We start from the raw sequence: 57,671 nt of genomic DNA on the forward strand, positions 1-57,671 counted from the left end.
CGGGGTGCGAGGGGCCAGAGCCGACCACAGGAACCCGGCGGCGACCCCGAGGAGCGCCAGCACGACGACGGTGAGCCCGAAATCTCGCAGCTGCCGCACCCGATCACCCCGCCTGTCATCTCCCTGCACCAGCGTGCGGACCCCATATGGTACCGAGGACGGCCGCCCGGCGGCGCCTTAGGTCACGGGCGGGAGCCCCGTTAGGCTGTCCCCCGTGAGCGATGAGGTATGGCTGATCGAACCGTCCGGGCCTCTGCGGGGGGACGTCGAAGTACGCGGTTCCAAGAACGCGGTGTCCAAGCACATGGTCGCGGCGATGCTCGGCAGCGGCCCGAGCACCCTGCACAACGCCCCCGAGGTGGGCGAGGTCGGCATCACCGCCGCCATGCTCGAAGCCCTGGGCATCGAGGTGCAGATCAACCAGCGTGAGATCACGCTCGAACGCGGCCCCGAGATCCGTCCCCGGGTGCCGGCGGCCTTCACCGGGCTCAACCGCATCCCGATCCTCATGCTGGGCCCGCTGCTCCACCTGGCCGGCGAGGCGTTCGTGCCGCTGGTCGGCGGCGACCCGATCGGCCGGCGGCCGGTCAACTTCCACGTCGAGGCGCTGCGGCAGATGGGCGCCGAGGTCGAGGTCGGCGACGAGGGCATCACCGCCAAGGCCACCCGGCTGCGCGGCGCCCGCATCGAGCTGCCGTACCCGAGCGTCGGCGCCACCGAGACGATCCTGCTGTCGGCCGTCCTGGCCGAGGGCAAGACGGTGATCAAGGGCGCGGCCACCGAGCCCGAGGTGGTCGAGCTGGCGCTGTTCCTGCAGCGCATGGGCGCGCGCATCGAGCTGAGCCCCGACCGCCGCATCGTCATCGAGGGCGTCGATCGGCTGCGCGGCGCCTCCACCTGGCTCGCCGGCGACCGCATCGAGGCGTTCTCCTACCTGGTGGCCGGGCTCATCACCGGCGGCGAGGTGCGGGTGCACGGCTGCCCGCAGGACCGCCTGGTCACGGCCATCACCACCCTGGCGCGCATGGGCGCGCAGTTCGACATCACCGACGACTGGCTGACCGCCTCGGCGCCGAACGGCCTGCGCGCCGCCGCCGTGCAGACCGACACCCACCCGGGGTTCATGACCGACTGGCAGACGCCGCTGATGGTCCTGTTCACCCAGGCGGAGGGCATGTCGGTGCTGCACGAGACCGTCTTCGAGAACCGCCTGGTGTACGTGCCGGCGCTGCAGAAGATGGGCTGCGAGATCGAGATCTTCGACGTGTGCCTGGGCGGGCCCGCGTGCCGCTACCACGACACCAACGCCAAGCACTCGGCGGTGGTCAGGGGCGTGTCCAAGCTGCGCGGCGCCGACGTCACGCTGCCCGACATCCGCGCCGGGTTCTCCGCGGTGCTCGCGGCGGCGGTCGCCGAGGGCAACTCCACGCTGCGGGGCGTCAACCACATCGAGCGTGGATACCACCGCGTTTTCGACCAGTTCACCTCACTTGGGCTGAAGATCAACCGGGAAGCGTAAAGCTTCCGCGGGGTGGCGTTTGCCGGGGTTCTCTCGGTCGTACGTCTATCCCGTGACCTCGCGATCAGGCGGCCGCCGCGTGCCCGGCGGCGAGCGCCCACCGCGCCGGGAGCGTCCGGTGCTGGTGGGCGTCGCCGTGCTGGGCGCGGCGGGCGTGGCGGGCGGGCTGCTGGTCGCCGCGCTCGCCCTTCCGGCGGTCAGCTGGGGAGGCGTCCTGACCCGGACCACCGCGCACGACCTGTTCGAGGTGCCGGCGATGCTGCAGGAGCAGCCGCTGCCCGAGCGCAGCCGGCTGCTGGACAAGGACGGCCGGCAGTTCGCCCAGTTCTACGTGCAGAACCGGCAGTCGGTGGACATCACCAAGATCGCCCCCGTCATGCTCAAGGCGATCGTCGCCATCGAGGACGCGCGGTTCTACGAGCACGGCGGCCTGGACATCAAGGGCACGCTCCGGGCGATCATCACCAACACCCGGGCGGGCGGCATCCGGCAGGGCGGATCGTCGCTGACCCAGCAACTGGTGAAGAACGTGCTGGTGCAGAACGCCCGCTCGGAGGCCGAACGCGACCAGGCGCGGGCGCCGAACGTCCGCAGGAAGCTCCAGGAGCTCCGGTTCGCCGTGAGCCTGGAACGCAAGTACACCAAGGACCAGATCCTGGTCCGCTACCTCAACATCGCCTACTTCGGCGGGGGCGCGTTCGGCGTCCAGGCCGCCGCGCAGCGCTTCTTCGGCACCTCGGCCGCCAAGCTGACCCTGGAACAGGCCGCCACCCTGGCCGGGGCGGTGCGCACCCCGTACTTCACCGACCCCACCCTGGGCGCCGAGCACCGGCAGCGGCTGCTGGAACGCCGTGACCTCGTACTGGACCGCATGGCCCAGCTCAAGATGATCCCGCAGGTGCGCGCCGACGCCGCCAAGGCCACCCCGCTGCCACTCAACCTGCGTCCCGAACCCGGCGGGTGCAGCGAGAGCGACCATCCCTTCTTCTGCCTCTACGTCCAGAAGGAGATCATCGGCAATCCGGCGTTCGGCCGGACCCGGGCCGAACGGGAGCGCCGCCTGTTCCGCGACGGGCTGACCATCAGGACGACCCTGGACCGCACCGCGCAGGCGGCCGCCGACAAGGCCATCGCCGCGCACGTCCACCCCAAGGACCACCAGGTGGCCGCCGAGGCGATGGTCGAGCCGGGCACCGGCCGCATCCGCGCCATGGCCGCCAGCAAGCGGTACGGGGCCAACCCGGGCGAGCGCAAGGACGGGCCGCGGACCACCTACAACCTGCCCGCGGACATGGCGCACGGCGGCGGGCAGGGCTTCCAGGCCGGGTCGACGTTCAAGGTGTTCACGCTGGCCACGGCCCTGGCCAAGGGGTGGCGGTTCGACCAGGGCTTCGACACACCCGGCAGCTTCGTGCCGTCCTCGGGGTACAAGGACTGCTCGGGCAAGAAGGTCAACGCCCCGGGCACCGTCGTGCACAACGCCGGCGGCGAGGGCAAGGGCGGCCCGTACAGCCTGGCCACCGGCACCTGGCAGTCGGTCAACATCTTCTACATGATGCTCGAACGCGAGGTGGGACTGTGTGACGTCGTGCGCACCGCCCGGTCGGTGGGCATCGCGCGGGCAGACGGGCAGCCGCTCAAGGAGGTGCCGACCTTCACCCTGGGCGTCAACGAGATGGACCCGCTGACCGTCGCCGCCGGTTTCGCCGCGTTCGGGGCGCGCGGACGCTACTGCCGGCCGATGGCCATCCTGGAGATCGCCGAACGGCACGGCCGTCGCACCGGCATCGCGCCGAGTTGCTACCAGGCCGTGGAGGAGGACGTCGCCGACGCCGTCAATCACATCCTGACCGGCGTGTTCACCAAGGGCACCATGAAGGGCCAGGGCATCGGCAGGGACGCGGCCGGCAAGACCGGAACGAACAACGGGTACACCTCGGCGTGGTTCGCCGGGTACACCCCCGACCTGGCGGCGGCGGTGAGCCTGGGCGACATCAGAGGCGCCTACAAGTACCCGCTGACCGGCGTGGAGATCGGCGGGCAGAGCTACGGCGGCGTCCAGGGCGCCACGCTGCCCGGCCCCATCTGGGTGCGCTCGATGGAGCTGGCCCTGCGCCATCAGCCCGCCACCCCGTTCCACCACCCCGACATGCACCGCTTCGGCGGCGGCACCACGCCGGGCCTCAAGCCCGAGGACCTGCTCGCCGACCCCCGCCTGGGCCGCGGCGAGCGCGACCGCCGCGACCGGGACGACGAGCGCGCTGAGGGCCAGGACGGAGAACGGACCCGGGACGGGGGACGCGGCCTGCGCCGCCACTGGCACCGTCCCGCGAACCGGCGCCACTGGCACCGGTTCTGGACCCGCCCGGAGGAGGACGCCTGGATCCCCTGGCCCGACTGGCGCCACACCCGCCGCCACCGCTACCGCCCCGCCTGGGAACGCCCCTGGCACCACCCCCGCCCCCACTGGTACCGCCACGGCTGACCCACGAACGCGACAACCGACCAGCGAACCCGACGCGACGACCGAGCGGTGCACCAACGCGACGATCGACCACGAAATTTGCGCCTTCGGCACGCCTTACCTCAGGCGCCCCTCACCGCACCGCAACCAACCACCGACGCCCTTACCTCCCAGCACCGTGACTCCTCCCACCGCCGTGACGTCGGCTGGCTTGAAGGGCGCCGCGACGGCGGGACGAGGCACGCGAATTCGGCGCCCACGTGCGGCGGGCCACCCGGCGAACCACCGTGGATCCCACTGGTTCGGCAATTACGCCGGGTGCGAGACGTTCCCGGATGTCGTAGCCGGTGTTCCTGTCCAGCATTCGGGTTACGCGCTCAGACTTCCCCGGCCTTCGTGCCACGGAGGAACAGTTGCCATTCCAGGGGGCTGACGACCAGGACGGGCCCACCGGGATTCTTGCTGTCGCGCACGCCGATGGCGCCGGCCAGGTTGGAGGCGACCTCTACACATGTACCGCCGTCACCACTAGACCATGAAGACTTACGCCACTTCGCACTGCTCAGGTCCATTGCGCCGTCACTTCCTCGATGATGCCGAGCGACAGGTTCTTCGGAAGGGCCGCGGCTCGCAAGGCGTCATAGCGCCCTACCAACGCGGTGATGGTCTCACGCTCTCCGATCGTGAGTCCTCGCGGTGCACTCTCGACGTACACGCTATACGGTACGCCACGCAGTTCGGCGATCGTGAAGGACGCCTGAAGCCCGACCGCGGACCATGCCGCGTAAGGAACGACTTGAATCGTCACTCGGGGATGCTCTGCCGCCTTCAGAAGTCGTGCCATCTGTTCACGCATGAGCGCCGCATCACCCATCGGCCGACGAAGCACTCCCTCATCTATGAGGCTCAAAATCATCGGCCCCTTGTCCGCGATCAGAATGGCCTGCCGCTCGATGCGCTGAGCGACCCTCTGCTCCACGAGCTCAGGCGTGATTCCTGGTTCGTCCTCGAAGATCCGCCTGGCATAGGACTCGATCTGGAAGAGCCCGGGAATCAGGAGAGGATCCCAGATCTGCAACGCGGATGCCTGCGCCTCCAACGCCTGGAAGTCCCGGAAATGCTCGGGAGCGGACTCCCATCTCGTTCCCTTCCACAGCTCGTGGAATACGCCGTCGAGCTGGAACACGCTGTCGCAGGCGTCGGCGAACCTGCGGTCCGGCCTGCGTCTGACCGTCTCCACCATGCCCAGCGTACTGACCGCCACCGTGAGCTTGCGGGATAGCTGTAGCTGGGTCCATCCCTTTTCGAGCCGATATTGGCGTAGCTCGTAGGCGAAACGCGCTAACGGAGACTCATCCGGGTTGATTTGGATTGGGTTAGGCATGTCCCTTTTCTCCTATCAATCTCACGGGGCCTCACTAATGCTGTCACGGTCCCTCGGGGAATGTGGTGGCATCGGGAGACCATTTCCCTGGTCGAAGCCGCCGGCGACCCGCACGCTTGGACAACCGAATAGCGCATAGATGACGGCCATGGTGACGCCGATTCGAACCTGGACCGGCATTCGCGAGCTCTCATCAACGAGGCCCCGGAGGGTTGTCCCGTGAAAAAGCCCGAACGGCGGGAAGAGGAGTACATTCACCTGGTCCGGCTGGCGTGGGACCTGAACACGCGCGGGCTGAGCTCGGCGGTGGACCTGCCCAGCGGACGCGGTCCTGTCCTACTGGTCGCCAAGGGCTCCGGCCTGCTGAAAGTGACGGCGCTGGCGCGGGACGGCCAATGGTTCTTCACCTGGGGACGGGGACGCGCCCAGCAGGTGCGGGCGCTTTCGCACGACGCGGCCGACCGCGTCCGGAAGGCCGCCCAGTGAGCGCCAGGACCGCGAACCTGCTCGGCTCCGTCGGCCTTCTCGGCAGGATCAGCTCGGTCACCCTCGCGCGCGCCTACGTTCGAGGGTTGCTCCTGGCCGCCGGGCGGCGCGAGATCGACGACATCGAACTACTGGCCGGCGAACTCGTCGCCAACGCTGTCAAGCACTCAGAGTCAGGACGCCGGCCGGACGGCATGGTGCACCTACGCGTGTACGACGACGGCGGCACGATCCGCGTCGAGGTGACCGACGAAGGCTCGCCCGGCCCTCTCCCCCACATCTCCGCCCAGGTCGACCCCCTCAGCGAAAACGGCCGCGGCCTATGGCTGGTACGCGAGCTCTCCTCCACCTGGGGATCAACACAGGACGAAATGGCCCGAACGGTGTGGTTCCAGATCGTCCCCTGACAATGATCGCCGGACACCCGACCGAACGGCCAGCGACGCGACGCGGAGCGTCCCCAAGCACATGCCAACAGCCCGGCGCCGGGGCCGCCGTACATAAATAGGTTGCGCACGTGGCTAGCCTGGTTGTCGTGGCTGAGATCGACGCTGAGATGTTCGTCCGTGACGGGTTCGTGAAGGTGGCCGCGACGGTGGCGCCGGAGCTGGCCGAGGCGGCGCTGGCGCAGGCGTGGGCGCAACTGGGCGGCCGCTCCCCCGCAGATCCGTCCGGCTGGGACGAGCCGGTGATGTGGGCGTCGGACCTGACCGGTCAGGGGCCGCTGGGCGAGATGGCGCGCAGCGCTCGGCTGGCGCGGGCTTTGGACGAGGTGTGCGGGGCGGGCGGCCGGGCACCGCGTGGCGCGCTCGGCATGATCCCGGTGCGGTTTCCCGGCAAGGCCGCGATCGACGATCGCGGGTGGCACATCGATGCGAACGTGGCCCTGCCCGACGGGACGTACGCGGTCAGCGGGCGCCCGGAGATGATGCTGGTGCTGACGCTGCTGTCGCAGGTGGGCCCGGATGACGCGCCGACGCGGATCCGGGTGGGTTCCCACCGGGCGGCGGGGGCGGCGCTCGCGGGACAGGTGCTGGACCCGATGAAGGCCGGGCCGGTGGTCGACGAGGCCACGCGAGACTTCCCGGTGGCGTACGCCACGGGCGAGCCGGGCGATGTGTTCCTGGTGCACCCGTTCACCGTGCACGCCGCCGACGAGCACCGCGGGACGCGACCGCGCTTCATGGCGCAGGGGCCGGTACTGCTGAGGCAGCCGGTCACACCGGAGACGGACAATCTGCTGGGGCGGGCCCTGGCGGGCTGACGTCCGCGAGGACCGACGGTCCCGATGCGTGGGCCAGGCGGTCGGACCGGCTGTCCGCCGCCCCATGCCGACGAGCGTGCAACCCTTCGTCAGCAGGCTCTTGGAAGGGCGCCGTGACGGCGGGACGAGGTACGGCGAATCCGGCGCTCATCGTACGGCGGGCCGCGTGGTCATGCTTCCCGGGCCTTCGTGCCACGGAGGAACAGCCGCCATTCCCCGGGGCTGACGACGATGGCGGCGGGTCCTCTGGGATTCTGTTCAGTCACCTCCAGAACACATCGGGTCGTACGGTGGCGCCGTGAACGATGTGGATTCTTCCTTCGTCGCCGGTCTGCCGCGCGTACGCGCGGCGTCGGGGGCGCTGGTCCGGGATGAGATCGGGCGGATCCTGGTGGTCCACCCCACCTACAAGCCCGACTGGGACATTCCGGGCGGCATGGTGGAGGTGGACGAGTCGCCGCGGGCCGCCTGTGCGCGTGAGGTGGAAGAGGAACTCGGCCTCACTCTGCCGATCGGGCCTCTCCTCTGCGTCGACTGGGTCTCCCCACGACCGCCTTGGGACAGCGGCGTCATGTTCATCTTCGACGGAGGCGCCCTGCCCACGGCGCGGGCGGCGGACGTCCGTCTGTGCCCCGATGTGCTGGACCGGGCGGAGTTCGTCACGCCTGACGATCTCGACCGCCGGGTGACACCGTCGCTGGCCCGCCGCCTCCGCGCATCGGTCTCAGCGCGCCATGACAAGCGCACCGTCTACCTCGAGGACGGCCACCCGCCCACGTGGCACGCCCCGAGGCCGACCGACGCGTGGTGATGAGTTGTCGCGCTCGCGGCCGTCATATGTATGACGGGACACGATGAGTCGGAAGGATGACGTGATGAGTGCGGACACGCTGCTGGAGGGCCTGGGTGTGAGCGGTCTTGGCGAGGTCGACGAGCCGGCGTTCTCCGGGTTGGCGGAGCGGCACCGGCGGGAGCTGCACGTGCACTGCTACCGGATGCTCGGGTCGTTCGAGGACGCCGAGGACACCGTGCAGGAGACGTTCCTGCGCGCCTGGCGGCGGCGGGAGACCTTCGAGGGGCGGTCGACGTTCCGGGCCTGGCTGTACCGGATCGCCACCAACGCCTGCCTGGACCTGCTCGCCAAGTGCCGCCCGGAGCCCGCGACCGGCGGCGAGGTGCTGTGGCTGCAGCCCTACCCCGACCGGCTGCTCGACGAGCTGCCCGCCGGCGACGCGGACGAGCCGGAGACCGTGGCCGTCGCGCGGGAGACGATCGAGCTGGCGTACCTGGTCGCGGTCCAGCACCTCGCGCCGCGCCCGCGGGCCGTGCTGATCCTGCGGGACGTCGTCGGCTGGCCGGCGAAGGACGTCGCGGAGCTTCTCGGGGACTCGGTCAACTCCGTGAACAGCGCGCTGCAGCGGGCCCGCGCCGCCATGCGGGAGCACCTGCCAGCCGAGCGGCAGGACTGGACCGGCGGCGAGGATGACGCCGGGACGCGGGAGCTGGTGCGCCGCTTCACCGACGCCAGCGTGGCCACGGACATCGACGCGCTCGCCGCGCTGCTGCGGGACGACGTCCGCTGCTCGATGCCGCCGACTCCGGGCCTGTGCGTCGGCCGCGACATGGTGGTGAACGACTGGGTCGAGAGCGGCTTCGCGGGCATGAAGCACCTGCGCGCCGTCCCCACCTCCGTGAACCGGCAGCCCGCCGTCGCCTACTACCAGTGGCGAAAGCGGGAGAACGCGTACCTGCCGCTGACGATCGACGTCCTGCGCCTCGCCGGCGGGGCGATCACCGAGATCGTCATCTTCCACGACGACCAGTTCCCGCGGCTCGGGCTGCCGGAGCGCCTGCCGGCGGACGGCACGGAGCGGTAGTCCCCGCAGGAGCGCTCGCGGTTCGCCGTGGCACGCGTAGCGGGCGTGTCCCGGTGGTCGCGGCGACGCGCACATCGTCACCCTCAGCCATCAAACCGTCACAGATCGGTGAACACGCCTCGTACGCCGGCCCCGCCGAGCGATTCGTGTGGACGGCGGTGTCGCTGACCGCGATCTCGCTGGTCCCGCCCTTCCTCTCCGAGGCGAACACCGCCACCACCGCCGCCCTCCTCGGACTGCACCTCATCCCCGCGACCGTGATGATCCCCACCCTGGCGCGAAGCCTGCGCACCCGGACCGACTGACGATCCGGCAACGGGACGACGAACGGCGCGAGGTTCGCACGGAAATATTCGATAGACCCAACAGGGGGCACGTGCCGTGGGTGTGCAGTAACGCAGAAGACACCACATGGTCCGGAACAGACAGGCGCTTCGGAACGGGCGTCACCACAGGTGACCACCTCACTTGCGCGACGGCGAGCAACGCGTGCGATGGCGTCCGCCCTGAAGGACGCGCCGAAGGCACCATTTCGCAGCGGGCGAATCACGCAATCGCACCTGTTACTGGGACGACGAAGAGCTCAAGAGAGAGGCTCCGGGTCTCGATGGGGGTTCAGGGGCGCAGGGCGTCGAGGATTCGGGTTACGGTGCGGTGGCGGAGGTCGGGGGTCCATCCGGCGGCCAGGGCGCCGTGGCAGGCGGCGGTGAGCAGTGCGATGACCTCGTCGAGACGCACCTCGGCGCGGACGGCGCCCGCCTCCCGTGCCCGCGCGAGCAGGGCGTCCAGGGCCTCGCCCAAGCCGGCGATCTGACGGTCGACGCCCACGTCCGTCTCGTGGGCGGCGAGAAGGTGGACCACCGTGCGGGCGCCGGCCGCGCGCTCGACGACCTCGGCGAAGAACGTGAGCAACGCGGCGGGGTCGCCCTCGGCGGCGAGCGTCCCGGCCCGCGCGGCCAGGCGGCCCTGCAGCTCCTTCATGATCGCGGCGAGCAGGTCGGCCTTCGTCGGGAAGTGCCGGAACACCGTGCCGACGGCGACGCCCGCGCGCCGCGCGACCTCCTCGGTCGACGCGGAGGTGCCGTGCTCGTCGAAGACCTCGACGGCGGCGGCGAGGATGCGCGCCCGGTTGCGGCGCGCGTCGGCGCGAAGGGGCTGCTCAGACACGGCGGGCTCCGGGCGTTGACAATATGAGTGGCGACTCATATTTTGGCCCGCAGGATCGTGAGTGGTGACTCATGTTAGGAGTGTACGGTGGCCGAAGTGGACGATGGGGCGCTGACCGGGCCGCGCGAGGCGTTCGAACGATTCCGGGACCATCTGCTGGACGGGACGGCGGCCGGGCTGGAGAGCCTCCTCGCCGATGACGGCGTGGTGGAGAGCCCGTTCGCGCCGCCCGGTGCGCCACGGCGCATCGAGGGACGGGAGGCGTTCGCGGCGAGGGCCGTCCCGCAGCGGGAGGCGCTGCGCGGGCGCGTCCGGTTCACGGCCGTGCGCGATGTGGTCGTCCACCAGACGGCCGACCCGGAGGTCGCCGTCATCGAGTACGAGATCGAAGGAGTCCGCGAGGCCGACGGCCTGCGTGCCGCGGCCCCGTTCGCGGTGGTGGTGCGGGTCCGGGACGGACGCGTCGCGCTGTGGCGCGAGTACCAGAACCCCGCGGCGATGGCCCTGCTCGCGACGGGGTGATCGATCCGTCCCGGGCACGACCTCAAGGAACTGCGGCCCCGGATGCCAGGCGAGGCGGAGATCCGCCCACTGTTCGCCTTCGACCCCACGTCAGCCCTGCGGGCTGGTTGGCGAACCAGCGCCGTGCACGTGATGTCGGCATCCTATGGTTCGACGTGACGTCCTGGCCGTCTCAGGCGAGCCGCACGCTGACCATGACACCATCGTGGAGGTTCTCGGCTACACGAGCGGCAACGCCTCAGCCTGCCTGAACTTCCCCCTCGTCAGCTCCTGCCGCTCCGTCGGTTCCACGACGCTCAGGGGCGCACGCGAATGACGGTCTTGCCCTTGCGCCGCTCGGTCGGGTTGAGCGCGGGGAGGGCGTCGTCGAGGGTCGCGACGGTTCCAATGTGCGTGCGAAGGCGCCCGTCCCGCACCCGGTCGACGATCTCCACCAGCTGACTCGGAATGGACTCGACGACGAAGTCGACCGCGAGACCGTCGACAGGGCGGGTCTCAGGAGGCCCGACCACCGACACCAGCGTCCCGCCAGGCCGGATGATGCTCGCCGAGCGCCTCTGGATGTCACCACCGATGACATCGAAGACCAGGTCGACCCCTCCGATGTCTTCGAGATCCTCCTCGTCGAGGGCAAGGAACTCGTTCGCGCCGAAGTCGAGCGCCGCCTGGCGGTCCGCCGCCCGCCCGGTACCGATGACGTAGGCGCCGAGCTCCCGGGCGAGCTGTGTCACCACGGATCCGACCGCGCCGGCGGCGCCGTGTGCCAGGACGCTCTGCCCCGCCAGAAGACGACCGTGCTGGAACAGGCCTTGCCATGCGGTCAGGCCGGAGATCGGCAGGCTCGCACCCACCGTGAAGTCGACGGCCCCGGGCAGCGGCGCCAGGTTGCGTGCCTCCACGGCCGCGTACTCGGCCATGGTCCCATCCCGGTGCCAGTCCGTGATCCCGAACACCCGCTGGCCCAGCGAGAGTCCCGTCGTACCGTAGCCGAGGGAGGTGACCACTCCGGCGAACTCGTGGCCGATGATCGCCTGGACTCGGCCGCGACCGGAGCGATCGACCCACGTCGAGGGCCACTCCCACTCTGCCGGGACAAAGCCCGACGCACGGACTTCAACGACGACGTCGTTGATCGCCGGCGTCGGCTCAGGCCGCTCCGCCAGCTTGATCCCGGCCGCTCCCGCGGCCTGATCAGCCGCGACGATTGCCTTCACTTCCACCTCCGTATACTCCGCACCCGCTGGCTCTGTGCGCAGGTCTGTGACTGTGTGTTGTCCACTCCGGTGGGACCCGACACGTTCCGTGGTCCGTTCGTCTGTGGCGACGGACCTTCTGGACTTGCTGGTGACGCGTCACGCAACGTTGGCCGGGAAACTGGTCCAGGATCGGATGGGTGAGCCGGCGAAGCCGGTCTTGGGCGCGGTGTGGGTGTTGTGCCAGCGGATGTAGGCGGCGATCGTGGTGTTCTGTTCGTGGTGGCCGCGGTGGTCGGTGCCGTGCCCGTAATCTGCCGCGATCACGTCTCCTTGACGTGCGGAAACACGACCCCGGGGCCATGATCGCGCCGGACGTCGCCGAAGGCGGCTCGCTTCCCCGGCTCATCGGGATCACCGGCACCGTGGCGCCGGCCGTCACCTCCAGGTACCGACGGCCGCCCTCTGACGAGCGGGGGGCGCTCGGCTATCGGCGGCCGCGGAAGGTTCGTCGCAGGTCTTGGACCCACTCGGCGGGGATCTCCCAGGGGATGAAGTGGCCGCCTCGGTCGTGCACGGTGAGGTTGACGTGGTTGTACCAGGCGGCGCGGTCTCCGCCGAGGAAGCTCTGGACGCGCTGCTCGGTGCTGACGCCGGGGGGGTTCTCGTAGCCGACGAAGGTGATGCCGGTGGGCGCCTCGACGACCGGCCACCGGTCGTGGGACGGCGTCCAGGGGTAGCGGTTGTTGTTGGCGTAGGTGCGGATCGAGGTGCCGATGGAGCCGGTGGCCCAGAAGATCATGGCGTGGGTGAGCAGGTCGTCCTTGGTGAAGACGGTCTCGATGTCGCCGCCGTTGTCGCTCCACTTCACCCAGCGTTCGAGTATCCAGGCGAGCATCCCCGCGGGCGAGTCGGACAGCCCGTAGGCGAGCGTGCTCGGCGCGAGGACGTGCGCGGCGAGGTGGACGGCGAACCGCCTGTCGAGCTCCACGACGCGCGCGTGGACGTCGGCGGGCAGGCCGTCGGGGATGGGGTGTCCGCCGCTGAGGTCCCAGGCCCGGTCTCCGTTGAACAGGGTGAGCTTCTGCCCGGACCCGATGTGGATGGCGTGCAGTTCGTCGGCGTACTTGTGCCCGAGCTGGCCGGTGACCAGCGCCCCGACGTCGCAGCCGGCCGCGGCGTACTTGGCGTGGCCGAGGGTCTCGGTCATGAGGGTGTGCCAGAGGTCGGCGACCTTCCAGAAGTTCATGTCCGGGTGGTTCGGCAGCGGCGTGGAGAACCCGAAGCCGGGAAGCGAGGGGACGATCACGTCGAACGCCTCGGCGGGGTCGCCGCCGTGCGCGCCCGGGTCGGCCAGCGGACCGACGACCTTGGACCAGTGCCAGAACGTCCACGGCCAGCCGTGCGTGAGGATCAGCGGCGTCGGGTTGGGGCCGGCCCCGGCCCTGCGCATGAAGTGCACCGGCACGCCCTCGACCTCGACGTGGTAGTGCTCGTAGGCGTTGATGGCGGCTTCGGCCGCGCGCCAGTCGTATTCGGTGCGCCAGTATTCGACGAGCTCCTGCAGGTAGCCGCGGTGGACGCCGTAGTACCAGTCGTCGTTGCCCGCGTCGAGCGGCCAGCGGGTCAGCGCGAGACGCCGCCGCAGGTCGTCGAGCACCTCGTCGGGCACGTGAATCGGCGTCGGCTCCAGCGGGAACGGCCGGGTCTCAGCGCCGTGTGATGAGGTGGTTCGGTGGTTCAACCGTCTTCTCCTGCGACCACGTCACGGAATGTACGACATCCCATGACATACGGGGCGACTTCGACAGTCCTGGCGTGAACTCCGACGATCATCACGTTATCACTCCGGCACATGGTGCTCCCCGCGCGTCCCCATGAGATCGCTCCGAGGTAGAGCCGGTCAGACCATCCCTGCGACACCCCGGAACGAGGGGATATGACCCGCATCCCCGGACGAGCCGCACGGCTCCGGAGCTCGGCGCGCCGGCCGGTGTACCTGGCGTCTCGGCTCATCGTCATCGAGCGGCGCGGCGCCATCGGCACCCTGCTCCCGGCGTGCCGGGCTCCTGCCATGGTGACGCTCGTCCGATCCGGGTGGACCTGCGGGGACGGGTCCGGGGTGGGGCTAGCCCTACCATCCACCGGCCAGGTACCCGGATGTCGTAAGGATGACGATCCGGACAGTGTTGAACGGACCTTTCCGGCCAGTCCGGCGCCGCGTGCGAGCACAGGGTGAGCACGGTGTGAGCACGGTGATCACGATGTGACCACCGTGTGAGCACATGGCGCGGGGTGGGCCGCGGATCCGCCACCACGTCAGGAGACGCGTCATCGACATCACGACCAGCGAGGCCACCGAACGCGAAACGCGCGGCAGCGACTTCGCCAGGCTCTCCCGGCGGGTGGCCGAGGCCGGCCTGCTGGACAGGCGCCCCGGCTACTACGCCCTGCGGTTCGGCATCATCGCGGTTCTGCTCGCGGGCGGCCTGGCCGCGTTCTTCACGCTCGGCGACTCCTGGGCCCAGCTCCTGGTGGCGGCGTACCTCGCGGTGATCTTCGCCCAGGTGGCGCTGGTCGCCCACGATCTGGCACACCGGCAGGTCTTCCGGTCCAGGCGCTACAGCCAGGCGGCCGGATGGCTGGCGGGCAATCTGATCATCGGCATGAGCTACGGCTGGTGGATGGACAAGCACACCCGGCACCACGCCAACCCCAACCACGAGGACCACGATCCGGACGTCTCCCCCGAAGTGCTGGTCTGGTCGCGGAGGCAGGCCGCGGCGAGCCGGGGCCTGGCCAGGTTCGTCGGCCGGCGGCAGGCGCTGCTGTTCTTCCCCCTGCTGACCCTGGAGGGGCTGAACCTCCACGTGGCGAGCTTCCGGGCGCTGCGGCGTCCCCGGCTGAAGCACCGGGGGCTGGAGGCCGCGCTGCTGGCCGCCCACGTCGTGCTCTTCCTCGGCATGGTCTTCGCGGTGCTCCCCCTGGGCAAGGGCCTGTTGTTCGTGGCCGTCCACCAGGCGCTCTTCGGGGTGTACCTCGGGTGCACGTTCGCGCCCAACCACAAGGGCATGCCCATGCTGACGGCCGAGGACAGCCTGGACTTCCTGCGCCGCCAGGTGCTCACCTCGCGCGACGTGCGCGGCGGCCTCGTGGTGGACGTCGCCCTCGGGGGTCTCAACTACCAGATCGAGCACCATCTGTTCCCCAGCATGCCGACGCCCAACCTGCGCCGGGCCCAGCCGCTGGTGCGCGCCTACTGCGCCGAGCTCGGCGTCCCGTACGAGGAGACCGGCCTGTTCAGCTCCTACGCCCAGGCCCTGCGCCACATGCGCGCCGTGGGCGCGTCGATCAGGTGACGACGATCACCTGACGACGAACGGGGCGAACGGGCAGGCGCGAACGGGCAGGTGAGCGCGTTCAGGTGAAGGCGTCGGCCTGGACCTGGCCGGACGGCTCGGCGGGCGGCGAAAGGGCGTCGCCCGCCGGCAGCGTGACGGTGACGGTCAGCCCGCCTTCGGCGTTCGGCGCCGCGGCCGCCGTGCCGCCGTGCGCCCGGACGATGGACCGGACGATGGCCAGGCCCAGGCCGGTCGACCTGGACCCCGCGGCGCGGCCGGACGCCAGCCGCTGGAACGGCTCGAACAGCCGGTCGACCTCCGCGAGGGGGACGGCGTCGCCGCTGTTGCGCACCGTGACCACCGCCTCCCCGTCGCCGCGGCCGGTGACCACCTCGATCCAGCCGCCCGGGCGGTTGTGCCGGATCGCGTTGTCCACCAGGTTGCGCACCAGGCGTTCGAGCAGGACCGGGTCGCCGTGGCCCGGGGCGGGACGCAGGTCGGTGGTGACCCGCAGCCCGGCGTGCTCGGCCTCGTCGTCGGCCTCGCTCACCGCGACGGCCGCCGCGACCGCCAGGTCGTGCGGCTCGCGGGCGATGACGCCGCCGTCGCTGCGGGCCAGGGCCAGCAGGCCGTCCAGCAGGCGTTCGGCCCGGCCGGCCGCGGTCAGCACGCCACGGGCCATCGCCTCCCACTGGGCGGGCGTGCTCTCGCGCTTGGCCAGCAGCACCTCGGCGCCGGTGCGGACGATCGCGAGAGGGGTGCGCAGCTCGTGCGAGGCGTCGGCGACGAACCTGCGCTGGCTGTCGAAGGAGTCCTCCAGCCTGGCCACCATCTCGTCGAAGGTGTCGGCCAGTTCCTTGAGCTCGTCGCGCGGCCCGGCGAGCGCGACGCGCTCGTGCAACCGGTCCTGGGAGACCCGCCGGGTGGCGGCGGTGAGCGTGCGCAGGGGGCGCAGCATGCGGCCGGCGACGACCCAGGAGACGCCGAGCCCGGCGACGGCGGCGACCGCCAGCGCGATCGCGGACGTCCTGGCGGTGCTCAGCAGCGTCTCGTCACGCAGCCGGGTGGTCTCGGCCAGGTCGTGCAGGGCGGATCGGTACTTCCTCATGTCCGCGGCGTTCGTGGCGTCCGGGGCGCTGATCGCCGCCAGATCGGCCGGAGTCGGGCCATGGATGTCGGTGTAGATGCTGTTGTAGAGCAGCGCGTAGTTGAGCGCGAGGATCCCGGCGCACGTCGCCACGAGCACGACCGCGTAGACGAGGGTCAGCCGCAGCCGGATCGACGGGTGCTTCCAGCGCGGCCTCACAGCCGGTACCCCGCGCCGACGACGGTCTCGACCAGCGGCGGGTCGCCCAGCTTGCGGCGCAGCCGGGCGATGGTGACCCGCACGGTCGCGGTGAACGGGTCGGCGTGCTCGTCCCATGCCCGTTCCAGCAGGTCCTCGGCGCTGACCACGGCGCCGTCGGCGCTCATGAGGATCTCCAGCACGGCCAGCTCCTTGGTGGTCAGCGGGATGACGCGGCCGTCGCGGCTGACGACGCGCCGGGCGGTGTCGAACGTCAGGCCCGCGCGCCGCAGGACCCGCGGAGCGTTGTTGGCCCTGCGGGCGAGCGCGCGGACGCGCAGCACCAGCTCGTCGAAGACGAAGGGCTTGGCCAGGTAGTCGTCGGCGCCGAGCATCAGGCCCGAGACCCGGTCGGCCGCCTCGCCCGCGGCGGTGAGCATGAGCACGCGGGCGTCGGTGCCGCCCGCGGCCAGCGCGGTGCACACCTGGTCGCCGTGCAGGAGCGGCAGGTCGCGGTCGAGCACGACCACGTCGTACCGGTTCGCGCCGGCCTTGTGCAGGCCGTCGAGCCCGTCGGCCGCGAGGTCGACCGCGATGCCCTGGTCCCGCAGCCCGTCGGCGACCTGTTCGGCCAGCAGCGCCTCGTCCTCGATCAGCAGCACTCGCACCGCACGCCCTCCTTGACCGGCAGTCTCCGCGATCGGGGGTTACACCCGTGTAACACGCGCTGTGACGGCGGCGTTGCCGGCTTCCTGCTCCACTGTGGCCCAACCACCCAGAGGAGATCGAGGATGAGAACGAGACTACTGGCCGCCTGCCTGCCGCCGCTCTTGCTGGTCACGGCGGTCGCCTGCACGAGGCCGGCCGACGGGGAGGGCGTCGCCTCGGCGGGCGGCGGCGCCGCCGCTCCGAGCGCGACGGCGAGCCTCAGCCTCCTGGACCAGGGGATCAGGTGGGCGAGGTGCATGCGGGAGCACGGCGTACCGCAGCCGGACCCGGTGGCCGCCAACGGCGACGGCATCCGGTTCCAGGGGTTCGACAAGGACGCGGTGGACCGGAACGCGCTGGAGGCGGCGCAGCAGGCGTGCGAGCGATTGCGCCCCGTCCCGCCGGCGGACGTGCTGGCGAAGAAGCGCGATTTGTCGCAGCTTTTCGCCCGGTGCATGCGCGAGCACGGGGTGAAGGACTTCCCCGATCCGGAGTCCGACGGCCATTTCGAGATCGAGCCGTCGGTGGAGAGCGACCCGCGGTTCCCCCCGGCGAAGGAGACCTGCGACGCGCGAGAGGACGCGGCGCTCGCGTCGTCGCGGCCGACCCCATGAGCGACACGCCGGCCGACCCCATGACCGGGACGGCGGGCAGCCCCAAGAGCGACACGCCGGCCGGCATGGCGACCGGTCCGGAAAGCGGAACGGCGAGCGGCGCGGCGGCGGGGGGTGGGCGCCGCGTCACCGCCGGGCGGCGGCGCGGCCGGGCCGTCGTGGCGGCCGGCGCGGTGGCGCTCGCGGCCGGAGCGGCGGTCGCGGCCGCGACCGGGTTCGAGTTCGACTTCGGCGCGGACGGCGCCGGCACGCCGGCCGCGGCGGAGCTGCCGCCGGCCACCGCACGGGTCACCCGGGAGACGATGGTCGACACCGACGAGGTGTCCGGCGACCTGGGGTACCGCGGCGAGACCACGCTGGCCGGGCGGATCGCGGGCGTCGTCACCCAGGTGCCGCCGGCCGGCGCCGTCATCGGCCGGGGCCGGCCGATCTACCGGGTGGACGACGCGCCGGTCGTGCTGATGTACGGCAGGGTCGCCGCGTACCGGACGCTCTATCCGGGGCTCACCGGCGCGGACGTGCGCCGGCTCGAACGCAACCTCAAGGCCCTCGGCTTCGGCGGTCTGACGGTGGACAAGACCTATACGTGGGACACCGCGATCGCGGTGCGGCGCTGGCAGCGGAAGCTGGGCCTGCCGCAGACCGGGCGGGTCGAGCTGGGCCGGGTGGTGTTCGCCCCGGGCCGCATCCGCGTCGGCGCCGTCACGGCCGGGGTGGGCCTGTCCACCGGCGGCGGGCAGGAGGTGCTGCGGTACACCGCGACCGGCCGGCAGGTGGTCGCCCGGCTGGAGGTGTCCAAGCAGCGGCTGGCCCGCAAAGGGGCCAAGGTGCGGGTCCGCATGCCGAGCGGCAGGACGGTGGCCGGCCGGGTGGAACAGGTCTCCACGGTGGTCGAGCGGCCGACCGGCGGGTCCGGCCAGGCGGAGACCTGGATCCAGACGGTCGTCTCGCTCCGCGACCCGAAAGCGGCCGCGGGAATCCAGGCGGCCGTGGTCACCGTGATCTTCACCGCGGCCGAGCGCGAGAACGTGCTGACCGTGCCGGTCGCCGCGCTGGTGGCGCTGGCCGAGGGCGGCTACGGCGTCGAGGTCGTCGAGGGATCCGCAACGCGGTACGTCAAGGTGAAGACCGGCATGTTCGCGAACGGCCGGGTCGAGGTCACCGGCGACGTGCTGCGCGAGGGCACGACCGTGGGGATGCCGCGATGATCGAGCTGACCGACGTGACGAAGGTGTACCCGGGCGGCGTCCGCGCGCTCGCCGGCGTCACCCTGGCCATCGGCGGGGGCGAGCTGGTCGCGGTGGTCGGACCGTCCGGCTCCGGCAAGTCCACCATGCTGCACATGCTGGGCACGCTCGACCGGCCCACCTCCGGCCGGGTGGTGGTCGACGGCCACGACGTGTCGCGGCTGTCCGACCGGCGGCTGTCGGCGCTGCGCGCGAGCCGCATCGGCTTCGTGTTCCAGCAGTTCCACCTGGCCGCCGGCGTGCCGGCGCTGGACGACGTGGCCGACGGCCTGCTCTACGCCGGGACCGGCCGGCGCGAGCGGCGGCGGCGGGCGGAGGCGACGCTGGAGCGGGTCGGGCTCGGACACCGGCTGGACCACGAGCCGCACGAGCTGTCCGGCGGCGAGCGGCAGCGGGTGGCGATCGCCCGGGCGGTGATCGGCGACCCCGCGCTGCTGCTCGCCGACGAGCCGACCGGCAACCTGGACACCGCCTCGGGCGAGAGCGTCATGGCCGTGCTGCGCGAGTTGCACGCGGCGGGCACCACCGTCGTGGTGATCACGCACGACCGGGACGTCGCGGCCGGGCTCGACCGGCAGGTGCTCATGCGCGACGGCCGGGTCGTCGGCGACGTCGCCGCCGCGCCGCGCCAGGCGGAGGTGAGCGCGTCATGACGGCCCCGCGGACCCGTTCCGGGCTCAGGCCCGCCCGGCTGGCCCCGGGGGACGTGGTGCGGGTCGGCGCGACCGGACTGCGCACCCGGCCGGCCAGGGCGCTGCTCTCCGCGCTCGGCATCGCGATCGGCATCGCGGCGATGGTCGCGGTGGTGGGCATCTCGTCGTCCTCCCGGGAGCAGCTCGACCGCCGGCTCGCCGCGCTCGGCACCAACCTGCTCACCGTCGCCCCCGGGCAGACCATCGAGGGCGAGAACGCGAAGCTGCCCGCCGAGGCCGAGGCGATGATCGCGCGGATCGGCCCGGTCACCGCCGTCTCCGCCATCGGGGAGATCCGCGACGCCAGGGTGTACCGCTCGGACCGGATCCCCAAGGTGGAGACCAACGGGCTGACCGTGCTGGCCGCCCGGGTGAGCCTGCCGCGGACCGTCGGCGCCGCCCTGCGCGGCGGCGCCTGGCTGAACGGCGCCACCGGCCGGTACCCCGCCGCGGTGCTCGGCGCCGGCGCGGCCGGACGGCTCGGCATCGGCCGTCCCGGCCCGCAGGCGGTGATCCTGGTCGGCGGCGAACGGTTCACCGTGATCGGCGTGCTGGGCGAGGTCGCGCTCGCGCCCGAGCTGGACACGGCCGTCCTGATCGGCTGGGAGGCCGCCACCGGCCTGTTCGGCTTCGACGGGCGGGCGACGACCGTGTACACCCGGTCGCGGGACAGCCACGTCGAGGCGGTGCGCGCCGTCCTGGCCGCCACCGCCGACCCGCGGGCGCCCGGCGACGTCAGCGTGTCGCGGCCCTCGGAGGCGCTCGCCGCGCGCCGGGCCGCCGATGCCGCTCTGAACGGGCTGCTGCTCGGCCTGGGCGCGGTGGCGCTGCTGGTGGGCGGCGTCGGGGTCGCCAACACGATGGTGATCTCGGTGCTGGAGCGCCGGGCCGAGATCGGCCTGCGGCGTTCGCTCGGCGCCACCCGGGGGCAGATCCGGACGCAGTTCCTCGTCGAGTCGCTGCTGCTGTCCGCGCTCGGCGGCGTCGGCGGGGTGCTGCTGGGCATCGCCGTCACCACCGGCTACGCCGCCTACCAGAGCTGGCCGGCGGTGGTGCCGGCGTGGGCGACGGCGGGCGCGCTCGCCGCCACCGTGCTCATCGGCGGCGTCGCCGGGCTCTACCCGGCGATCCGCGCGGCCCGGCTGTCGCCGACCGAGGCGCTGGCCGCGCCCTGACCGGGCGTCACGGAGATCGGCCCGCACCCCGCCGCCCGCAGGACGGCGGGGTCGCGGGCGGCGCGTGCACCCCCGGCCGGCAGGTGGCACGCCGTCCGTCACCCACCGGCGGACGCGCGGTGGCGGTCGCGGGCGGTGGGGTCAGACTCCCAGGCAGGCGGGGCCGAGGAGCTGTTTGAGGTCGCCCATCAGCGCCGGGGACGGGGCGACGCGGAGGCGGTCGTCCAGGCGCATGATGGTGGTCTTGGACCCGTTGTGCAGCTGCAGGTGGACCTCCGTCGTGCCGCGGTGGGTGCTCAGCACCTCCTTGAGGCGGCCGATCACCGGGGGCGTGCACCGGGTCAGCGGCATGCTGACGACCAGCGGGCCGCCCGACTCCTGGGACAGGTCGGGGGCGGTGACCTCCATCGCCACGATCTTGGCGACGTCCTCGCGCTTGTCGAGCCTGCCCTTGACGAAGACGATGGCGTCCTCGGCGAGCACGGTGGCGCACAGCTGGTAGGCGGACGGGAAGATCATGACCTCGATGGCGCCTTCGAGGTCCTCCAGGGTGGTGAGCACCCAGGTGTCGCCCTTCTTGGTGACCTTGCGCTGCAGGCCGGTCAGGATGCCGCCCACCGTGATGACCTGCCCGTCGGGACGGTCGTCGGACTGCAGCGCCGCGATCGAGCAGTCGGCGCCGGAGGACAGGATGTGCTCGACGCCGAACAGCGGATGGTCGGACACGTACAGGCCGAGCATCTCGCGCTCGAAGACCAGCAGCGTGGACTTGTCCCACTCTCCCGGCGGGATCTGCACGTCGAAGGTCTGGTCCTCGGCCCCGTCGATCGCCCCGAACAGGGAGTCCTGGCCGATGGCCTCGTTCTTCTTGATGTCGATGATGCCGTCGACGGCCTGTTCGTGCACCATGACCAGGCCCTTGCGGACGTGGCCGAGCGAGTCGAAGGCGCCCGCCTTGATCAGCGACTCGATGACCCGCTTGTTGCAGACCAGGGCGGGCACCTTGCGCAGGAAGTCCTTGAAGTCGGCGAAGCGGCCCTTCTCCTTGCGCGAGGAGATGATGCCGTCGACGACGTTGCCGCCGACGTTGCGGATGGCCGACAGGCCGAAGCGGATGTCGGTGCCGCGCGGGGTGAAGTCGAAGTCGGAGTCGTTGACGTCCGGCGGCAGCACCTTGATGCCCATGCGGCGGCACTCGTTGAGGTAGAGCGCCGACTTGTCCTTGTCGTCCTTGACCGAGGTGAGCAGCGCGGCCATGTACTCGGCCGGGTAGTTGGCCTTGAGGTAGGCGGTCCAGTAGGACACCAGCCCGTAGGCGGCGCTGTGGGCCTTGTTGAAGGCGTAGTCGGAGAACGGGAGCAGGATGTCCCAGAGGGTCTTGATGGCCGCGGCGGAGTAGCCGTTGTCCTTCATGCCCTGCTCGAAGGACTCGAACTGCTTGTCCAGCTCGGACTTCTTCTTCTTGCCCATCGCGCGGCGCAGCAGGTCGGCCTTGCCGAGCGAGAACCCGGCGACCTTCTGCGCGATGGCCATGACCTGCTCCTGGTAGACGATCAGGCCGTAGGTCGTGCCGAGGATCTCCGCCAGCGACTCGCGGAACTCCTCGTGGATGGGGGTGATCTCCTGCTGGCCGTTCTTGCGCAGCGCGTAGTTGGTGTGGGAGTTGGCGCCCATCGGGCCGGGACGGTACAGCGCGCCGACGGCCGAGATGTCCTCGAAGTTGTCGGGCTTCATCAGCCGCAGCAGCGAGCGCATGCCGCCGCCGTCGAGCTGGAAGACCCCCAGGGTGTCTCCCCGGCCGAGCAGCTCGTAGGTCCTCGGATCGTCCAGCGGCAGCTTCAGCAGGTCGATCATGTTGCCGGTGTTGGCCTCGATCATCTTCAGGCAGTCGTCGATGATCGTGAGGTTGCGCAGGCCCAGGAAGTCCATCTTGAGCAGGCCGAGCGTCTCACAGGTCGGGTAGTCGAACTGCGTGATGATCGCGCCGTCGGAGTCGCGGCGCATGATCGGGATGTAGTCGGTGAGCACCTCGCGGGACATGATGACGCCCGCGGCGTGCACGCCGGTCTGCCGGATCAGCCCCTCAAGGCCCTTGCCGAGGTCCATCGCCGCCTTGACGTCGACGTCCTCCTCGTACAGCTTGCGCAGCTCGCCGGCCTCGTTGTAGCGCGGGTGGTCCTTGTCGAAGATGCCGGACAGCGGGATGTCCTTGCCCATCACGGCGGGCGGGAACGCCTTGGAGACCTTGTCACCGAGGGCGTAGGGGTAGCCGAGGACGCGGGCGGCGTCCTTGATGGCCGCTTTCGCCTTGATGGTGCCGAAGGTGGCGATCATCGCGACCTTGTCGGCGCCGTACTTCTCGGTGACGTACCGGATGACATCGGCCCGCCGGCGTTCGTCGAAGTCGATGTCGACGTCGGGCATGGAGACGCGGTCGGGGTTGAGGAACCGCTCGAAGATCAGGCCGTGCGGCAGCGGGTCGAGGTCGGTGATGCCGAGCGCGTAGGCCGCCAGCGAGCCCGCGGCCGAGCCGCGGCCGGGGCCGACGCGGATGCCGTTGTTCTTGGCCCACATGATGAAGTCGGCGACCACGAGGAAGTAGGAGGGGAACCCCATCTGCAGGATGACGTTCATCTCGAACTCGATCTGGCGCTGGTGCTCCTCGTCCACCCCGTCGGGGAAGCGGCGGCGCATGCCGCGCTCGATCTCCTTGCGGAACCAGCCCTCCTCGGTCTCGCCCTCGGGGATCGGGAAGGTCGGCATGAGGTTCTTGAAGCCGAACATGCCGGACGGGTCGACCTTCTCGGCGACCAGCAGGGTGTTGCGGCAGCCCTCGGCCCACAGGTCGGAGGAGTCGACCGCGCGCATCTCGTCGGCGGTCTTGATGTAGTAGCCGCTGCCGTCGAAGCGGAACCGGTCGGGGTCGGACAGCTGCTTGCCGGTCTGGATGCACAGCAACGCGTCGTGGGAGGTGGCGTCGGACTCGTAGGTGTAGTGGGAGTCGTTGGTCACCAGCGGCGGGATGCCCAGCTCGGCGGAGATCTTGGTGAGGCCGTCGCGGACCCTGCGCTCGATGTCGAGCCCGTGGTCCATGATCTCCAGGTAGTAGTGCTCCTTGCCGAAGAGCTCCTGGTATCGGGCCGCCGCCGCGAGCGCCTCGTCGTACTGGCCGAGGCGCAGGCGGGTCTGCACCTCGCCCGAGGGACAGCCGGTCGTGGCCATCAGCCCTTCGGAGTGCTCGGCGAGCAGCTCGGCGTCCATGCGGGCCCACTTGCGCACGAAACCCTCGGTGTAGGCGCGCGAGGAGAGCTTCATCAGGTTGCCCAGGCCCGTCGCGTTGCGCGCCCAGATCGTCATGTGGGTGTAGTAGCCACCGGCGGAGACGTCATCGCGCTTCTGGTGCGGCTCGCCCCACAGCACGGGCTTCTTCTGGTGGCGGGAGGCCGGGGCGACGTAGGCCTCGATGCCGATGATGGGCTTGATGCCGGCCCCGGTCGCCTGCTTGTAGAAGTCGTAGGCGCCGTGCATGTTGCCGTGGTCGGTGATCGCGATGGCGGGCATCTCGAGATCGCCGACCTGTTTGAACATCTGCTTCAACCGCGCCGCGCCATCGAGCATGGAGTACTCGGTGTGAACGTGCAGATGCACAAACGAATCAGCCATGCGGGCCGTCCCTCTCCCCTCGATCCGGTGCGGCGGATGAGAGCCTACGCCGTGCCGGAGGCCTCTCGGGGCACACCCGGCCCGTCAGTCTCAATCGTGATCGGGGCCGGGGGCGGCGAGCGCCTCCGTGGACGCGCGTCCGCGGGGGCCGCCCTGGTGGGGGCCGCCTTCTGCGCGGTCCTGCGCGTCCTCGGTCCCATTCTCCCGCGTGTCGCCACCGCCCGCCGCCCGCGCGGCGGCCTGGTCCGTCCCACACGAACCGCTGCCGCCCGGCCGGTGTGCGGAGCCCTCGTCCGTCCTGCGTTCGGCGGCCCTGGTCTGCTCGGCCAGGTGCAGGCCGGCCTCGATGACGGCGTTCATCACCGGCGCGAGCCGTTCCTCGCCCAGTCGCGGGGCGCGGCGGGCCATCGCGGCGACCAGGCGGCGCTCGCGCTCCATGTCTCGACCGGCGAAGCCGCCGACCGGCTTGAGCCGCTGAACGGTGCCCGCCAACCCCGCCCGGCGCTCCAGCAGGACGGCGAGCGCCGCGTCGACGCGGTCGATGGCCTCCCGGGCCGCCGCCACCGTCGCGGGGTCCTCGTCGCGGACGAGGGCGCCGACCACGGTCACCGCCTCGCGGGCCGCCGCGGCCGCCTCGGCGCCGGCGTCGGGCCCGAGCCACAGCCCGTCCGCGCCCGCGGCCACCGCGGCCGCCGCCAGCGCGGCCCCGCCGGGCGCGGCGAGCACCGGCCGTCCCGAAAGGTCTCTGGCCGCGCGGGCGGCGCCGAGGTCCGCGCCGAGGCCCTCGTGGGACGCGCCTCCGTCCTCGCACAGCACCACGCCGGGGGCGCCCTCGGCCGCGCAGCGGTCGGCGGCCCGCAACCACTCGTCCAGGGAGGTTCCCGCGCCCCGGGTCAGCACCACAGGAAGACCGAGCGCGCACGCCGCCCGGGCCGGCGCCGGGCCGTCCGTCCACGCCACGGCGGCGAGCACCACGCCGTCGGCGTACGCGGCGATGGCGGGCACGTCCTCGGGGGACGCCGGTTCGGCGAGCAGCGGCCCGTCCCACCCGGACCTGGCCCGCGCGAGGTCCTCCGCCGCGCGGCCGGCGCGCGGGCGCAGCCACCGCCCGTCGGCGCCCTGCCAGGACGCGGGTGCGCCGCCCAGCACCACGGCCGGGCCGGCGCCCACGGTGAGGCTCGCGATGCGCACGGGGCGCGCGCCAAGTTGCCCGGTCGATGACATGTCGGCTCCCTCGGTGGGCGCCGGCCGCGTCACCCGCGAGCCGGCGGGGTCGTTGAATGACGAAAGGCGAAGACAGGTCGTCTCCGCCTCTGCCGGCTCCGATTGTCGCTAGATCGTGACGGCGGCCGGTCCTGCGGGAACCGGGCCGGTGAACACGAAACAGCAAGTCATGGCACTGAGAATAGCAGTAAAGCGCCACCTGGTGGACACCGCGTCTCATATGGCGGACGTTTTGGGCGGCGGCGCGTTTGCACGTGCGCACCGCTATGGGACGATTCATTCGCCTGAAAGGGGGTAGCGGCGGGTGATGTCGGAAGCACGGCCGGATGGACGGCGTCAAGGACGCCGCGTGGCCGACCGCTACCAGCTCTTGGAGCCGATCGGCCGTGGCGGCATGGGCATCGTATGGCGGGCGCACGACGAGCTGCTCGACCGGGCCGTCGCCGTCAAGGAGGTCCGCTATCCCGGCGACCCCGAGGACGACGAGGTCGCCGAGCTCAACCGGCGCACGCTGAGAGAGGCGCGGGCCGCGGGCCGGCTGACCCACCCGAACGTCGTGGTCGTCCACGACGTCATCGAGGAGAACGGCCGCCCCTGGATCGTCATGCAGCTCGTCGACTCGCGCTCGCTCGGCCAGGTTCTGCGCGACGACGGGCCGATGCCGGTGCGCATGGTCGCGGAGATCGGGCTGCAGGTCCTGGAGGCGCTGCGCAGCGCGCACGCGGCCGGGGTGCTGCACCGGGACGTCAAGCCCGAGAACGTGCTGCTCACCGACGACGGCCGGGTGGTTCTGACCGACTTCGGCATCGCCCGCATGGAGACCGACACGACGATGACCCGCACGGGTCTGGTCGGCACGCCCGCGTTCATCGCCCCCGAGCGCCTGCGCGGCTACCCTGCCCAGCGCGAGTCCGACCTGTGGTCGCTCGGCGCGACGCTGTACGCCGCGGTCGAAGGCCGCCCGCCGCACGACAAGGGCATGGCGATGGCCACGATGCACGCCGTGCTGAACGACGAGCCCGAGCCCGCCCTGCGCGCCGGACGGCTCGGCGCCGTCCTGTCCGGGCTGCTGGAGAAGGACCCCGGCAAGCGTCTCAGCCCCGACCAGGCCGAACGCATGCTGCGCAGCGTCGCGGAGGACCGCGGCAGCGTCCCGACGACCGCCCAGCGGACGCTGCCGGCGACGCCGCTCCCCACGCCTCCCACCAGCCCGCCGCGCAAGCAGCCCAAGCCGCCGCGCCGGCCGGCCGGCGAGCGGCCCGAGGCCGCGGCGGCGCAGGCCGCCGTCCCCGCCGAGGCGCAGGCGCGCGGCCGGGCGGAGGCGCTGGAGAAGGTCCAGTCGCTCAAGCCGGCCCCCGCCTCCGGGCGGCCCGCCGGCGAGACGCCCGGCCAGGCCCCGCCCGCCGACGCCGAAGCCGGTCCGCGCGCCGATTCCGCCGCGCGGACCGAGGCCGGCTCGGGGCGCGGGAGCGCGGAGGCCGCCGGGAACGCCGGGCCGTCCGCGGCCCATGAGGGCGCGGCGGGCGCGGCGGCCGAGGCCGTCCGCCCCGGCGCGCAGGACGCCCCGCGCGCGGCGTCCTCGCCCGCGGGCACGGCCGAGCCGGACGCCGGCGAGGCCGGGCACGACGAACCCTCGGACGGGCCTGCCGCCGGCACGCCCCAGGCGGGCGCCGCCGGAGGGGAAGACCTCGCGGACGGGAAGGCGGCGGTCCGGGGGGCGCCCGTCTCCGCGGCCTCACCCGCCAGGCCGGCGGGCCGGCCGATCAAGGCTCCGGTTCAGCCGGTCAAGCCCGTCGACGCCGTGGAGCGGTCCGCCGCACCGGCCGAACCCTCCCCGTCCTCCATGCCCTCCACGCCCGCCGGGCCGATCGAGCCCCAGCGGCCGACGCGCGTCCCCCGGCAGGCCGCCGCGTACGGCGCCGAGGGCCGGACACGGCCCGAGACCCGCAAACGTCCCTACGGCGACGCGCCGGGCGGCGGCCCGTACGCGCCGGCGGGCGGCGCCGGGGACGCCTATGACAGCCCCGCCGCCTCCTACGAGGGGCCCTCTCCGGCCGCCTACGAAGGCTTCTCCGGCGCCTCGGCCGCACCGCCGATGCCGTCGGCCGCATCAGACGGCGAGCCCCGGCGCCCACTTCCGCTGCTGCGCGTCGCCCTGGTGGCCATTCCCGCGCTGATCCTGGTGGCGGGCGTCGCCCTGTGGCTGGGGGCCCGCGACGCCTCCACCCCCTCCGGCGGCACGTCGGCGTCCGGGGACAACTCCTCGGCCCCGGCGACGGACGCCTCCGGCGCCTCGGCCGCGCCGTCCTCGGGCGCCTCCTCCGCGCCGTCGGCGGGCGCCTCCTCCTCGCCGTCCGCCGCTCCGAGCAAGACGGAGAAGCCCTCCCCCAGCCCGAAGCCGACCTCCTCCAGTCCGGCGGGCGTCCCCGACGGGTGGCACAGGTACAAGCATCCGGGCGGGCTGTTCTCCATCGCGCTGCCGAAGGGGTGGCACGTGGACGGCAGGGGGAACGGCGAGGTCCGCTTCCGCGGCGACTCCCACACCTACCTGGAGGTCCACCACACCTCCACCCCGGAGTCCGACGCGGTGAAGGTCTGGCGGCGCGACACGCCGGGCATGAGCGGGAACTTCTCCGGCTACAAGCTGATCGCCATCAGAGAGGTCAAGGGCTACTGGAAGACCGCGGCCGACTGGGAGTTCACCTTCGGCGACAGCCGCTTCCGGTCGCGCGTGATCGACCGCGGCTTCGTCACCGACAAGCACAACGGCTTCGCGCTGCTCTTCAAGACCGAGGACAAGGGCTGGAAGGCGAAGAAGAAGCTGTTCGAGACCTTCGCCGCGACTTTCAAGCCCCGCAAGTAGCGGTCGCGGGCGCCGTCCGGCCGAGAGCCGTACGGGGCCGCCGCTCCCCCGGCGGACGGCGGCCCCGTCCACTCGCGGACGGCGGTCGCGTGCCCGCGAGCGTCCGGTTATGGGACGATGCGGGGGCGCGAAGGGAGGCAGGGGCGAGGTGACCGCTGAGACGCAGCGCCGGGTCGCCGGCAGATACCGTCTGCTGGAACCCATCGGCCGCGGCGGCATGGGCGTGGTCTGGCGGGCCCACGACGAGCTTCTCGACCGCACGGTCGCGGTCAAAGAGGTCCTCTACAGCGCGATGAGCGAGCAAGATCGCGTTGCCTTCAACCGGCGCACGATCCGCGAGGCGCGGGCCGCCGGCCGCCTGGACCACCCGTCGGTGGTCGTCGTCCACGACGTCATCGAGGAGGACGGCCGGCCCTTCATCGTCATGCAGCTGGTGCGGTCGCGGTCGCTGGGCGAGGTCCTCAGGGACGGCGGGCCGCTGGAGCCGCGCACGGTCGCCGAGATCGGCGCGCAGGTGCTGGACGCGCTGCGCTCCGCGCACGCCTCAGGGGTGCTCCACCGGGACGTCAAGCCCGAGAACGTCCTGCTCACCGACGGCGGCAGGGTCGTGCTGACCGACTTCGGCATCGCCACGATGCCCGAGGAGACCGCGCTGACCACCACGGGCAACCTGTCGGGCACCCCGGCGTTCATCCCTCCCGAGCGGCTGCAGGGCAGGCCGGCCGGGCCCGAGTCCGATCTGTGGTCCCTCGGCGCGACGCTGTACGCCGCCGTGGAGGGCCGGCCGCCCTTCGACCGGGGCGCCCCGGTGCCCACGATGGCGGCCGTGCTGAACGACGAGCCTGATCCCGTGCGGTCGGCCGGGCCGCTGGCCCCGGTGATCGCCGGGCTGCTGCGCAAGGAGCCCGCTCAGCGCATGCCGGCCGCCGAGGCCGCCGAGGCGCTGCGCCGCGTCGCCGCCGGAGAGCCCGTGCGCGCCGGACGGGGCAGGGCCGGGCGGCGGGCCGAGACCGCGCGCCACACCTCGCCACACGTGGGGTCGTTCCATCCGGGCGGCACCGTCGCCGGCACCGTCCGGGCGCCGTGGCCGGCCCCCGACCGGCGGGCGCCCGCGGAGGACGGCCGGGCCCGCCGGGGGCGGTCCAGAGCGGCCCTGCTCACGGGCGTCCCGCTGCTGGCCGTCCTGGTCGGCCTCGGCGGCTGGTACGGCTACCGGCAGGTCGCAGGCCCGGCGGCCGCGTCACCCTCGGCGTCATCGTCAGAGGCCGGCTCCGCCACGCCGGTGGGCACCTCCTCGGCGGTGGCGCCGTCGTCCTCGCCGTCCGGCCCGAGCCCTTCGGACGCGTCGTCCTCCTTGCCGGAGGGCTGGCGCACCCACGCCGACAAGCTGGGCTTCACCGTCGCGCTCCCCGGGCGCTTCTCCGAGTTCGGCCGCACCGGTACCCGGGTGTTCTTCCGCGCGCCCGGCGGCCACGGCTACCTGCTGGTCGACATCACCCCGTGGCCGACCCGCGACCCGCTGGCCGCCATGAAAGCGGTGGAGGAGCAGGCGACGACGAAGAGGAGGCTGCCCGACTACCGGCTGGTCTCGCTGCGCGCCCTGACCTACCTCGACCGGCCGGCCGCCGACTGGGAGTTCACCTGGCGGACGAAGGCCGGCCGGGCGCACGTCATCGACCGGGCCTTCACCACGGCCGACGGGCGGCAGTTCGCGATCTACTGGCACACCCTGGACAAGTACTGGCAGGCGGATTATCCCTTTTTCGCGACGTTTGCGAAGACTTTCCGGCCATCCTGACTACGAAGGCATGTGACCGAAAATTTAGGGTAGCCAGCCTCACATGCCGGATTCCTCCCAGGTCACAGAACGAGCCGTGGCAGGCCGATACCGTCTGCTCGAACCAATCGGCCGAGGTGGAATGGGCACCGTCTGGCGGGCCCATGACGAGATCCTCGGCCGCGAGATCGCCGTCAAGGAGCTGATCGCGCCACCGGAGCTCACCGGTCCGGAACGGGAGATCTTCGCGGAACGGACCCTGCGGGAGGCGCGCGCCGCAGGGCGGGTCAGCCACCCCGGCGTCGCCACCGTCTACGACGTGTTCGAGGAGAACGGGCACCCGTGGATCGTGCTCCAGCTGGTGCCCTCCGACACGCTGGGCGCCGTCGTCCGCGACCAGGGACCGCTCCACCCGGTGCGCGCCGCCGAGATCGGCCTGCAGGTGCTCGCCGCGCTGCGCGCCGCCCACCAGGCGGGAGTGCTGCACCGGGACGTCAAGCCGGACAACGTCCTGCTGGCCAAGGACGGCGGGCGGGCGGTGCTCACCGACTTCGGCATCGCGACCCTGGAGGACGACTCCCCCGTCACCCGTACCGGCACGCTCATCGGCACCCCGGCGTTCATCGCGCCCGAGCGCGCCGCGGGCGGGCAGGCGACCCGCGCCTCCGACCTGTGGTCGCTCGGCGTCACGCTGTACGTCGCGGTGGAGGGCCGCTCGCCGTTCCAGCGCGGCAACCCGCTGGCGACGCTGGGCGCGGTCATGCACGACCCGCCCGCGCCGATGCGGCTCGCCGGGCCGCTCGCGCCGGTGCTGGCCGGGCTGCTGAAGAAGGACCCCGCCGAACGGCTCACCGCCGCCGACGCCGAGCGCTACCTGCGCATGGTCGCCGCGGGCATCGCGCCCGAGCCGACGATGCCGGCCGTTCCCGCGACCCCCATGGTGCCCGCTCAGGGGCGGGCGCCGTCCGCGGAGCGGGCGGCGGCCCCGAGGCCGGTCACCGAGCCTGGAGCGGTCCCCCCGCAGGCCCGTCCGGGCGGCGGGCGCGGCATCGCGCTGGCCGGGCTCACCTCGCTGATCCTCTCGGTCGGCCTGGTGGCGGGCGGCCTCGCCTGGGTGACCGCGCGGTCGGCCGGGACCTCCACCCCGGCGACCTCCCCGACGGTCCGCGTCACCGTGTCGGTCACCCCGACCGCCGAGCCGGTCACCCGGCGTTCCTCCCAGGAGACGTACACGCCGCAACGCGGCGGGCAGGCCACCGGCCACGCTCCCGCCACCTCGGCGCCCCGGCCCACCGGGGGCCGGCCGACGCCGGACAAGAGCGAGAGCGGCGAGGACCGCAAGCCGTCCGCCAAGCCCTCCAAGCCTTCCAAGCCCTCCCCGTCCAAGCCGCCCAAGCCGACCGAGAGCGACGAGGGCGACGGCAACGCCGTGCCGCCGGGCGAGGGCGGAGGACCGGGAGACGACTCCGCCGGCTCCAAGAACGGCGGAGGGGACCCCCGCCAGAACGGCGACGTCACCAGCGATCACGGCGAGGCCGGCGGAGACGCGCGCGTCATCGGCGGCGGCCCCCTGCCGGGCGTCTGACCGCATCTAACGGCGTTTGAGGGCGTCTGACCGTATCTGACGGCGTCTGACCGCAGTGGCCCGCCCGGCGGCGGGCGGGTCAGGACTCGGCGCGGACGGCGTCCAGGGCGCGGGCCAGCTCTTCGGGGTAGTCGCTGGTGAAGGTCACCCGCTCGCCGCTCGCCGGATGGTCGAACGACAGCGAGACGGCGTGCAGCCACTGGCGGGTGACGCCGAGACGGGCCGCCAGCTTGGGGTCGGCGCCGTAGGCGAGGTCGCCCACACAGGGGTGCCGCGTGGCCGACATGTGGACCCTGATCTGGTGGGTGCGGCCGGTCTCCAGCTTGATGTCGAGCAGCGACGCCGCCCGGAACGCCTCGATCGTGTCGTAGTGGGTGATCGACGGCTTGCCGCCCGCGACGACGGCGAACCTGCCGTCGCCGGCCGGGTGCCGGTCGATGGGGGCGTCGATGGTGCCGCGCAGCGGGTCGGGGTGCCCCTGGACGAGCGCGTGGTAGTGCTTGTCGACCGTGCGCTCCTTGAAGGCGCGCTTGAGCCGGGAGTAGGCCACCTCGCTCTTGGCCACCACCATGACGCCGGTGGTGTTGGCGTCCAGGCGGTGCACGATGCCCTGACGCTCCGCCGCGCCGCTGGTGGCCACCCGGTGCCCGGCGCCGAGCAGGCCGCCGACGACCGTCGGGCCCGTCCAGCCCACGGTGGGGTGGGCCGCCACGCCGATCGGCTTGTTCACCACGACGATGTCGTCGTCCTCGTAGACGATGCTCATGCCGGGGACCGGCTCGGCCACCGGCACCGGCAGGCCGGGCGGCGGCGGGATCACCACGTCCAGCCACGCGCCCGCGTGGACGCGGTCGGACTTGGCCGCGGCCGCGCCGTCGACCTGGACTTCGCCGGCGGCGATCAGCTCGGCCGCGCGCGTGCGGGAGAAGCCGAACAGCCGCGCCAGGGCGGCGTCCAGGCGCTCGCCCTCCAGGCCGTCGGGCACGGGGAGACTGCGCTGCTCACCCATGGGTCCCGCCCTCCTCACCGCGCGACGCGGCGTCGGGCGTGGCGGCGTCGGCGTCGGGCGTGGCGGACGTCTCGTCGCCGGCGCGCGTGCCGTCGATCTGGTAGCCGCGCCAGGCCAGGAACACCGCCAGGATGCCGCCGCACACGATCGCCGAGTCGGCGACGTTGAACACCGGGAAGCCGGTGACCGGGAAGACCTCGATCCAGTCGACGACGTGCCCCTGGAACGGCGCGGGGTAGCGGAAGACGCGGTCGGTGAGGTTGCCGAGCGCGCCGCCGAGCAGCAGGCCCAGGGTGACCGCCCACGGGACGCTGCGCAGCTGCCGCGCCGTGCGCAGGATGGCGACGACCACGCCCGCCGCGATGACCGTGAAGATGATCGTCATGCCGGTGCCGATGCTGAACGCCGCGCCGGAGTTGCGGATCACCCGCAGCTGCAGCACCTCGCCGATCACCCGGACCGGCTCGCGGCCCTCCAGCACGTCGACCACGATGGTCTTGCTGGCCAGGTCGAGCGCGTAGATGAGCACCGCCAGGGCCGCGAGGGCGCCGATGCGCTTCGGACGCGGCTCATCGCCGCGTCCCGAGGCGGGGCGCGGCGGTTCCGGCGAGGGGGGAACCTCCGGCGAGGCGTTCAGCGGCGCTCCTCCCGCTGCTTGCACGAGACGCACAGCGTCGCTCTCGGGAACGCCCGCAGCCGCTCCTTGCCGATCGGCTTGTGGCACGATTCGCACTCTCCATATGTTCCTGCGTCGATGCGGGCGACCGCCCGCTCGTTCTGCGCGATCAGATCTCGCGCATTCAGGGTAAGGGCGATCTCACGTTCACGCTCATAGGTCTTGGCCCCGGCGTCCGCCTGGTCGTCGCCGGCGCTGTCGCTGATGTCGCCCGAGGCGATCTGCGACTCCGCGCGCGCGACCTCGGCGTTCAGCTCCTCGATCTCGCCGAGCAGGCGTCCGCGAACCTCGGAGAGTTCCTCCGCGGTCCAGCCGGCAGCGCCGTTCGTCTCCGTGGCGGTGGTCTTGTCCGCCCGCGTCATACCGGCCATAGCGGCCTCCTCGCCGTTCCACCTGTTGAGCAGTGCGGGAAGCATAGGTCGGCCATATCCGAAGAACAAACGACGCGCCGACCGTTTACGCCATCCGTAACACCGCAGCCCTTTCGGTCAATTCCTGGTCGTTACCGGTTATCTCCACGACCTTGTCCCTGCTTGTCGCACCGCTGACGAGCCGTACGTCCGCGCGGCGCACGCCGAAGGCGCCGGCGACCGCGCGCAGGGCCGCCTCGGTGGCCTTGCCGTCCACCGCGCGGGCGTTCACCTTGACCACGATCGCCTCCTCGCCGTAGACGCCGCCGACGGACTCGCGGGCGGCCCCCGGCCGCACCCTGATCGCCAGCCTCATAAAGGTGTCGGCTCCTCTCCCATCGTGGGATATCGTTTCAGTTTGCAAGGCGTTGATGGGGACGAGTACCTCCGATCCCCCTCGCACGAGCGACCCGGGGACGGTGCGAGCCCGGGGCGAGGCCCAGAGGGAAGATCACCCCGGAGCCGCCGGAGGAACGGCCGCGTCCCGATCGACGGTCGCGTGGCCCAGTAGAACCGGCAGCGGTGACAAGAGTGGGCCTCTTTTCGGGAGATCTCCTTCGCGGAGATCTCGCGGGCGGGGTCAAGGAGGGTGGTACCGCGGGGCCCGGGGCCTCGTCCCTCCACGCCATGGAGAAACGCTCGCGTGGAGGTCTGCCGCTCCGATGTCCGCACCCTACTTCCGCTCTCTTCCCGCGCAGGTCGACCTGCCCGCCCTTGAGGCGGAGGTGCTCGACCGCTGGCGCGACGGCAAGGTCTTCGAGCGGTCGCTCGAACAGAACGCCGGCGGCCCGTCGTGGGTGTTCTACGAAGGCCCGCCCACCGCCAACGGCATGCCCGGCGTCCACCACGTCGAGGCCCGCGTCTTCAAGGACGTCTTCCCCCGCTACAAGTCCATGCGCGGGTTCAACGTGCCGCGCAGGGCCGGCTGGGACTGCCACGGCCTGCCGGTGGAGGTCGCGGTCGAGAAGGAGCTCGGCCTGTCGGGCAAGCCGCAGATCGAGGCGTACGGCATCGCCGAGTTCAACGAGCGCTGCCGCGAGTCGGTGCGGCGCCACGTCGACGCCTTCGAAGAGATGACCGAGCGCATGGGCTACTGGGTCGACATGTCCCAGGCCTACCTCACGATGGACCCCGCCTACGTCGAGTCCGTCTGGTGGTCGCTGAAGGTCATCTGGGAGAAGGACCTGCTGTTCCGCGACTACCGCATCACGCCGTACTGCCCGCGCTGCGGCACCGGCCTGTCCGACCACGAGCTCGGCCAGCCCGGCGGGTACGAGAACATCACCAGCCCCTCGGTGTACGTCCGCATGCCGGTCACCTCCGGGCGGTTCGTGGGCGCCGACCTGCTCATCTGGACCACCACGCCCTGGACGCTGGTGTCCAACACCGCCGTGGCCGTCCACCCCGAGGTGACCTACGTGGTGGCCGCCAAGGAGGGCGAGCGGCCGGTGATCGTGGCCGAGCCGCTGCTCGAGAGCGCCCTCGGCGAGGGCTGGACGGCCGGCGAGAGCTTCCCGGGCACCGAGCTGGAGCACGTCCCCTACTCGCGGCCCTTCGACCTGGTGGACATCCCCGCCGCGCACTTCGTCGTGCTGGGCGACTACGTCACCGTCGAGGACGGCACCGGCCTGGTCCACCAGGCGCCGGCGTTCGGCGCCGACGACATGACGGTGTGCAAGCGGTACGGCCTTCCCGTGGTCAACCCGATCGGCCCGGACGGGCGGTTCCTGCCCGACGTGCCGCAGGTCGGCGGCACGTTCTTCAAGGACGCCGACGAGGGCCTCACCGAGGACCTGCGGACGCGCGGCCTGCTGTTCAAGGGCAGCCACTTCGAGCACTCCTACCCGCACTGCTGGCGCTGCCACACCGCGCTGCTGTACTACGCGCTCCCCGCCTGGTACATCCGGACGACCGCGATCAAGGACCGCCTGCTCGCCGAGAACGACCGCACCAACTGGTACCCCTCGACGATCAAGGAGGGCCGCTACGGCGAGTGGCTGCGCAACAACGTCGACTGGGCCCTGTCCCGGTCGCGTTACTGGGGCACGCCGCTGCCGCTGTGGGTGTGCACGACCCACGAGTCCCACGTGACCTGCGTCGGGTCGCTGAAGGAGCTCGGCGACCTCGCCGGGCGCGACCTGTCGGCGCTCGACCCGCACCGGCCGTTCGTCGACGACGTCGCCTTCCCGTGCCCGGTCTGCGGCGACGAGGCCCGGCGCGTGCCCGACGTCATCGACGCCTGGTACGACTCCGGCTCCATGCCGTTCGCCCAGTGGGGGGCTCCGCACGTCAACAAGGAGGCCTTCAAGGCGTCCTACCCCGGCCAGTTCATCTGCGAGGCGCTCGACCAGACGCGCGGCTGGTTCTACTCGATGATGGCCGTCGGCACCCTGGTCTTCGACAAGTCGTCCTACGAGAACGTGCTGTGCCTCGGCCTGATCCTCGCCGAGGACGGCCGCAAGATGAGCAAGCACCTCGGCAACGTGCTGCAGCCGATCCCGCTGATGAACCAGCACGGCGCCGACGCCCTGCGCTGGTTCATGGCGACCTCCGGCTCCCCGTGGTCGCCGCGCCGGGTCGGTCACGCCGCGCTGGAGGAGATCGTCCGCAAGGTCCTGCTGACCTACTGGAACACGACCTCCTTCTTCACCCTGTACGCGGGCGCCGAGGGGTGGTCGCCGTCCCGGCTCGGCGAGGCCCTCGCGCACGCCGAGCGGCCGCTGATCGACCGCTGGGCGCTGGCCGAGCTGCACCGCACGGTGGCCGAGGTCACCGACGCGCTGGAGTCGTTCGACACCACGCGCGCCGGCCGGCGGCTCACCGACTTCCTCGACGACCTGTCCAACTGGTACGTCCGCAGGTCGCGCCGCCGCTTCTGGTCGGGCGACGTCTCGGCGTTCGCCACGCTGTACGAGTGCCTGGAGACCGTGACCCGTCTGATGGCGCCGCTCGTGCCGTTCCTCACCGACTACCTCTGGGACGTGCTGCGCACGCCGGAGGCGCCCGCGTCGGTGCACCTGGCCACCTGGCCGCAGGTGCGCGAGGACCTGCTGGACCCCGGTCTGTCGGAGCAGATGGCGCTGGTGCGCCGCCTGGTCGAGCTGGGCAGGTCGGCGCGCGCGTCCAGCGGGGTCAAGACCCGCCAGCCGCTCGGACGCGCGCTCGTCGGCAGCCCGCGGTGGTCGTCGCTGCCCGGCTCGCTGCGCGATCTGATCGCCGACGAGCTGAACGTGCAGGCGCTGGAGGACATGTCGGCGTTCTCCGCCGACCTGGTGTCCTTCACCGTCAAGCCGAACTTCCGCGCGCTCGGCAAGCGGTTCGGCGGCGGCACCAAGGACGTCGCCGCCGCCATCACCGCGGCCGACCCCGGCGACCTGGCCGCGCGTCTGCGCGCGGGCGAGACGGCGACCGTGCTCGTGCACGGCGAGCCGGTCGACCTCTCCGCGGACGAGGTGATCATCACCGAGCAGCCCCGCGCGGGCTGGGCGGTGGAGACCGGCGCGGTCGGCACGGGCACCGGCGAGACCGTCGCCCTCGACCTCACCGTCACCCCCGAGCTGATGCGCGCCGGCCTGGTCCGCGAGGTCATCCGCCTGGTGCAGGACGCCCGCAAGTCCAGCGGCCTGTCCATCACCGACCGCATCGACCTGTGGTGGACCGCCTCCGGCGACCTCGCCGAAGCCCTGCGCACCGGCGGCGCCAAGGTAGCCGAGGAAGTCCTGGCCACCTCCATGACCGAAGGCACCCCCCCGGCCGACCTCCCATCCCACAGCGACGCCGACCTGGGCCTCACCTTCCACCTGACCCGCACCACCGGCTGACCCTTTCCGGCCCTTCCCCGGACGCGACAGGAGTCGTGAAGGCCCCGAACCACCTCGGGGCCTTCACGTACCCGATCACAGGAGGGCTTCGCGGGTGAGGCGGCGGGGGACGATCATCGCGGTGTGGGTCATGACGTATCGAGTCGGCATGGCTTCGTGGTCGCGGACCAGTCGGCGGTGGAGCATGAGCAGTCGAACGACCGCCTGGCCGCCCGGCGGATCGGTTTCAGGACATGTGGTCACCGAGCAGGTGGCCCACGAGTCTCTCGGCGAGCGTCACCGGTAGCCCTTCAGCCAGAAACGATCGCGATACGAACAGATCTCGCTGCCCTCCACGCACATCGCGTTCCAACACATCCAGCGCCGTCTCCGCCGTTTCGCGATGATCTTCACTTGTCCAGCTCGCGACATCGACCCTGGCTTCCGCCAGTACGGTCGCCGCGTCACGGACGATGAGGTGCTCGGACCCACCAGGGAGTCGCTGCAGGTCCAGGTCGATACCCCCGCGAAAGGCGACATCCCGCAAGCGGGCAGCCGAGAAGTCGTTTCCGCGATATTCGTTTCTGGACCGGCCGAGCCACTCGTCTTTGTCCCACGGCTTTCCGGAGAACGTGACGCTCTCAAGCTCACCCGAGAAACGGCAGTCCACGAACTCCGCATCCAAGAAAGCGATGTTCCGCATTCTCACATCGGCGAACGAGCATGAGACGAAAGTCGCTCGACCGGGGATGATGCGGTTCACTCTACACTCGTCGAAAACACATTCCACATAGACGCTCGGCCGGAGACCGCCCCCCAGTCCCCCGTCGACCAGGCGCGTGCCACGGAAGTCGCATCGAACGAGCCGACTGCCGTTCGCCACAGATATATAGGAGATCCTACGCCCCGAATAGTTCTCGCCCTCCAGCTGGACACCATGGAAGACGAGCTCCTCACCCGCGGCAGCCGGCACTTCTTCCCCAGTCATCGTCGCCCCTCCAAGTGGTGGCCTCACCTCCGGCGAGGCGATACGACGGGCGCTGCCCGACGCGACTCAGGTCAGCGACGGGTGGCACCTGTGAAAGTACCTCTGCGACAAGATTTAGTCCTCGACGGGCGCGACGTGGCCGCCGTCACGCCATCCCCTGATGAGAAGTCCGGCTTCAGCGGAAACCCCTACCGGTTGATCACCCCCGCCCGAAGGCGCGTTGTTCTAATACGTCAGAAGAGGAAAGCAAGAGCGGAGACCCTGACGTACGGGCCCCCGCTCTTACTATCGATCAGGCCATTTACCTGAGGTCGCCGATTTTCAAGCCTCCGACGAACGAGCGCCATTCACTGACGTCGAAGACCGCCACGGCACCACCGGGGTTCTTGCTGTCTCGGACGGCGATGACGCCGCCAAGCGCGGCAATCTCAACACATGCGCCGTTGCCGCCACTTCGGCTACTTTTACGCCAGACGGCGCTGGACAGGTCGGGTGTCACTGACATCCCACTTCCTCTCACTTCATCTCCCGTGCGAGTACATCAGCCATCAGGGCACGTGTGGCCGCTGGACTCAGGGAGACAGCCCGAAGATGTTCGAACACCAGATTATACCGCTGTATGTCCGTTTCGCTCTCCAGAAAGAGGTCGTTGGTCATACTCTCGATGTAAATGACGTCGGCGTTTCCCCGATCGAACTGCATGATGATGAAGCCGCCGTGCATACCGGGATGAGCGCCTCCGCCGAATGGAACGACCTGGAGCGTGATGTTCGGCTCTTCCGCGGCCTCAAGGAGTCGTTGAAGCTGCGCGTGCATGACCTTGCTACCACCGACATGGCGGTGGAGTGCGGCTTCGTCGATCACGGCCCACACATGTGGCGCCTCCTCCATGGCGAGTAGCGCTTGCCGTTGGATGCGCGCTTCGAGACGACCCTCGACCTCATCTCGACTCGCCATGGGCAGCGTTCCCCGGATGACGGCACGGGCGTAGTCCTCGGTCTGGAGCAGCCCGGGGACGAACAACGACTCAAAGTTGAGCAGCCGTCGGGCCTCCTGCTCGAAGCTGATGTAGGCCGCGTACTGATCGGGCAATTCCGGCTCGAAAGCATGCAACCAGCCACGCTCGTTGGATTCCTTCAGGATGGCGACGAGTTCGGCGCGTAGCTGCGCGTCGACGTTGTACAGGTCGAGAAGAGTCCTGAGGGTGCGCGCTTGCGGACGAGCACGGGCCGTCTCAAGACGGTAGAGCGTCGCGCCGTTGATGCCGGTGCGTTCGGTCACCTCGTCCCTGGTCATATCCGCGGTAGCGCGGAGTTTGCGCAGCTCAGAAGCCAAGCGTCGAAGCCTGACGGTCGGGGTGTTCACTCGGGGTGACATGCAGGAGCCTTCTCTCTATGCCGTGAACGCGTACGCCTACCTTGCGTTTTCCCTTGACGCACTCGAAGAGTAGTCAATAGATTACTCGGCGTTGCGATCCGGCGCAGATGAAGTCAAGTACTCAAGGGCACTCCGTCAGGCGCTGCGCCGTCCTGTCCAAGATCTCTCCTGATTGGGGCAGCACTGTGAACACAACGAGCGTCCGGGCGATGGAGCCCCCTGTGAGCCGCCTCGCGCTGGCGGCCCTGCCCGGCTCGGTACGCGCCGCCCGCCGGCATGTCCACGACCTCCTGCGGAGGTGGGAGCTTCCCCACCTCATCGAAACCGCCGAGCTGGTCGTGTCCGAGCTGAGCACCAATGCCATCAAGGCGACCGGCCTCGCCACCGACAGCCCGAGCTACGGCGAGCTGTCCAACGGCCTCAACGCCATCTGCGTCGGCCTGCACGTCGTCGGCCCCTATGCCGTGATCGAGGTATGGGACTCCAGCGACGAGCCCCCACGGCGCGAGGACGCCGACCCTGACGACGAGGGCGGACGCGGCCTCGCGCTGGTCGACGCCTTCAGCGTCCAGTGGGGGTTTCACCACCCGGAGACCGGCGGCAAGGTGGTCTGGGCCCACCTCCACGTGTCATCGCGCTGATCAGCGCAAGCGCTCCCGGAGGCCTGTCTTGCGATTCGACACCGACCTGTCCGAGGTCGCCGACGTGCTGCAGCGGGACAATCCCGGCTGGGTGATCATGTGGGCGGCCTGGCGGCGGAAGTTCTGCGCGTTCTCGTGTGAACCCCTGACGGCGAGCCTGATCGTCGAAGCGGCGACACACGAGAAGCTGATCGCCCTCATGCGCCAGGTCGAGTCCGAGATGAGAAGGGCTCTGTGACCCCGCTCTCATGCTGGATCTTGTGGTGGCGGGAGGACAGCCGACGGTGCAGGATCCCGGCCGACGCGGCGCCGGCCATGAGTGCGAGGACCAGGAGGCCCCATCGCGTCTCGGGTGCGATACGCGTATCCGACTTCGGCGTGGGAGGGGGCGAAGGGAACGTACCGGCACGGTGGTACTCCTCGTCGAGGATCTCGTGGAACCGGCGTTCACGGCGGGTGGAGGTGCTGTTGATCCGCAGATCACGCACGTTGGCCCAGTAGCGGCGGCCCGCCGGTCCGGAGAGCAGCAGGTGGGCGATGGAGCGCAGATGCTCGTCGGTGATGGCGCGCAGCTCGTACTCCATGGCCCACTGCGAGACGATCAGGTTGACATACATGTGCTCGCGCGGCCCGTCACGGTCGTCGGACTCGAAGAAAGGGCCCCACGCGCGCCGGTAGAGCGGATCCTCCATCGCCATCTGGTGAGCGCGAGCGGAGACAGTGCGACCAGAGTGGAGACCAAGACGACCACGATCAGCAGCAGGACGGTGATGAGAGCGCTTCGAGGGAGGCCACGCGCCAGTAACCGAGCGGACAGGCGGGTTTGCGGCACGTGCGGATGCCCTCCGGATCAGGTCGTGACCGTCGGGGGAGGAAGAGTCGCGATCTCCCGGTCGAAATAGCTCAACAAAGCCTCTCCCTTGTCGTACAACTCCGCAAGCTGCGCACGACAGGCGTCGAGCACCGGCTGATCATCGATACGCCGGGCGCCGCTGAGGATTCCGGCATCGTCGTACAAGACCTCGTACATGGTCAGCGACCCCAGGATGACCACTTCCGGCAGCTCAGCGGTAAGCTCCAGGTGGGCGATGGAATCGACGGGAAGGACCCGGATCTTCTCTCCGGCCTCCACACGAATTCTCAGGATCTGCATCTCCCATTGCAGGTACGGAGTGATCGGCTTCTCGACGATACGAAGTCTGCGCAGATCAGGGCCTTGCTCCGAAGTGACAGCACGGCGCATCTCCTCCACGAGGGCGAGTGCGCGTTCCCAATCGCCCTCGGCCATGGCCACCCAGCTGGGAACGTCGGGCTCCTGGAAGCTCTGAGCGCGTTCCAGCTTCCACAACGTTCGCCCATCGAGTCTGTCGAAGTAAGGCCAGAATTCATCGAGATAGGCGGCAGCCCCCAGGCGATGTCCTGGGATGCCGCGGACCCGGTCAAGCATGAGGAATCTCCGGTTTCGCGGCGATGAGCATGTTACGCGGGATGACAACGATGCGCTCGTCGGCGGCGACGGACACATCGTGGGGCAGGCGTCCGGTGTAGGAGACCGTGACGTCGCGCCCGATGATGGCGAAGTCTCCATTGTCCAGTTCCCATATATCGGGACACGACGGGCTGCTGTTGGTATTTCCCAGCTCAAGCGCCGACCTTGCCAAGGCGGCGTTCGAACTCCGCCGATGGATTCGCTTCCCAGGGCCGGGCCATCGTGTCCTCCAGTCATCGGGGCAGTGACCGTAGCTTCCCATGCCACCCGGTCACGGACAACGAACGCCGGGGCGACATCCGGCTCGCCATGTTCACCTCAGACGGCGCCTTTGGTTGTTTGCCGATTAATGGCCAGGAATAGGGACGACCTATTCGTCTATCGACCGAACGGGACTGATCGGCGCACCTGCCGCCCTCCTGGACCGCGAAATGTCGCCACACCCCTTTACAGTGATCCGGTGAGCGAAGAGGGTGCGCCGCCTTCGCCGTGACCAGCACTACGTGCCCCTTCCCGTCGCCGGGGAGGCCGCGCCGGCGCGGCCTCCGCCTCTCACGCTGCCAGCCAAGGCGGCACGGCACGGATGGGGATGATCCACCAAAACGTCCGGCTGAATTGTCCGCGACGGCGCTATGCCGGAGCGGGAGCGGAAATGCCGGTCAGGTCAACGGGTGGTTCACAGGGTCGACCGGGACGGGTGGGATGTGGCGTAGGCAGGCGGGGGCGGTGATGTGCCGGTGGCGGATGAAGTGGGTTTCCAGGGAGACGACGCACGCTCCGGCGCGGGGGTCGTTCTCGGCGACGTGGCCGGCGCTCGGCACCTCGATGACCTTCGCGCGGCGGTACTGGTCGGCCGCCTGCAGCGCCTCCTCGGTCGGGGTGCCGGTGTCCAGCTCGCCGGTCAGCACCAGCACGGGGACGTCCGGCGTCCGGCCGAGACGGTCCCGCGTCCGCTCGCGGCGGTCCGGCCAGCCGACGCACAGGTCGCCGAGGTCGGCGATGCCGTCGACCCAGGCGGCCGGCCTGAACGGCCGGTAGTCCCGGGCGTCCAGGCGGCGCAGCAGCGCTTCGTACTGCCGGGCCCGCACGCGGACCGAGGCGCGCCGGTCCCACAGCACCGGGTAGTCGTTGCAGGCGATGGTCACGTACATCGGCATGCTGAAGCGGCCGCCGCCGGAGGAGCCGCTGATCGGCCGCACCTGTCCGGCCAGCTCCTCCAGCGGGCCGAGGTCACGGTGAACGGCCGCGCGCAGTGCGGACGGCAGCCGGCCCAGCAGGTCCACCCGGCCCGAGGTCAGTTTGTAGACCGTGCTCGCCAGCGCGGTCTCGTCCAGGACGGCGCCCGCGCCGTACCGCACGGGTTGCTCGTCCAGCCGGGCGGCCAGGACCGACAGATCGCCCAGCACCTCTCCCCCGTCGCACGCGCCGCGCGAACGGTGGCACAGCAGGCGCAGGGCTCTGCGCATGGCGCGCGCGGAGGGCCCGCCGAGCATGTCGAAGCGCAACGGGTAGGCGCCGGACAGCACGATGGAGCGGACATGGCTCGGGTGCCGGCGCGCGTACACCGTCATCAGGTACGTCCCGTAGGACTGGCCGAGCAGGTCGAGCCGGTCGATGCCCAGGTGCGCGCGGACGGCGTCGATGTCGTCTGCGGCGGCCGCCGTGGTGTAGTGCCGCAGGGTGGCGCCGAGCTCGCGGCCGCACGCCGTGGCGGCGGCGACCGCCGACGTGTGCGTGCCGCGCAGATCGTCCCATCCGGCCGACCGGCAGGTCAGCGGATCGGACCTGCCGACGCCGCGCGGGTCGACGAGCAGCAGGTCGTGGTCCTGCAGCAGGTCACGGTACCGTCCGGCGTAGTCGCGGTGTCCGATGACCGCCATGCCCGGTCCGCCGGGGTTGGGGACGATCGTCCCTTCGGCCGCGCGGGAGGTGTCGCGCCGGTACACCAGCCGGTAGGCCGCGGCCGTCGTCCCGGCCGCCGGGTCGTCCCGGTCGAGCGGCACACGCAGGGCGCCGCAGACGGCGCCGGGCGGACACTCCTCGGCGCCCTCCGCCACGCCGCCCCGCGCGGGGACAGGCGCGTACGGCGGCACGCTCACGGGGGCAGGGGCGACGGTGGGCGACAACGCAGGGGCAGGAGCGAAGACGGGCGAAGACGCGAGGGCGGGGCCGAAGACGGGCGACGACGCGGGGGCGCGGGCCGGGGGGTACGACGCGTTCGAAGGGGCGGGGGTGTGCGACCACGCGGGGGCGGGCGCGCGGACCGGCGGGTACGTCGACGCGTCGGAAGGGGCGGTGATGCACAGCGGCGGCAGGGTCACGGTCCCGGCCAGCAGTGCCGCGAGGACGGCTCTCACTTGGCGCATGCCATGATCCTGCGACGCCGGGCCTCGCTCCCTCGGCCCGACGCCCCGATAACTACGTCATGATCGGCAAATCAACGGCTCCTCCTTACGTCCCGGGCCCGCGCCCGCCATGCGGAGCCCGTCCCGGCCGCGCAAACCGGCACCGTCAAGATCGGAAAGGTCCTAAGGTGGAGACCAGCCCATTGAGGAAGCGGATGCCCTCATGACACGGCGTGACGGCCTCGCCGCGCCTGCGGCCTCCGCCCGACCACCGACGGAGACCGCCTTGGCCGACCTGGACCCCTCCATCCCCGCGGACATCGACACCACCCGGCCCAGCGTCGCCCGGATGTACGACTACTACCTCGGCGGCAAGGACAACTACGCGGTGGACCGGGCCGCCGTGGACCGCGTGGAGCAGGCCATGCCGGAGATCCGCCTGCTCGCCCAGGAGAACCGCGCGTTCCTGCGCCGCGCCGTGCGTCACATGGCCCGCCAGGGCATCCGCCAGTTCATCGACATCGGCTCCGGCCTGCCCACCGCCGGCAACACCCACGAGATCGCCCAGTCGGTCATCCCCGACGCCCGGGTGGTGTACGTCGACCGCGATCCCATCGTGCTCGCCCACGGCCGCGCCCTGCTCGCCACCGACGGCAACACCCGCGTAGCGGGCGCCGACATGCGCCGCCCGGAGGAGGTCCTCGGCCACCCGGACACCGTCGAGCTCATCGACTTCGACGCCCCGGTCGGCGTCCTGCTCATCGCGATGGTGCACTTCCTCACCATGGAGGAGCAGGAGGGCATCATGGGCACCCTGCACGACGCCCTGGCCCCCGGCAGCCACATCGCCGCGACGCACGTCACCCGGGACGGCCACCCTGTCGAGGCGGTCGAGAAGATCGAGTCCGTCTACGCCTCGACCCCGACCCCGATCTACTTCCGCGAGCACGCCGACGTCGCCCGCTTCTTCGACCGCTTCACCCTCGTCGACCCCGGCCTGGTCACCATCGACGCCTGGCACCCCGACCCGGACGACCCCGCCCCCGCCGCCACCAAATGGCTCTACGGCGCCGTCGCCCGCAAAGACTGACCCCGTCCGATCCCTTCGCCCTTCCTCACGGCCCGCAAAGTCCGCCCACAGGAGTCCACCGATCGCACCTCCCCTCATGCTTCCCACCGCGCGGCATCTTCCAAGGCCCGAGTGGTCGCGTTTTCCGCGTCCTGGACGATCCGGCCGGCGGCGATGGCGCGGCCTCGACTTCGGATCGTCCCTCGTCTCTTCTCCGGCGGGTGCGCGACAGTGGAGCGGCGTCATCGGCGGACGCTCCGGCACCGACCCGGCCATGCGGTCACCGGTCGGTGCCGGGCACGTCGTTCGTACGGGTGGTTCGTGAAACTCCGGTGGGCGATCACGAGGAAGTAGACCGCGGACCGTCGCCCGGCACGAAACCATAGCGGCGGCCCGTGGCCCCAGGGCTTCGCTGTAGTCGCGTGACGTCCGTCGTCACCCGCCCGCGGCGTCCTCGGTCTCCCAGCGCAGCAGGTCGCCCGGCTGGCACTTGAGTACCTCGCAGAGCGCGGCGAGCGTCGCGAAGCGCACCGCCTTAGCGCGGCCATTCTTGAGTACCGCCAGGTTCGCGGGCGTTATCCCGACGCGGTCCGCGAGTTCGCCCACGGACATCTTCCGCCTGGCCAGCATCACGTCGATGTCGACGACGATCGGCATCAGATCACCTCGTCCAACTCGGCCCGCATCCGCGCCGCTTCGGCGTCGCGCGCGACGGCCTGGGCGAGCAGCATCCGCAGCACGAGCACGATGAGCGCGACCCCCAGGATGGCCAGGCCGATGCCGCCCATGATGACGGTGACGCCCGGGTCGTCCCGCTGATCCGGCGCATTGAGTGCCGTGACCGCGAACCACAGGAGGGCGGCCGCCACGATCGCGCCGATCACGGCGTCCACGTACCGGAAGGCGGCGTGGGAGAAGACGGTTCCGCGTCGCACCATCGTCACCAGCCGCCACACGCTGACCAGCGCGACCTGGACCGACACCATGCCCAAGATCGTGATCACGCGTAGCGCGGTCAGCGGGAGCGACCCGTTCTCCGGATGGGTGGCCAACATCCCCACCATCCCTGCCTGTATCAACACGGTGCCGGCGAACACCACCACGAGCACGGCGCGAAGCGCACGTACTGCCAGCTTTCCCATGATCCGTCCTTCCATCGATTTACGATGAAAATCTATCGAATATCGATAGACAGAGCAAGGGCTGACGTAGCGGGCCGGCGGTGGTTTCGCACTATGGCGGGACGCCGCCACCCCTCCCATGACCTGGCGTTCACGCGAACCGTCTGGATCTTGTCGAGTTTCGGGTGGCGAGGCGGCCGGGGTGGCTGGGGTGGCCGAAGCTCCACCGGATCGCGCGTCCGGCGAGCGCGGCGGCGTAGCCGTGCCGCACGGCTCCACGGCGAAACACGCCTCCGCTCAACCATGCGGTCAGCGGATCAGCGCCGAGCACGTCACCTGTACTTCCCCGTGGTCGCCCACCAGCAATTCACAAGCCACCAGCGCACCCGGCGAACCGTCGCCCGGACCCACAACCAGGCCGGCAGCCGCAGGTGCGGGACGGAGATCCAGACATATCCGGAGACCCAGCCGGCATGCTCCCTGACCTCCGGATCGGGACTCCGCATCAGCAGGCGAAGGAGCCCGAGTGTCGACCGATCGACCTCACCTGTGATCCGAACCATGTGGCTCAGAGCGGTCAGTCCCTGCAGGCGGGTCTCCCGACTGTCCGAACGCAGGGCACGCAGCACCAGCGGACCCACCCTGCCCGCGTCGGGCACCGACAAGGAGACCCCTATGAGCGCTACCCCGACGTGCCGCTCGCCTCGTTCGAAAGCGGCCGCGACCTCCCCCGGATCGTCACACCCGATGAGATCGCCGCCGTTCTCCCAATCCAATCGCCTCATCTCCCAGTCCCATGGGCCGGCCGATCGTCATGTCGTCATGGCTGTACGGCGCCGTGGCGCGCAAGGTCTGAGAGCGGCTCAGAGTTCGGGAAGGATCGCTAGTGGAGGCCGTATGGGCTCCTGAAGTCCGGTTCCACGAACAGTCCGGAGGCGCGGACCTCCTGGACGGCGCGGTCGCAGTCGCACGCGCTCTCTATGTACATGTAGTAGTCGTATCCGAAGTGCACCCGAAACCGAGCGTCGTCCTCCAGTTTGCACCAGAAATGCTCGCGCAACACGTGCTGCACCACGTCGATGGACTCGTCCAGCGACAGCCGGGCGCCCGACCTCACGTGGTCCGGACCTTTCCCATCCGGCCCGGGTTCGAATTCCCGGACCCGCAGTGTCCGCACGGACGAGTCGCGCGCGAAGAGCCTGATGGCCCCAAGGTACGCCGCCTCCGTCTCCGCGTAGCCCTCCATTGTCAGGACAGCACCGCCGAAGGTCTTTCCCACGTCCGAGACCGATGTCCACTCATCACCGAGAAACCGTCCCTGATCATCACGATGCCGCGGATCATACTTGGTGACCCTGAACCCATACACGGTCCGCTCCATCGCTAACAGTGCACCCAGGTCTTTCCCTCGTAGTCGTACGTGCCATCCGCGTCGTCTTCGAGCCGAGATCGGGAGTGTCTGATCAACTGCGGATCTGACGATGTAAGGGAGGTGCCCCTGATGACGGAAACCGCCGTGGAGAACGAGAGTGCCCCGCGACACTGCCGTCCCAGCGGCGGCGGTGTGACCCTGTCGCACGCCTCCATAGCGAATCGCGCCTCCGCTCAGCGATGAGGCCGGCGGATCGGCGCCGAACACGTCATCTGTACTTCCTCGTGATCGACCACCAGAGTTTCACGAACCACCAGCGCACCGCGCTGCCCGTCGCCCGGACCCACAACCAGGCCGTCAAGCGCCTGGAACAGTTGTCCTGCTATGAAGGCGGTCAGAAGATTCGCGTACGGCACAAGCTCATGACGCCATCCTTCGGACTCCTGCCAATAGTCATCCACCGCCGAGGTTCCCCGTCTTCGAGGTTGACAACCGGCGCGAGAGAATCATGGTCCCGTTTCCATGAAGCGATCAATAGCTTCTTGCCCCTCGGCCAGCATCAACCGGGCCAAGTCGTCACCCTTTTCGGTGTTGGCGAGCCAGACATCCGTCAGGCCGAACACCCAGTTTCGATTCTCGCCTTCACTCAAAATCCGCTCGAAGGCTTGACGGGGACTCAAATCCCAGGCCTCGAATCCAGAATCTCCGATATTTCCGGCAACAGCCAGGGCGTTCTCAAGGAGAACTTCCAGCGCGCTCAGTGCCGCCTTCCTCGACTCGCCAGGCCCGGCGCCGGACACGATCGTCGCTCGATACATCACATGGCCGAGCGTCACCCAATCATCCAGCCCCTCGTCCAGAACCTCTGCCATCAAAGCGCGGACATGCTCGTTCAACGGGACATACACCTTAATTGGTCTGCCGGATGTGCACCTTGAGCAGTCTCCCGTTCGGGAGGCGAATATCGATTGTAGCACCTTCGGATTTCGATGCCGTACGCCACTGTATCTCAGTGCCGTCCGGCAGTTTGTACCGCTCTGGAATTTTCGCCCCATAGCCAGGCAGCGACTCGCCATCCTTGGTCCACTTGTCGAAGAGCGCCCTCAGGTCATCTTCGGAGTCCACCAGGCGAACATGGCTCTGCCTGCCACGGCCGAGCTTGTCGAATTCATCCGCCAAATCATCCCAGCCGCAGCTGCAGGCCTTCGCCAACTTCTCTACGGTTCTTTCCGCTGCCTTCAGCTCATCCTTCGATCTCAGCCACCCCTTGAAGGCGGCGATGGCTTTGTCGGCATGTTTCCAGATCGACTTGGCGAGCTTGACGCCCTTCTTCCACTTCCAGGGCAAGGCGTACTTGGCACCCAGTTTCGCTGCCAGACCGCCTGCGAGTGACCCGAGAATATTGAGAGCCGTCTCACCGCAGGAGTCCAAGTCCCCGGTGGTCAGACAGCTGATGCCGGCGGTGATGCCGAGTTCGTCCGCAGCGATCTTCCCCAAGGCGAGGAGTGCATCGAGGAGTTGCTTCTGCCAGTCGCGGACCTTGTTCTTGGCGACGGCGGCCTTGTACTTGGCGCACGCCAGGCTGTTGGGTTTGCTGCATGCGCCGGCGTTGCCGTTGTCGGGTTCAGGCCGAAGACCTGTGGGGTCGGAAAGCCCGATCGGATTGTCGCCGGCATAACTGTAGGGGTTCGCCCACTGCGGTTTGGTGAGATCCAGAAGCGGATCCGTGGTGACGAATTTGGCTATGGTGGGGTCGTAGTAGCGGGCGGACAGATAGTTCAGGCCGGTGGAGTCGTCTTCGACCTTGCCGAGGAAGCCGTGGTCGGTGAAGGGCAGGTCGTCAATACCGCGGCGCTTACCGTAGGGCAGGTAGCGTTCCCGGTTCACCTCACCGGTGGTGTCATCGATGGCCAGCTGCTGGCTGCCCTGGAGTCCTGATGCCAGCCACTTCAGACCTGCGCCGCCGCTGCGAAGAGCGACGATGGATCCGTCAGGGCCGGTGTAGTACCGCTTGCCAGTGAGCTTGCCGCCCGCAAGCTCGACTTCCATTGGGCCGAGGTAGAGGGTGATTTTCCCGCCCGGATCACGGCGGATAAGACGCTCACCGTCGGCGCCGTAAACCATCCCGGTGTCCTGGCCGTCGACGGTAGCTCTGTCCAGCTGACCGAGTTCATTCCATTCGAAGGCGGCCGTCCTACCCGCCACAGAACGTGTTTTGAGCTGGCCGGCGTTGTCGTAGGTGTAGGTGTCGGTTCCGCCGCCGGGCCGGTCGATGGAAGCGACCGCGTTGGGGCGGACCGCCGTGGCGCCGGCAGCCGGGTAATGGTAGGTGGAGAGCCGGCCGTTGTCGGTCAGTGTGGTGAGATTGCCTACCGCGTCGTATCCGTACTGCTGCTTGTAGGGGTCGATGCCCAGGCCGTCAGCCCCCGTGACACCGCCCGCACAAGAGGAGGCGGTGGTGGTCCAGGCGGCCGAGAGTCGGCGCAGCCCGTCGTAGGAGAAGCATTCCGACTGGCCTGTCGTACCGCCCGGGACGATGGAGGCTGAGTCCAGAACCCTGGTGATCTGACCGGAGACATCGTAGAAGTACTGGTCGTCTTGTGCGATCTGAGGGGTGCTGGTATCGGCCTTGGCGGTTGTGGTGACCCGCGACAGCCTTCCAGTGGAGGTGTCCCAGCTCAACGCACGTTTGATACTGCCACCGGCTCCGTAGGACCGCTCGGCCAGTTGGGCGGTGGGGGTGTACCGAGTGTCCTTGATGTAGGTGAAACCGCCGCCGTAGTCGGAGGTAAGCCCTTTGGCGAGCCCTAAACCGGTATAGGTCGATGTCACCTTCTCGGCAGGTAGTCCGCCGGCTGCCGGCATGCCGATCTCGACCTGTTCCCCTGCGGTGTCGTAGCTGGTGGTGAAGGTGTACTCCCCAGCCAACAGGTCCTCGGAGGAAGGGATGATGAGGGTTGAGCCGGTCGAGCGGCCCATTGCGTCGTACCCGTTCACCCGGGTGGTGTAGGCGTCACCGCTGACGTAACGGGTTGAGGAGGCCAGTTTGCCCTTGGCTGGAGTGTCGTAGGTCCAGGACGACAGATTGGTCCCGGTGTCGACGTCTCCAGCCCACAACGCGGTTCTGCGGCCGAGGTCGTCGTAGCTGTAGGAGAGCTTTTGACCGTTACCGTCCTTGGTCCAGCTCAACCGTCCGGCCGCGTCGTAGTGCTCCTCACCGTCCCCCGCATCGGGATCGTGAGAGTTGGTTCGCCGGCCAAGCAGGTCGTAGATGAAGCTACGGACGTTGCCGCTAGCGTCCACCATCTTGGTGAGACGACCGTCGACATCGTAGGTGTAGGAGGTGTCCCTGTGAGCCGTGGCGTCGGACCACTCCTCGATTTTGACAATCCTGTCGTCGGTGTCGGTCCAGTAGACGCTCTTGCCGCCCACGGGTGGTTGCAGTTCATACCGATCGCCGAAGTGCTTGGTACTGGTCCGGCGCAACTCGGTCGCGCCGGTGTATGCCATCTGTGCGGTCGCTCGTTCAGCACCGTCATAGGTGGTCTTGGACCACTGGGGCAGGCTGGTGAAAGCAGGATTCAGTAGCCCAGTGCCCGCCGCTTGGGCGTTATGGACGGGCTGAGAGACAGCGGTCGTGAGACTGCGGGCATCGTAGGCGGTGGCGGTGACGATCCGTCCACCCGCTGGGGATGTCGACTGCTGCTCACGGACCCGGCCGACCCCGTCGATGTACGTGTACTGAGTAACCCAAGCGGCCGTGCCGCCTGCGATGGACTGCAGCTTGTTCAGCGTCGTCCTGAGCGGTCCGGTCGGCTGGCCAAGGTTGCCGTCATAGGGCACGGTATAGGCGATGGTCGCTGCGGCAGTACCACTGCTCTTGGGCTGCTGCGGAGTCCACAGCGCGCTGGTCCGGCCGAGCGAATCGTAGTCGATCAACGTGTCGTTGCCGTTGGCGTCGCGCGTCTTGACCGGCTGACCATGAAGTGCTGACAGCCAGCTGGTCGTCGTATGGTCGAGCGGATTGGTCGTCACCACACCGTTCACAGGCCACCCGGTCGGCGGGATGTAGTCGAACCTGGTGGTCTTGTTCGCCGCGTCGACGGTCGAAGTCATCCGGCCATAGCCGTCGAACCCCGTGCCTGTGGTCGCGTATTCGGTGTCGCTGCTGTAGACGCGGGTCTGGGTGACGTTGCCGACCGTCGGAGTGTTGCTTGTGGGACTGGTGGCGCCGTCGTACATCGTCACCGTCCTGCCGAGCAGAGTGCCGGTGGTGCAGGTGTCGCCGGCTCGGCGTTCGACGGTGGCCGGGTAGTCGAGCAGCCATTTGGCGGTGTTGCGGGCGTAGATGGTGGTCGTGCAGGTGTTGTCGGTGGCGTCGCCGGTCTGGCCGTAGTCGTTGACCTTGGTGGGCAGGCCGTAGGAGTCGTAGGCGGTGCGCTGGTCGGTGTAGCGGAAACCGCTGGTGACCGCTTCGCGGGTGACCTGGCGGGTGGTGTTGATCAGCAGCGGGTCGTAGATGCCGGGGCCGTCACCGGTGGACACGGTGGTGTACTCGTACCGGGTGGAGCCGACCTCGACGTAACCGCCCAGGGCGGGACCGCCGGGGGGCGTGGGGGTGGGGGTCGGCGTGACCGTGGGCGTGACGGTCGGTGTCACCGTGGGAGTCGGCGTCGGGGTCGGGGTGACGGCGCAGTTGCCGAGGTCTTTCCAGACGTTGGTGACCACCCCGGGCTCGGCACTGACGGTGGCCTGCAAGGCTTCCCAGTGATGGTTGACCCAGGTGACCCGGGCGCCCTTGGAGTAGGAGGCGAACCGCTGCCAGGTGGAGTAGGTGCAGGCGAACAGGGTCTTGTTCGCGGGCACGGCTCGCGCGCCGAGCAGGTCGTACAGGCCGCTCAGCAGGGTGCGGGCGGGTGTGAGGGCGGCGGTGATCAGGCGGACGCCGCTCGGCCCGGTGATCGCCTGCCCGTCCGGCGTTCCTGCGGCGGCGAGGGGTTGCGGGCGGGCGCTGGAAGCCTGCGGCGGGGCGACGGGGCCGGCGGCGGCCGGGTGTGCCGCGGCCGGGGCTGCGGCTGCCGCGGCGGAGGTGGTGCCGTTGATGGTGGTGGCGCGCCAGGTCTGTTCTTGCAGGGTGCGGCCGGCCAGGACCCGGCGGTCGTTGTAGGTGTTGCCGTCGAAGTCGGTGACCTGGGTGTTCTTGGTGGTGCCGTCGGCGCGGGGGTCGTCGTACATGCCGCGGTAGAAGGCGGTGGTGGTGACGCTGTAGTCATCAGGGCTGGTTCCTGCGCCCTTGATGGTGCGCACGGTCTGATAGCCGCGGAACTCGTCCCAGTCCTCGGTGAGCACCTTGCAGTAGCCGCTGACCGGTGGGTTGCAGACGACTCCGGACAGCGTGGTGGCGCGCATGTAGTTGAAGGGCCGCGCCCACGCGGGGGTGCCCAGGTACTCGTACCGGACGGGCATGTCGGGCGAACCGCCGACCAGGTCTTTCTCGACGGTCTGGGTGACCAGCCACTTCAGGTACACCGCGCGACTGGTGCGGGAGATCCCGTTGGAGTCGTAGTAGGTGCCCAGCGTGGCCAGGTAGCAGTCGCGGGCGCCTGTGTCCCAGCCGGTGGTCGGGTAGCCCGACGGGTAGGGGCACGGGTTGGCCTGGCCGTAGAAGACGTCCGTGCGCCCGCCCAGCCCGTTGTACACCGAGGAGATCCGGGGCATGCGCAGCCGGGCCTTGCCCTGGGCCTCGTCGTAGTCGGCCCGGTTGTCCAGCAGGGTGGCCTCGAAGTCCACCGGCGGCATGGCGATGTCCGGGCCGTCGCCCGCCAGGCCGACCGGGCGCAGGGTGTCCAGCCACAGCACCGGCCCGGCCGGCGGCAGCCCTTGGAGGATCTGGGTGTAGACCCACTTGTAACCGGCCTCCAGCCGGTACACCTGATCCCACGCGCCGGTGGCCGGGTTGTACACCGAGGTCACGATGGTGTTCAGCCGCTTGGAGATGTAGAACGCCGGACCGGGGGTGTCACACGGCCGGATCACCTCCGGCGAACCCGACGGGCAGTCCAGATCGGTCGGGGTGTCGTTGTCCCACGGCACCCCTGACGACGGTGGCTGGCCACGGTCGACGGTGTTGAACACGACCTTGGCGGTGTGCGCGGAACCGGCCACGCCTGTGTTGCGGCCGTAGGCGACCTGGGCCAGGTAGCCGCCCCGGTCGTAGGCCACCCGGAACGGCGTCGGATCCCACACGCTGCTGGGCTGGCACAACGCGCCGACCGTCTTGCAGTACCAGTTCTGCTCGCGGGTGTAGGTGTAGTCGACCACGTTGCCGTTCGGGTCGACCTGCTGGTCCAGGTTCCACCGCCAGGTGGCGTTGCACAGACCCGGCGTGCCGCTGGTCGAATAGCTGGACCGGCACGGCTCGCCGGTGTCATCCCCCACATAGGCGGTCTGCCAGTTGGCGTCCCGGGTCGCCCCGAACCGGTAGGAGGTGCCATCGACCGTGGTCACCACCCAGGACGACAACCCCGAGCCGGCGTCCACCACATAGGAGACCTTCCACCCGTAGTCCTCCACCGTCTTCCACCCGCCGGTGGCGCGGTCCTTCACGATCGCCGAGGACTTGCCGTCCACCGACAACGTCAGATGCGAGGTGGTGTAGTCGGTGGTCGCCGAATCCCCGTCGTTCTCATCCGGCGACTCCCAGCACAGATGCTTCCAGTTGCGCTGGTCGGGGTTCTTGTTCGTCTCGGCGATGTCGTCCGAGCACGGCCGGAACCGCCGCTCGACGAACCCGGTGGAGACCTCCCAGCCCATGCCCGCCACCGAGGCCTGGTTGTTGGTGTAGTTCGTCAGGCTGTCGATCGCCGAAGAGGAGTACGACAACGCCAACTCGGGAGCCTCACCGGCAACCGGCGGCGGCACCGGGATCGGATAGGAGTAGGAGAACCCGCCACCCGACAGGCCCACCTGCCACGACCCGGCCGCCTTCAAATCGGTGGCCGCGAAGTTGGTCGTCCCCGACCCCGGGTCTCCCGCCGCCGCGGTCGCAGCGAGCACGTACACGCTCCCGGCGGCCGGCGACCCGATGGGGGCGGCATCCACATCGGCGATCACCTGGCGGGAGGAAGCGTCGTTGCGAGACGGGATCACCCGCGCCCTCTCCGCCGCCTTCACGCACCCCGCGTCCGGACGCGTCAACAGCACACACGCCGGCATCTCGACCAGCCCCAGCCGCGACGCCGCCCCGTGCGGCAGTCCGGCGGCGAAGCCCGAGTAATCAAGTCCGATCCGCACCCTGCCTGGCGAGGCGGCACCGTCGGCCCGGCCGACCCGCACCCCCACCCCCGTACCGCCCAAGCGCCGCACCAGCTCCGCGCCCAGCGTCTCCACTCGCACCTTGGCCGCAGAACCCGCTCCGGCCTGGGCCACCGACACCGGCAGGCCCGCGACCTTGGCGGTCGTGGTGCCGACGGCCACCTCGGCCGTTCCCTCGCGCGGCCACACCGGCGCGGGGGCCTTCACCGCCGGAGGCGGGGCATCCTCGACCCCCTGCACATCGGCGACCCTGCGGATCGCCCGGCCCTCCACCGACCGCTCCTGCGACACCGCGTCCAGCGACGGCGACACCAAGTCGGTGATCACTCCGACAGTGCTCGCGAGCAACACCACGGCGACGAACGCGAACAACCAGATTTGAGCACGCTGAAGACGCACGCCATACCCTCCGGAACAACCCCGTCAACCCGTGGCGCCACAGCTCAGCGACACAAATAAAGCCGACATAAACGAATCAAACGCGGCCATCTTCATTAAAAGCGAATGGCTCGTCAATGCGGGCGTCCGTCGTTCCATCACCACACTCAGTGATGGCAAGGCCGCGAGCAGCGGACATCGGCGTCCGGTAATGGACTTGGACGGTTCATCGTGTCGACTTTCCGCCAGTCCACCGGAACACCTTGACCAACGAGCCGGTGTGGTCTCGCCACCTGATCGGCAGGTGGTTCAGGAGTCACGGTGGCGCTCCGGCGTCGCGAGGCCGTCGACGCACTGCGGGACCTCGGCCGGGGTGTCGGTCGCGAAGGCGGCACGCTCGGTCCACGCCCCCGGCCCGAACGCGATCACGCGACCGCCCACAGGCAGGACCCGTCCCGTCGACGGCGGCGCGCACGACCACGCCTAGGCGTCGTGCCCGGGCATCGTGCCCGGCGGCCGGTGCGGGGCGTAGCTCACCTCGCCGAAGTCGACCGACGGCCTAGTGCACAACGGGCGAGCGTTCACGGCGGACGGCGGGCCCAGTCCGATCGTGCGTGCGGACCCTCCCGACCGGCGTCGTGAACGGCTGCGGCGTCCGGGCGGTGGAGGTCAGTAATTCTCGCAGACCGAGCAGTGGGTGAGGCCGGTGGCCTCGGCGTCGGCGCGGGACATCGTCTCCAGTGTCGCGGCGTCCGAGCCCTTGATCAGCGGGCAGTTGGCGCTGTGGTAGCGCCGGGTGCCGGGGATGACCTTGACGATGCCCGGACGGGGACGATCGCCGGCCGGGTTCTTGTCCGGCGCGCCCGTGGAGCCGTCTTCCTTCTTTCCCGGCCTGTCGTCGCCCTTGCCGGACCCGTCGCCTGTCTTGCCGGACCCGTCGCCTGTCTTGCCGGACCCGTCGCCTGTCTTGCCGGACCCGTCGCCTGTCTTGCCGGATACGCCGCTCGCTGACCTGCCGGCGGACGCGGCGCGCTCCTTCTCGGCCTCGGGAGAACCGATGGCGGGGAACATCGCGGTGTCGGCCGACTCGTCGTCGGAGAGGTCGTCGTCCTTCGCGGCGGCGGTGTTCCCGCCGCTCGCCGCAGAGCCGGTGGAGGGTTTGGCCGTGGCGGTGGGCTTGGCCGCGGCGCTCGCCGGCCTCGTGCCCGATGCCGTGGTCGTGGGGTCGCCGGAGGGTTCAGGACGCGCGCCCTTCGCCGGGGCGCCCGGCCTGCGCGAGGTGTCGTCCGTGCGGGACGATCCGCCGAGCACGACCACGGACGCGTCGTCCCCGTCGGAGTCGCCGCCCGCGGACCGCCGCTCGTCGCCCTTGGGGGTCTTCGGGGTCTTGGGGTCGGCAGGCTGCCTCGTCGCCGGCTTGGCGGACTCGGCTTCGGACCTGGAGGCCTCGGTCGCGGGCTTGGACGGCTCGGCCGGCGGCTCTGGGCGTCTGAACGCCTGGAAGGGGGAGGACGCCTCCGGGAGCACCGGCGGCGCCGGAAGAGACACCGCCGGCCGGGAGGAGGACGCGGGCCCGGACGGGCGAGAAGTGGAGGAGGAGCCGGCCGCCGGGCGGGATGAGGAGGAGTCGGA

General features: G+C 70.4%; 50 protein-coding genes (2 of these 50 only partly in view). 21 read left to right on the forward strand and 29 right to left on the reverse strand.

Annotated elements, in window-relative coordinates; all coding sequences use genetic code 11:
• Positions 1 to 99 carry the 5' end (the start) of a hypothetical protein gene (locus tag ACZ6QO_RS06990; protein ID WP_465848439.1) on the reverse strand. 576 nt of this gene lie to the left of the window's left edge, so the window shows 99 of its 675 coding nt (coding positions 1-99); its start codon is at positions 97 to 99; its stop codon lies off the left edge, out of view.
• 115 nt (positions 100 to 214) lie between these two features.
• Between ACZ6QO_RS06990 and murA the strand changes: the two genes are divergently transcribed.
• Both murA and ACZ6QO_RS07000 read left to right on the forward strand, forming a co-directional pair.
• Positions 215 to 1,519, forward strand: coding sequence for a UDP-N-acetylglucosamine 1-carboxyvinyltransferase (murA, locus tag ACZ6QO_RS06995; protein WP_465848440.1), 1,305 nt, complete (start codon positions 215 to 217; stop codon positions 1,517 to 1,519).
• Positions 1,520 to 1,571: 52 nt separating this feature from the next.
• Positions 1,572 to 4,004 carry a transglycosylase domain-containing protein gene (locus ACZ6QO_RS07000; protein ID WP_465848442.1) on the forward strand — a complete coding sequence of 811 codons (2,433 nt, stop codon included), beginning with the start codon at positions 1,572 to 1,574 and terminating at the stop codon, positions 4,002 to 4,004.
• Positions 4,005 to 4,360: 356 nt separating this feature from the next.
• Here the strand turns inward: ACZ6QO_RS07000 and ACZ6QO_RS07005 are convergent, their stop codons facing one another.
• Positions 4,361 to 4,555, reverse strand: coding sequence for a DUF397 domain-containing protein (locus tag ACZ6QO_RS07005; RefSeq protein WP_465848444.1), 195 nt, complete (start codon positions 4,553 to 4,555; stop codon positions 4,361 to 4,363).
• On the reverse strand, positions 4,546 to 5,367 hold the full coding sequence (locus ACZ6QO_RS07010) for a helix-turn-helix domain-containing protein (RefSeq protein ID WP_465848446.1): 822 nt from the start codon (positions 5,365 to 5,367) through the stop codon (positions 4,546 to 4,548). The genes ACZ6QO_RS07005 and ACZ6QO_RS07010 overlap by 10 nt, the downstream gene beginning before the upstream one ends.
• A gap of 219 nt (positions 5,368 to 5,586) precedes the next feature.
• Between ACZ6QO_RS07010 and ACZ6QO_RS07015 the strand changes: the two genes are divergently transcribed.
• The 6 genes from ACZ6QO_RS07015 (at position 5,587) to ACZ6QO_RS07040 (ending at position 9,299) form a co-directional block, all read left to right on the forward strand.
• Positions 5,587 to 5,853 (forward strand): hypothetical protein, encoded by a 267-nt coding sequence (locus ACZ6QO_RS07015; protein WP_465848448.1) that lies wholly within the window; start codon positions 5,587 to 5,589, stop codon positions 5,851 to 5,853.
• Positions 5,850 to 6,260: an ATP-binding protein gene (locus ACZ6QO_RS07020; RefSeq protein ID WP_465848450.1), complete on the forward strand. Its 411-nt coding sequence runs from the start codon at positions 5,850 to 5,852 to the stop codon at positions 6,258 to 6,260. The genes ACZ6QO_RS07015 and ACZ6QO_RS07020 overlap by 4 nt, the downstream gene beginning before the upstream one ends.
• A gap of 128 nt (positions 6,261 to 6,388) precedes the next feature.
• Positions 6,389 to 7,117 carry a phytanoyl-CoA dioxygenase family protein gene (locus ACZ6QO_RS07025; protein WP_465848452.1) on the forward strand — a complete coding sequence of 243 codons (729 nt, stop codon included), beginning with the start codon at positions 6,389 to 6,391 and terminating at the stop codon, positions 7,115 to 7,117.
• A 298-nt stretch (positions 7,118 to 7,415) separates the two neighbouring features.
• Positions 7,416 to 7,928, forward strand: a complete 513-nt coding sequence (locus ACZ6QO_RS07030) for an NUDIX domain-containing protein (protein WP_465848454.1) — start codon at positions 7,416 to 7,418, stop codon at positions 7,926 to 7,928.
• A 64-nt stretch (positions 7,929 to 7,992) separates the two neighbouring features.
• Complete coding sequence (locus tag ACZ6QO_RS07035) at positions 7,993 to 8,994, forward strand: RNA polymerase subunit sigma-70 (RefSeq protein WP_465848456.1); 1,002 nt, start codon at positions 7,993 to 7,995, stop codon at positions 8,992 to 8,994.
• A 53-nt stretch (positions 8,995 to 9,047) separates the two neighbouring features.
• Positions 9,048 to 9,299, forward strand: coding sequence for a DUF6069 family protein (locus tag ACZ6QO_RS07040; protein WP_465848458.1), 252 nt, complete (start codon positions 9,048 to 9,050; stop codon positions 9,297 to 9,299).
• Between the two features lie 310 nt (positions 9,300 to 9,609).
• Here ACZ6QO_RS07040 and ACZ6QO_RS07045 read toward each other — a convergent pair whose 3' ends face one another.
• Entirely contained in the window at positions 9,610 to 10,161 is a 552-nt protein-coding gene (locus ACZ6QO_RS07045) for a TetR/AcrR family transcriptional regulator (protein ID WP_465848460.1), read from the reverse strand.
• Between the two features lie 87 nt (positions 10,162 to 10,248).
• Here ACZ6QO_RS07045 and ACZ6QO_RS07050 point away from each other — a divergent pair, with 87 nt between their 5' ends.
• On the forward strand, positions 10,249 to 10,683 hold the full coding sequence (locus ACZ6QO_RS07050) for a nuclear transport factor 2 family protein (protein WP_465848462.1): 435 nt from the start codon (positions 10,249 to 10,251) through the stop codon (positions 10,681 to 10,683).
• Positions 10,684 to 10,979: 296 nt separating this feature from the next.
• Here the strand turns inward: ACZ6QO_RS07050 and ACZ6QO_RS07055 are convergent, their stop codons facing one another.
• The 3 genes from ACZ6QO_RS07055 to ACZ6QO_RS07065 form a co-directional block, all read right to left on the reverse strand.
• Positions 10,980 to 11,903 (reverse strand): NADP-dependent oxidoreductase, encoded by a 924-nt coding sequence (locus ACZ6QO_RS07055; protein WP_465848464.1) that lies wholly within the window; start codon positions 11,901 to 11,903, stop codon positions 10,980 to 10,982.
• Between the two features lie 132 nt (positions 11,904 to 12,035).
• Positions 12,036 to 12,203: a hypothetical protein gene (locus ACZ6QO_RS07060; protein ID WP_465848466.1), complete on the reverse strand. Its 168-nt coding sequence runs from the start codon at positions 12,201 to 12,203 to the stop codon at positions 12,036 to 12,038.
• A gap of 160 nt (positions 12,204 to 12,363) precedes the next feature.
• The gene (locus tag ACZ6QO_RS07065) at positions 12,364 to 13,620 is read right to left on the reverse strand and encodes an epoxide hydrolase family protein (RefSeq protein WP_465848468.1); all 1,257 of its coding nucleotides are present in this window, start codon (positions 13,618 to 13,620) and stop codon (positions 12,364 to 12,366) included.
• Between the two features lie 541 nt (positions 13,621 to 14,161).
• Between ACZ6QO_RS07065 and ACZ6QO_RS07070 the strand changes: the two genes are divergently transcribed.
• Positions 14,162 to 15,235, forward strand: coding sequence for a fatty acid desaturase family protein (locus tag ACZ6QO_RS07070; RefSeq protein WP_465848470.1), 1,074 nt, complete (start codon positions 14,162 to 14,164; stop codon positions 15,233 to 15,235).
• A gap of 61 nt (positions 15,236 to 15,296) precedes the next feature.
• Here ACZ6QO_RS07070 and ACZ6QO_RS07075 read toward each other — a convergent pair whose 3' ends face one another.
• Together ACZ6QO_RS07075 and ACZ6QO_RS07080 are read right to left on the reverse strand one after the other, a co-directional pair.
• Complete coding sequence (locus ACZ6QO_RS07075) at positions 15,297 to 16,523, reverse strand: sensor histidine kinase (protein ID WP_465848472.1); 1,227 nt, start codon at positions 16,521 to 16,523, stop codon at positions 15,297 to 15,299.
• Positions 16,520 to 17,170 carry a response regulator transcription factor gene (locus ACZ6QO_RS07080; protein WP_465848474.1) on the reverse strand — a complete coding sequence of 217 codons (651 nt, stop codon included), beginning with the start codon at positions 17,168 to 17,170 and terminating at the stop codon, positions 16,520 to 16,522. Before ACZ6QO_RS07080 ends, ACZ6QO_RS07075 begins: the two co-directional genes overlap by 4 nt.
• Positions 17,171 to 17,293: 123 nt before the next feature.
• Here ACZ6QO_RS07080 and ACZ6QO_RS07085 point away from each other — a divergent pair, with 123 nt between their 5' ends.
• The 4 genes from ACZ6QO_RS07085 to ACZ6QO_RS07100 are packed head-to-tail and all read left to right on the forward strand — an operon-like array spanning position 17,294 to position 20,938.
• A complete protein-coding gene (locus ACZ6QO_RS07085) occupies positions 17,294 to 17,824 on the forward strand; it encodes a hypothetical protein (protein ID WP_465848476.1) in 531 nt (176 codons plus the stop codon).
• Positions 17,821 to 19,032 carry a peptidoglycan-binding protein gene (locus ACZ6QO_RS07090; protein WP_465848478.1) on the forward strand — a complete coding sequence of 404 codons (1,212 nt, stop codon included), beginning with the start codon at positions 17,821 to 17,823 and terminating at the stop codon, positions 19,030 to 19,032. Before ACZ6QO_RS07085 ends, ACZ6QO_RS07090 begins: the two co-directional genes overlap by 4 nt.
• Complete coding sequence (locus ACZ6QO_RS07095; RefSeq protein ID WP_465848480.1) at positions 19,029 to 19,724, forward strand: ABC transporter ATP-binding protein; 696 nt, start codon at positions 19,029 to 19,031, stop codon at positions 19,722 to 19,724. Before ACZ6QO_RS07090 ends, ACZ6QO_RS07095 begins: the two co-directional genes overlap by 4 nt.
• A complete protein-coding gene (locus tag ACZ6QO_RS07100; protein WP_465848482.1) occupies positions 19,721 to 20,938 on the forward strand; it encodes an ABC transporter permease in 1,218 nt (405 codons plus the stop codon). The genes ACZ6QO_RS07095 and ACZ6QO_RS07100 overlap by 4 nt, the downstream gene beginning before the upstream one ends.
• A 141-nt stretch (positions 20,939 to 21,079) precedes the next feature.
• On the opposite strand, the gene dnaE is transcribed toward ACZ6QO_RS07100, so the two are convergent.
• Positions 21,080 to 24,601, reverse strand: a complete 3,522-nt coding sequence (gene dnaE / locus ACZ6QO_RS07105; protein WP_465848484.1) for a DNA polymerase III subunit alpha — start codon at positions 24,599 to 24,601, stop codon at positions 21,080 to 21,082.
• A 90-nt stretch (positions 24,602 to 24,691) separates the two neighbouring features.
• Positions 24,692 to 25,825, reverse strand: coding sequence for a chorismate mutase (locus tag ACZ6QO_RS07110; RefSeq protein WP_465848486.1), 1,134 nt, complete (start codon positions 25,823 to 25,825; stop codon positions 24,692 to 24,694).
• Positions 25,826 to 26,174: 349 nt separating this feature from the next.
• Here ACZ6QO_RS07110 and ACZ6QO_RS07115 point away from each other — a divergent pair, with 349 nt between their 5' ends.
• The 3 genes from ACZ6QO_RS07115 (at position 26,175) to ACZ6QO_RS07125 (ending at position 32,050) form a co-directional block, all read left to right on the forward strand.
• Positions 26,175 to 28,688 (forward strand): serine/threonine-protein kinase, encoded by a 2,514-nt coding sequence (locus tag ACZ6QO_RS07115; protein ID WP_465848488.1) that lies wholly within the window; start codon positions 26,175 to 26,177, stop codon positions 28,686 to 28,688.
• A gap of 148 nt (positions 28,689 to 28,836) precedes the next feature.
• Positions 28,837 to 30,486, forward strand: coding sequence for a serine/threonine-protein kinase (locus ACZ6QO_RS07120; RefSeq protein WP_465848489.1), 1,650 nt, complete (start codon positions 28,837 to 28,839; stop codon positions 30,484 to 30,486).
• Positions 30,487 to 30,529: 43 nt separating this feature from the next.
• Entirely contained in the window at positions 30,530 to 32,050 is a 1,521-nt protein-coding gene (locus tag ACZ6QO_RS07125; protein ID WP_465848491.1) for a serine/threonine-protein kinase, read from the forward strand.
• Positions 32,051 to 32,129: 79 nt separating this feature from the next.
• On the opposite strand, the gene ACZ6QO_RS07130 is transcribed toward ACZ6QO_RS07125, so the two are convergent.
• The 4 genes from ACZ6QO_RS07130 to ACZ6QO_RS07145 all read right to left on the reverse strand — a co-directional run bounded on the left by ACZ6QO_RS07130 (position 32,130) and on the right by ACZ6QO_RS07145 (position 34,461).
• The gene (locus ACZ6QO_RS07130; protein ID WP_465848492.1) at positions 32,130 to 33,059 is read right to left on the reverse strand and encodes an RluA family pseudouridine synthase; all 930 of its coding nucleotides are present in this window, start codon (positions 33,057 to 33,059) and stop codon (positions 32,130 to 32,132) included.
• Positions 33,052 to 33,720: a signal peptidase II gene (gene lspA, locus ACZ6QO_RS07135; RefSeq protein ID WP_465848493.1), complete on the reverse strand. Its 669-nt coding sequence runs from the start codon at positions 33,718 to 33,720 to the stop codon at positions 33,052 to 33,054. Before lspA ends, ACZ6QO_RS07130 begins: the two co-directional genes overlap by 8 nt.
• On the reverse strand, positions 33,693 to 34,097 hold the full coding sequence (locus tag ACZ6QO_RS07140; RefSeq protein WP_465848665.1) for a TraR/DksA family transcriptional regulator: 405 nt from the start codon (positions 34,095 to 34,097) through the stop codon (positions 33,693 to 33,695). Before ACZ6QO_RS07140 ends, lspA begins: the two co-directional genes overlap by 28 nt.
• Before the next feature lie 94 nt (positions 34,098 to 34,191).
• Complete coding sequence (locus tag ACZ6QO_RS07145; RefSeq protein ID WP_465848494.1) at positions 34,192 to 34,461, reverse strand: DUF167 domain-containing protein; 270 nt, start codon at positions 34,459 to 34,461, stop codon at positions 34,192 to 34,194.
• A 346-nt stretch (positions 34,462 to 34,807) separates the two neighbouring features.
• Between ACZ6QO_RS07145 and ileS the strand changes: the two genes are divergently transcribed.
• Positions 34,808 to 37,966, forward strand: a complete 3,159-nt coding sequence (ileS, locus tag ACZ6QO_RS07150; RefSeq protein ID WP_465848496.1) for an isoleucine--tRNA ligase — start codon at positions 34,808 to 34,810, stop codon at positions 37,964 to 37,966.
• Positions 37,967 to 38,192: 226 nt separating this feature from the next.
• Here ileS and ACZ6QO_RS07155 read toward each other — a convergent pair whose 3' ends face one another.
• The 3 genes from ACZ6QO_RS07155 to ACZ6QO_RS07165 form a co-directional block, all read right to left on the reverse strand.
• Entirely contained in the window at positions 38,193 to 38,708 is a 516-nt protein-coding gene (locus tag ACZ6QO_RS07155; RefSeq protein ID WP_465848498.1) for a hypothetical protein, read from the reverse strand.
• A gap of 526 nt (positions 38,709 to 39,234) precedes the next feature.
• Positions 39,235 to 39,438: a DUF397 domain-containing protein gene (locus tag ACZ6QO_RS07160; protein ID WP_465848499.1), complete on the reverse strand. Its 204-nt coding sequence runs from the start codon at positions 39,436 to 39,438 to the stop codon at positions 39,235 to 39,237.
• 11 nt (positions 39,439 to 39,449) lie between these two features.
• Entirely contained in the window at positions 39,450 to 40,268 is an 819-nt protein-coding gene (locus ACZ6QO_RS07165) for a helix-turn-helix domain-containing protein (RefSeq protein ID WP_465848501.1), read from the reverse strand.
• Between the two features lie 263 nt (positions 40,269 to 40,531).
• Between ACZ6QO_RS07165 and ACZ6QO_RS07170 the strand changes: the two genes are divergently transcribed.
• On the forward strand, positions 40,532 to 40,951 hold the full coding sequence (locus tag ACZ6QO_RS07170) for an ATP-binding protein (RefSeq protein ID WP_465848502.1): 420 nt from the start codon (positions 40,532 to 40,534) through the stop codon (positions 40,949 to 40,951).
• Between the two features lie 28 nt (positions 40,952 to 40,979).
• Entirely contained in the window at positions 40,980 to 41,189 is a 210-nt protein-coding gene (locus ACZ6QO_RS07175) for a hypothetical protein (protein ID WP_465848504.1), read from the forward strand.
• Here ACZ6QO_RS07175 and ACZ6QO_RS07180 read toward each other — a convergent pair.
• The 4 genes from ACZ6QO_RS07180 to ACZ6QO_RS07195 form a co-directional block, all read right to left on the reverse strand.
• Positions 41,149 to 41,643: a DUF6082 family protein gene (locus tag ACZ6QO_RS07180; protein WP_465848505.1), complete on the reverse strand. Its 495-nt coding sequence runs from the start codon at positions 41,641 to 41,643 to the stop codon at positions 41,149 to 41,151. The genes ACZ6QO_RS07175 and ACZ6QO_RS07180 overlap by 41 nt on opposite strands.
• 158 nt (positions 41,644 to 41,801) lie before the next feature.
• Positions 41,802 to 42,398 (reverse strand): DUF6879 family protein, encoded by a 597-nt coding sequence (locus ACZ6QO_RS07185; protein ID WP_465848506.1) that lies wholly within the window; start codon positions 42,396 to 42,398, stop codon positions 41,802 to 41,804.
• The gene (locus ACZ6QO_RS07190) at positions 42,391 to 42,612 is read right to left on the reverse strand and encodes a hypothetical protein (RefSeq protein ID WP_465848508.1); all 222 of its coding nucleotides are present in this window, start codon (positions 42,610 to 42,612) and stop codon (positions 42,391 to 42,393) included. The genes ACZ6QO_RS07185 and ACZ6QO_RS07190 overlap by 8 nt, the downstream gene beginning before the upstream one ends.
• 487 nt (positions 42,613 to 43,099) lie before the next feature.
• Positions 43,100 to 44,806 carry an alpha/beta hydrolase gene (locus ACZ6QO_RS07195; RefSeq protein WP_465848509.1) on the reverse strand — a complete coding sequence of 569 codons (1,707 nt, stop codon included), beginning with the start codon at positions 44,804 to 44,806 and terminating at the stop codon, positions 43,100 to 43,102.
• Positions 44,807 to 45,071: 265 nt separating this feature from the next.
• Between ACZ6QO_RS07195 and ACZ6QO_RS07200 the strand changes: the two genes are divergently transcribed.
• A complete protein-coding gene (locus ACZ6QO_RS07200; RefSeq protein ID WP_465848510.1) occupies positions 45,072 to 45,875 on the forward strand; it encodes an SAM-dependent methyltransferase in 804 nt (267 codons plus the stop codon).
• Positions 45,876 to 46,289: 414 nt separating this feature from the next.
• On the opposite strand, the gene ACZ6QO_RS07205 is transcribed toward ACZ6QO_RS07200, so the two are convergent.
• The 7 genes from ACZ6QO_RS07205 to ACZ6QO_RS07235 form a co-directional block, all read right to left on the reverse strand.
• Positions 46,290 to 46,511 (reverse strand): helix-turn-helix domain-containing protein, encoded by a 222-nt coding sequence (locus ACZ6QO_RS07205; RefSeq protein WP_465848511.1) that lies wholly within the window; start codon positions 46,509 to 46,511, stop codon positions 46,290 to 46,292.
• Positions 46,511 to 46,996 carry a DUF2975 domain-containing protein gene (locus ACZ6QO_RS07210; RefSeq protein WP_465848513.1) on the reverse strand — a complete coding sequence of 162 codons (486 nt, stop codon included), beginning with the start codon at positions 46,994 to 46,996 and terminating at the stop codon, positions 46,511 to 46,513. The genes ACZ6QO_RS07205 and ACZ6QO_RS07210 overlap by 1 nt, the downstream gene beginning before the upstream one ends.
• 862 nt (positions 46,997 to 47,858) lie before the next feature.
• Complete coding sequence (locus ACZ6QO_RS07215; RefSeq protein ID WP_465848514.1) at positions 47,859 to 48,356, reverse strand: hypothetical protein; 498 nt, start codon at positions 48,354 to 48,356, stop codon at positions 47,859 to 47,861.
• A gap of 224 nt (positions 48,357 to 48,580) precedes the next feature.
• Complete coding sequence (locus ACZ6QO_RS07220) at positions 48,581 to 48,808, reverse strand: hypothetical protein (protein ID WP_465848516.1); 228 nt, start codon at positions 48,806 to 48,808, stop codon at positions 48,581 to 48,583.
• Between the two features lie 45 nt (positions 48,809 to 48,853).
• Complete coding sequence (locus ACZ6QO_RS07225; RefSeq protein ID WP_465848518.1) at positions 48,854 to 49,243, reverse strand: hypothetical protein; 390 nt, start codon at positions 49,241 to 49,243, stop codon at positions 48,854 to 48,856.
• A 13-nt stretch (positions 49,244 to 49,256) separates the two neighbouring features.
• Positions 49,257 to 56,060, reverse strand: a complete 6,804-nt coding sequence (locus tag ACZ6QO_RS07230) for an RHS repeat-associated core domain-containing protein (protein WP_465848519.1) — start codon at positions 56,058 to 56,060, stop codon at positions 49,257 to 49,259.
• A 648-nt stretch (positions 56,061 to 56,708) separates the two neighbouring features.
• A protein-coding gene (locus ACZ6QO_RS07235) for a hypothetical protein (protein WP_465848520.1) crosses the window boundary here: on the reverse strand, positions 56,709 to 57,671 show its end. It continues 1,233 nt past the right edge of the window; 963 of the gene's 2,196 nt are visible here — the last part of the coding sequence; its start codon lies beyond the right edge, outside the window — the gene reads right to left on this strand; it ends in the stop codon at positions 56,709 to 56,711.

The sequence above is a fragment of the Sphaerisporangium sp. NPDC049457 genome, from assembly GCF_055586705.1.

What these genes read in the sequence shown, in the direction of transcription:
- ACZ6QO_RS07005 (WP_465848444.1), bottom strand. Translation starts at nt 4,555, where the DNA reads ATGGACCTGAGCAGTGCGAAGTGGCGTAAGTCTTCATGGTCTAGTGGT.
- ACZ6QO_RS07010 (WP_465848446.1), bottom strand. Translation starts at nt 5,367, where the DNA reads ATGCCTAACCCAATCCAAATCAACCCGGATGAGTCTCCGTTAGCGCGT.
- ACZ6QO_RS07035 (WP_465848456.1), top strand. Translation starts at nt 7,993, where the DNA reads ATGAGTGCGGACACGCTGCTGGAGGGCCTGGGTGTGAGCGGTCTTGGC.
- ACZ6QO_RS07070 (WP_465848470.1), top strand. Translation starts at nt 14,162, where the DNA reads ATGGCGCGGGGTGGGCCGCGGATCCGCCACCACGTCAGGAGACGCGTC.
- ACZ6QO_RS07085 (WP_465848476.1), top strand. Translation starts at nt 17,294, where the DNA reads ATGAGAACGAGACTACTGGCCGCCTGCCTGCCGCCGCTCTTGCTGGTC.
- ACZ6QO_RS07090 (WP_465848478.1), top strand. Translation starts at nt 17,821, where the DNA reads ATGAGCGACACGCCGGCCGACCCCATGACCGGGACGGCGGGCAGCCCC.
- ACZ6QO_RS07095 (WP_465848480.1), top strand. Translation starts at nt 19,029, where the DNA reads ATGATCGAGCTGACCGACGTGACGAAGGTGTACCCGGGCGGCGTCCGC.
- ACZ6QO_RS07100 (WP_465848482.1), top strand. Translation starts at nt 19,721, where the DNA reads ATGACGGCCCCGCGGACCCGTTCCGGGCTCAGGCCCGCCCGGCTGGCC.
- dnaE (WP_465848484.1), bottom strand. Translation starts at nt 24,601, where the DNA reads ATGGCTGATTCGTTTGTGCATCTGCACGTTCACACCGAGTACTCCATG.
- ACZ6QO_RS07110 (WP_465848486.1), bottom strand. Translation starts at nt 25,825, where the DNA reads ATGTCATCGACCGGGCAACTTGGCGCGCGCCCCGTGCGCATCGCGAGC.
- ACZ6QO_RS07125 (WP_465848491.1), top strand. Translation starts at nt 30,530, where the DNA reads ATGCCGGATTCCTCCCAGGTCACAGAACGAGCCGTGGCAGGCCGATAC.
- ACZ6QO_RS07130 (WP_465848492.1), bottom strand. Translation starts at nt 33,059, where the DNA reads ATGGGTGAGCAGCGCAGTCTCCCCGTGCCCGACGGCCTGGAGGGCGAG.
- ACZ6QO_RS07140 (WP_465848665.1), bottom strand. Translation starts at nt 34,097, where the DNA reads ATGACGCGGGCGGACAAGACCACCGCCACGGAGACGAACGGCGCTGCC.
- ACZ6QO_RS07145 (WP_465848494.1), bottom strand. Translation starts at nt 34,461, where the DNA reads ATGAGGCTGGCGATCAGGGTGCGGCCGGGGGCCGCCCGCGAGTCCGTC.
- ileS (WP_465848496.1), top strand. Translation starts at nt 34,808, where the DNA reads ATGTCCGCACCCTACTTCCGCTCTCTTCCCGCGCAGGTCGACCTGCCC.
- ACZ6QO_RS07160 (WP_465848499.1), bottom strand. Translation starts at nt 39,438, where the DNA reads ATGTCAGTGACACCCGACCTGTCCAGCGCCGTCTGGCGTAAAAGTAGC.
- ACZ6QO_RS07180 (WP_465848505.1), bottom strand. Translation starts at nt 41,643, where the DNA reads ATGGAGGATCCGCTCTACCGGCGCGCGTGGGGCCCTTTCTTCGAGTCC.
- ACZ6QO_RS07185 (WP_465848506.1), bottom strand. Translation starts at nt 42,398, where the DNA reads ATGCTTGACCGGGTCCGCGGCATCCCAGGACATCGCCTGGGGGCTGCC.
- ACZ6QO_RS07195 (WP_465848509.1), bottom strand. Translation starts at nt 44,806, where the DNA reads ATGCGCCAAGTGAGAGCCGTCCTCGCGGCACTGCTGGCCGGGACCGTG.
- ACZ6QO_RS07205 (WP_465848511.1), bottom strand. Translation starts at nt 46,511, where the DNA reads ATGCCGATCGTCGTCGACATCGACGTGATGCTGGCCAGGCGGAAGATG.
- ACZ6QO_RS07210 (WP_465848513.1), bottom strand. Translation starts at nt 46,996, where the DNA reads ATGGGAAAGCTGGCAGTACGTGCGCTTCGCGCCGTGCTCGTGGTGGTG.
- ACZ6QO_RS07215 (WP_465848514.1), bottom strand. Translation starts at nt 48,356, where the DNA reads ATGGAGCGGACCGTGTATGGGTTCAGGGTCACCAAGTATGATCCGCGG.